The organism is Micromonospora halophytica (assembly GCF_900090245.1).
GTDB lineage: Bacteria > Actinomycetota > Actinomycetes > Mycobacteriales > Micromonosporaceae > Micromonospora > Micromonospora halophytica.
Genome location: NZ_FMDN01000032.1, coordinates 1 through 47,656, shown reverse-complemented (window position 1 = coordinate 47,656; position 47,656 = coordinate 1). Strand labels below are relative to the sequence as shown.

The following is a 47,656-nucleotide window of genomic DNA, read 5'->3' as shown; positions in this document are numbered from 1 at the left end:
CTTACGCAGCAGAGTCGAGTTCATGATCGTGTTCATCAGGAAGCTCCTTCACGGGGGTCGACACACACACGCCGTGGGGGACGACATCGCGTGCGGGCACCTCGACAGGCGCTCAAACAGGGGGAAAGCCGATACCCGGACTCCACACAAACCCTGAGGAGGGGTTCACGGTCACGCAAGCCGGAGGGCTCGCGGCGCCGGGACCATGTGTAACGACCGGCGGGCCACCACCATTCCCGGCCCGGGCACATCCCCAGCCGGGCCTCGGTACCAGGCCTGGCAGCGGGGGCGCGCTGCTGCGGTCGTACAGAGAATGTAACCACCGGCGGCCCGCCACCATTCCGCCACCACGGTGCCGCCGGCCACAGGACCCCGCACACCAACCAGGCATGAACCCGACACCGACAAACCACAACCGCAGCCCACCTGAACCGGACACCCGACCCAGACCGCACACCCCCCACACCAGCTCGCGTGCGGTTGTCATCGCCCAGGCAGCAACAACCACACCCGACACCCGTCCGCCTGACCGAAGGCGGACACCCCCGCCCACGTACCCGAAACCGGCGAAACGGACGCCGCGCGCACGGACGGCGGTCGACATCGACGCGCGGCGGAGTGCGATCTTCTGCCGAGGGCAGATCCGCTGCCGGTGAACACGGGTGTCGCCACGGCCCGGGGCGGGACAGGCTGGGACGCATGAGACTCCTGGTACTCGGCGGTACGGGGTTCGTCGGCGGCGCGGTGGTGGCGGAGGCGGTACGACGGAACTGGTCGGTGACGGTGTTCAACCGCGGGCTGCACGGGGCCGCGCCCGAGGGCGTACACCGGTTACGGGGTGACCGGACGGCGCACGACGGCCTGGCGGCGCTCTCCGGCGGCGCGTGGGACCTGGTGGTCGACACCTGGGACGGCGCGCCGCGCGGCGTGCGGGATGCGGCCCGCGCGCTGGTCGACCGGGTCCGGCACTACGCCTACGTCTCCAGCGGCTCGGTCTACGCTCACCCGTTGCCGTCCGGCGCGGGGGAGGAGGCGCCGGTGGTGGACGCCGCCCCGGACGCCGACGACGGCGACTACCCGCACAACAAGGCGGGTGGGGAACGGGCGGCCGCGCAGGTGTTCGGCGACCGGGCGCTGCTGGTCCGGGCCGGGCTGATCCTCGGCCCGGGGGAGGACATCGGCCGGCTGCCCTGGTGGCTGCACCGCGTCGCCCGGGGCGGGGACGTGCTGGCACCGGGCCCGGCCGACCTGCCGGTGCAGTACGTCGACGTGCGGGACCTCGCGGCGTGGACGCTGGACCGGGCCGTCGCCGGCACCGGCGGGGCGTTCAACGTGATCAGCCGCCCCGGGCACACCACCATGGGTGAGCTGCTGGCCGCCGCCGTCGCGGTGACGGGAACGGACGCCCGGCTGCGCTGGACCGACCCGGAGCCGATCCTCGCCGCCGGGGTGGTGCCCTGGAACGACCTGCCCATCTGGGTGCCGCCGGGGCACGAGTACCGCTGGTTGCAGGAGCGCGGCGTCGACAAGGCGTACGCCGCGGGACTGACCTGCCGCCCGGTGGCGGAGACGGTCGCCGACACCTGGCGCTGGCTTCGCCGGGTGGGGTCGGCGCCGCAGCGGGCCGGCCGACCGGCGCGGGCACCGGTCGGGCTCGATCCCGAGCGGGAGGCGGCGCTGCTCGCCGCCCACCACGCGGCCTGATCCGGGCCGTGGTGCGCCGGTCCCGCGACGGACGGGGGCGCGGAACCGGCGCACCACGGCCTCAGCAGCCCCCACGGCCTCGGTGGCGCCAGCCGCGCGGTACCCCGGTCAGCTCGGCGTGGGCAGCCCCGTGGCCGGCGCGACGGACACCGGCAGATCCAGCACGTCGTCGATGTCGCGTCGGGGGGTGGCCACCCCCGGCTGGCCGTACCCGATCCGCATCACCATCTGCGGGGTGCCGAACCGCCCCAGCGACAACCGCAGGGCCTCCCGGGCGCCCGGCACCTCGATCGGCTGGGAGAGCATGGAGACGCTCAGCCCGGCGTCGGTCGCGGTGAGCAGCACCCGTTGCAGGGCCTGCCCGGCGAGGATCTGGTCGGTGGTGGTGTTGCCGGCCGAGCCGAGCACGGCGACCAGCGGCTCCGGCTCGAAGTCGCGGCCGGGGGCCCGGTTGCGTCCGCCGAAACCGCGCATCGGCAGCAGGTCCTGCGGTTCGCTCTGCGGGCCGCCGGCGGCGGCCGGCACCCCGTCGGGGGAGGGCTCACGGCGGATCCATTCGGCCCGTTCGTGCCGGTAGCCGGGGTCGCGTTCCAGCACGCGGTGGGCGCTGCGGGCGATCTCGGCGAAGGCGTTGACCGCGGTGGTGCCGATCACCAGCTCCAGCCAGCACTGCTCGGCACGGGCCGCCTCGCCGAGCCGCCACCGGGCTTCCGCCGGCACCGGGTCGGGCCAGAACGGCGCGCGGTTGCTGAACCGGCGGGGGATGGCCGCGTACAGGCTTCGCTCGGCCGGGGTCGGGGGCCGCGGTGCGTCGTCGGGCACGAGCCGGGCCATCACGTCCGGTTCCGCCGGGTACGGACGCAGCCGCAACTTGGCCGGCGTGCCGGCCACGGCGAGGGACAGTCGCAGGTTGAACAGCGCCGCCCCACACGCGATCCGCGCGCCCCAGCCGCTCGGGTCGGTGGCGGGCAGCCGTCGCGTCCGGTCGACCGACAGCTCGATCCCGCCGTCGCGGAGCCGCAGCCGCCACGGCTGCGTGTTGTGCAGGGAAGGTGCGCGGACAGCGTCCGCGGCGGCAGCCCGAAGCTGCGCGACGGTGTAGCCGGTGTCCATGGTGATGCTCCTTCCGTGGCGGTGGTGCCGCCCCCCGGTGGTTCCTCTCCACAGTCCGTCACCAGGGGGTACGCCGGGCAGGGCCGGAGGGCCCGACCGGCCGGGCACCCCTTCCCGCCGGGACGCGTCGAGGTAGGGACCTTCGGCCCGTGCATGAAGGACGCCCCGGCGGGTAGAAACGAGGGATGATCCGGGTGTTCCTCCTCGACGACCACGAGGTCGTCCGTCGTGGCCTTGCCGACCTGTTGCAGAGCAGCGGTGACATCGAAGTGGTCGGCGAGTCCGGCTCCGCGCAGGAGGCTGCCCGGCGCATCCCCGCGCTGCGGCCCGACGTGGCGATCCTCGACGCCCGGCTGCCCGACGGCAACGGCATCGACGTCTGCCGGGACGTCCGGGCCGTCGACTCCTCGATCAAGGGGCTGATCCTCACCTCGTACGAGGACGACGAGGCGCTCTTCGCCGCGATCATGGCGGGGGCGGCCGGGTACGTGCTCAAGCAGATCCGCGGCACCGACCTGGTGGACGCGGTGCGCCGGGTGGCCGCCGGCCAGTCGCTGCTCGACCCGGCGATCACCACCCGGGTGCTGGAGCGTATCCGCAGCGGCGTGGAGCAGCCGCGCGAGCTGAAGACGCTCACCGAGCAGGAGCGCCGCATCCTGGAGTACGTGGCCGAAGGGCTCACCAACCGGGAGATCGCCGGCAAGATGTTCCTGGCCGAGAAGACGGTGAAGAACTACGTCTCCAGCGTGCTGGCCAAGCTGGGCCTGGAGCGGCGTACCCAGGCGGCGGTGCTGGCCACCCGGCTGCTCGGCAAGAGTCACTGAGCGCCCGCCACCACTGATCGTCCGACGCGCCGGGGGACACCCCCCGGCGCGTCGCCGTGCTCAGTCGCGCAGCGGCACGCACCAGAACAGCTCGGTGCCGTGCGGCTCGACCGGGCGTACCTCGAACTCGCCGCCGTGCCGCTCGGCGCGCTCGCGCAGGTTGACCAGCCCACCCCGGGCGGCGGCCGGATCGCAGCCCACACCGTCGTCGCTGACCGTCACCGCGACCCGACCGCCCTCCACCCGGACGGCGACGGCGACCCGGCTCGCCTCGGCGTGCCGCACGGCGTTGGAGAGCGCCTCGCGCAGCACGGCCGCCAGGTCGGGGCGGACCGACTCGGGCACCGCGCTGTCGATCGGCCCGTCCAGGTCCAGCGTGGGGCGGAAGCCCAGCGACTCGGCGGCCACGTCGACCGCCTCCCGGATCTCGGTGCGCAGCGCCGCGCTCATCGGGGTACGCAGCTCGAAGATGGTGCGGCGGATGTCCCGGATGGTGGCGTCGAGGTCGTCGACGGCCGCGTTGATCCGCTTGGCGATCTCGGGGCGGACGTTCATCGGCGCGGCGCTCTGCAGTTGCAGCCCGGTGGCGAAGAGCCGCTGGATGACCACGTCGTGCAGGTCCCGGGCGATCCGCTCGCGGTCCTCCAGGACGACCAGCAGCTCCCGTTCCTCCTGGCCCCGGGCCCGCTCCATGGCCAGCGCCGCCTGGCCGGCGAAGCTGCCCAGCAGTTTCACGTCGTCGTCGGACGCCCGGGTGGCGTCCGGACGGTGGGCGATCACCAGCACACCGTGCAGGGTGTCCGCCGCGGCGAGCGGGGACACCACGGCCGGCCCGGCCACCACCGGTGTCGGCCACGGGGCGGACTGCACCAGGTTCTCCACCAGCTCGTGACGGCGTTCGGTGACCGAGCCGGCGAAGGTGGTCTCGGCGGCCGGCAGCACCGCGCCGACCAACGCCCGGGCGGCACCGTCGGCGTCGTCGACCACCTCGACGGTGAACTGGCCGGCGTCCTCGTCGTAGAGCAGCACCAGGGCCAGCTCCGCCTCGGCGACCTCCCGCGCCCGACGGGCCACCAGGGTCAGCGCGTCGGTGCGGCGGACCTCGCCCAGCAGCACCGAGGTGATCTCGGCGGTGGCGGCGAGCCAGCGCTCCCGCCGGTGGGCCAGGGCGTACAGGCGGGCGTTCTCGATGGCCACGCCGGCCGCGGCGGCGAGCGCGACGACGATCTCCTCGTCGTCCTCGGTGAACTCGGGGGCACCCTGCTTCTCGGCGAGGTAGAGGTTGCCGAAGACCTGGTCGCGGATGCGGACCGGGACACCGAGGAAGCTGTGCATCGGCGGGTGGTTCGGCGGGAAACCGTACGACTTCGGATGCTGGGTGATGTCCGGCATGCGGACCGGGCGCGGGTCGTCGATGAGCAGGCCGAGCACGCCCCGCCCGTGCGGCAGGTCGCCGATCTTCGCGTGCAGCTCCGGGTCGATGCCGTGGATGATGAAGTCGTGCAGCATGCGGTCCGGCCCGATCACGCCGAGCGCGCCGTACCTGGCGCCGACCAGATCGCAGGCCGACTGCACGATCCGTTGCAGGGTGCTGCGCAGGTCGAGGTCCGACCCGATGCCCACCACCGCGTCGAGCAGGGCGCGCAGCCGCTCCCGGCTGGTCACCACCTCGCCGACCCGGTCCAGCATCTCCTGGAGCAGTTCGTCGAGGCGGACCCGCGACAGCGGGCTCAGGCCCAGCGACGGGGAGGTGTGCTCGTTGCGAGGATTCGGTGCGGCCACCGGGCGATGTTACCGCCCGGTGACCGACCAACACGACATCGTCAGGACCGCTGCTCGCGCACCGCTGTGGTATCCACCACCTGCTCGACCGGCAGCCGCGGCGTGTGCGGCGGCCCCGCGTGCGCCGGATCGGCGATCCCCAGCCGCAGCACGATGTACGGGTGGCCCATCCCGCTGAGCAGCTGACGCAACGTCTGCCGGGTGCCCGCCACCTCCACCACGCCCGACAGCGGCACCACGGAGACGCCGAGCCGGGTGGCGGTCAGCCAGAGCCCGGAGAGCGCCTCGCCGGCGCGCAGCCAGCTGTCCGGCTCGTCCTCGTCGCCGTAGAGCAGCGCGTACACGGCGGCCTTGTCGTGGCCGGGGCCCACCGGCAGGGTGCCGGTGCGACCGAAGTCACGGCCGGGCACGGTGGTCTGCGCCTGCTGCTCGGGCAGCACCTCCGCCGGCAGGCCGGTGCCGGTGCCGGCCCGGTTGGTCCAATAGAGCAGTTCCTCGCGCAGCTGCGGGTCCTCGGCCTCGACCGCCCCGGCGTGCCCGGCCGCGGCGGCCAGCTCCATCACCTGGCCGGAGTCGAGGATCTGCAGGTTCGCGCCCTCGTCGGCGGCGGCCCGGGCGATCTCACCGAGCGCACTGGTGGAGACCGGTTCGTCGCTGACCGGGCGCCGGTCGGTGTGCCGGACCTGCATGCACTGCACCATGCGCATGGCGTCCGGTTCGGCGCCGGCGTGGGCCAGCCCGGTCAACCGGGCCAGCAGGTCCGGCTGCGCCGGGTCGGGCAGCCGCTCCACCACCGCCGTCCAGCCCTCCGCGGCCAGCGCGAGCCGGGCGTGGTGCAGCGCCGCGCCACAGCTGAGCGCGAGCAGCCGGCCCTCCGGGTCGGTGGCGGTCAGCTGGCGGTCCCGGACCACCCGCAGCTCCAGGGCGTCGGGCAGGACCCGCCACCGCCACGGCTGCGTGTTGTGCACCGACGGGGCGTAGCCGGCGGTCGCGGCGGCCTCCGCGAGCGCGGTGGTCAGCGGGCGGTCCTGTCCCGGCGTCTCGTGGCTCATCGTCACGACCTTTCCGTTTCTCCCCATCGTGCCCCAGCCCGGCAGTGCCGTGGGCGGGGTTGCGGCTGCATCCTGCGTGATGCCCGGATCCGTCGCAGAGTACGCAGCGGGACCGCCGTCGGATGTGTCGGCCCGCCCGTTTCCTCCGGATCGCTCCGTCCCGGCCGGCATCCCTGCGACGATCCCCAGGTGGGGGCCGATTCGCGCGGGTGCGTACCGGAGAAGCCGGTCGCGCGGCGCCGGGTGGACTGGCGTGAGTGGGCGCCGCTGACCCTGCTCACCCTGGCGGTGCTCGCCGGCGCCGCGCTCCGCTTCGCCGGTCTGCGGGGGGCCGCCGACCTGGTCTGGGCCGGGGTGACCCTGGTGGCGCTGCTGCCGGCCGCCTGGGCGGTGCTGCGTCAGCTGGTACGCCGGCAGTTCGGCGTGGACGTGATCGCCGTGCTGGCCCTGGTCGGCGCGCTGCTGGTCCGGGAGTACCTGGCCGGTGCGGTGATCGCCGTCATGGTCGCCACCGGCCGGGCGCTGGAGGAGTACGCCCAGCGGCGGGCGACGCGCGACCTGCGGGCACTGCTGGAACGGGCGCCCCGGCAGGCACGCCGGCGCACCCCCGGCGGGGGCATCGAGGTGGTCCCGCTGGACCGGGTCGCGGTCTCCGACCGGCTGCTGGTCGGCCCCGGCGACGTCACGCCGGTCGACGGCATCCTGGAGGACGCGGCGACCCTCGACGAGTCGGTGGTCACCGGCGAGTCGCAACTCATCCAGCGGTCGGCGGGGGAGCAGGTGGCCAGCGGCGTGGTCAACGCGGGGGCGGCCGTCGGGCTGCGCGCCACCCGCAGCGCCGCGCAGAGCACGTACGCGGGCATCGTCCGGCTGGCCGAGGAGGCGACCGCGCGCAAGGCCCCGATGGTCCGCCTCGCCGACCGGTACGCGGCGGCGTTCGTGCCGTTCACCCTGGTGCTGGCCGGTGCGGCGTGGCTGTGGTCCGGGCAGTTCGTCCGGGCGGTCGCGGTGCTGGTGGTGGCCACCCCCTGCCCGCTGCTGCTGGCCACCCCGATCGCGATCGTCTCCGGGCTGTCCCGGGTGGCCCGGCGCGGGGTGCTGGTCCGTGACGGCGGGTCGCTGGAACTGCTCGGCCGCGCCCGTACCCTGCTGGTGGACAAGACCGGCACGCTCACCGCCGGCCGGCCCCGGGCCGCCGAGACGGTCGTCGCCCCCGGCGGCGATCGGGACGAGGTGCTGCGGCTGGCCGCCTCGGTCGAACAGCTGTCCCCGCACGTGCTGGCCGCCGCGCTGGTCCGCCAGGCCCGGGAGCGGGGCCTGCCGCTGGCCGAGCCGACCGAGGTGACCGAGGAGCCCGGCCGGGGGGTCACCGGGCGGGTGGACGGGCGGCTGGTGAAGGTCGGCCAGCTCGCCGGGGAGCCGCCGCAGTGGGCGATGTCGGCCCGTGAGCGTGCCGAGATCGCCGGCCGGTCCACGGTCTGGGTGAGCGACGAGCGTGGCCCGCTCGGCGCGATCCTGCTGGAGGACCCGGTACGTCCCGACGCCCGTCGCACCGTCCGCCGGCTGCGCGAGGCGGGGCTGACCCGCCTGGTGATGCTCACCGGGGACCGGCCCCGCACGGCCGAGCAGGTGGCCCAGGCGGTCGGGGTGGACGAGGCGTTGGCGCAGTGCTCGCCGGAGGGGAAGGTGGCCCGGGTCCGCCAGGAGTCGGCGCGGGCGGTGACGGTGATGGTGGGCGACGGGGTGAACGACGCCCCGGCGCTCGCCGCGGCGCATGTGGGCGTGGCGATGGGCGCGACCGGGGCGACCGCCTCGGCGGACGTGGCCGACGCGGTGCTCACCGTCGACCGGCTGGACCGGCTCGCCGACGCCGTGGAGATCGCCCGGTACGCCCGCCGCATCGCGGTGCAGAGCGCCACGGTCGGGATGGGGCTGGCGGTGGCGGCGATGCTGGTCGCCGCGGCCGGCCGGTTGCCCCCGGTGGGCGGGGCGTTCCTCCAGGAGGGCATCGACGTGCTGGTGATCCTCAACGCGCTGCGAGCCCTGGGCGGTGGGCTGCGCCGCCGCGACGTCCCGCCGGCCACCCGCGCGCTGCTCGACCGGTACGCCGGCGAGCACACCGGGGTACGCGACGTGCTGGCCGGGCTGCGCGACACCGCCGATCTGGTGGCCACCCGCCCGGACGCCCCGCAGTGCCTGCCGGCGCTGCGCGCGACGCACCGGCGGCTGACCGGCGAGGTGTTGCCGCACGAGTCGGCCGAGGAACGCGAGCTCTACCCGGCCCTGGCCGGGCCGCTGGGCAGCGCCGAGGCAACGTCCACGATGAGCCGGGGGCATCTGGAGATCCGCCGGCTGGTGGACCGGATCGGCGCTCACCTGGCCCAGGCCGGTGCCGGGCCGCTGCGCCGCGACCAGGTGCCGGACCTGCTCGCCGCCCTCTACGGACTGGACGCGGTGCTGCGCCTGCACCTGGCCCAGGAGGAGGAGGACTACTTCACCCTCAGTCCCGCCGCCCCCGGCGAGGGCGACCGCCGCTGAGGGGACCCCGACCCGCCCAGGCGGATCATCTACTCCACGGCGGCCGGCGGCTGACCCATCGGGCGCTTGATCGATACCGTGGCGCCGATGTGGCGGGGTCCCAGCCGCCACGACCCCGCCACATCGGCGCCACGGCGTGGACCATCGGGGCGGATACGGCCGTGCCCGGCCCCGACGACAGCGGGACCGGGCATGGCGGTGACGGTTCAGCGTTCCCGGGCCACCGCGACCGGGCAGTGCGCGTGCTGGATGAGCTGCTGGCTGACCGAGCCGAGCAGCATGCCGCGCAGCCCGCCCCGGCCCCGGCTGCCCACCACCACGAGCTGGGCGTCCCGGCTCGCCTCGACCAGCGTCGCCGCCGGGTTGCCGGGCCGCACGTCGACCTCGACCACCACGTCCGGGAAGGTCTGCCGCCACCGGCTCAGCATCTCCTCGACGGCGGCCCGTTCCTCGTCGGTGGTGGCCCGCTCGTCGTGGTCCGACGGCCGCCACCGCTCACCCGGCGGATCGAAGACCCGGACGACCCGCAGCGGCACCTCCCGCTGCGCGGCGCGTTCCACCGCGAAGCCGAGCGCCGCCTGGGACGACTCGGAGCCGTCGACGCCCACCACCACCGGCCCCGTTGCGTCGGCCTGCCCGTCGCGGACCACCACCACCGGGCAGTGCGCGTGGGCGGTCACCGAGACGGCGGTGGAGCCGGCGAGCAGGCCGCCGAAGCCGCCGTGGCCCCGACTGCCCAGCACCAGCAGCCCCGCGTCGGCGGAACGCTCCTGGAGCAGCAGGGCCGGCGGGCCGTCGAGGACGTCCCCGTGCACGGTCACGTCCGGCCGCTCGGCGGCGGCGTCCGCCGCCGCCTTGCGGACCAGTTCCTCGACCTGCCGGCGGGCGGTCTCGTCGGGCCAGATCCCCGGGGCCACCCCCGGACCGATCCAGCCGGCCACGGTCAGCCACTCGAAGACGTACGTCAGGCGGACCGGTCGGCCGCTGCGCTGCGCCTCGTCCAGCGCCCAGTTCAGCGCCAGGGTGGCGTCGGTCGAACCGTCGTAGCCGACCAGGATCTCGTCTGCGCTCACCGCGCCCACCTCCTCTCGATCGGTCACTGCTCGCCGCGCAGCGCCTGGTCCGTCTCCCGGATCCAGCGCCACTCGGCGACCCGGGGGTCGTCCTCGCCGTACCGGCGGGTGTGGTCGCGGCAGGCCTGCCGGGCGTCGACCATCTCCTGACGCAGGTGGGCGGCGCGCGAGGCGAGCCCGGGAACCCGGTCGATCACGTCGATGACCAGGTGGAACCGGTCCAGGTCGTTGAGCATCACCATGTCGAACGGCGTGGTGGTGGTGCCCTCCTCCTTGTACCCGCGTACGTGCAGGTTGTCGTGGTTGGCCCGGCGGTAGGTGAGCCGGTGGATCAGCCACGGGTAGCCGTGGTACGCGAAGATGATCGGCTTGTCGCGGGTGAAGATGGTGTCGAACTCGTTGTCCGGCAGGCCGTGCGGGTGCTCCGACGGCGGCTGCAGGCGCATCAGGTCGACCACGTTGACCACCCGCACCTTCAGCTCGGGCAGGTGCTGGCGGAGCAGTTCGGCCGCAGCGAGGGTCTCCAGGGTCGGCACGTCGCCGGCGCAGGCGAGCACCACGTCCGGCTCGGCGCCCTCGTCGGTGCTGGCCCAGTCCCAGATGCCCAGGCCGCGCCGGCAGTGCTGGACCGCCTCGTCCATGCTCAGCCAGTTCGGCGCCGGCTGCTTGCCGGCGACCACCACGTTGATGTAGTGCCGGCTGCGCAGGCAGTGGTCCATGGTGGAGAGCAGGGTGTTGGCGTCCGGCGGCAGGTAGACCCGCACCACTTCGGCCTTCTTGTTGACCACGTGGTCGATGAAGCCCGGGTCCTGGTGCGAGAAGCCGTTGTGGTCCTGCCGCCACACGTGGCTGGAGAGCAGGTAGTTCAGCGAGGCGACCGGCTCCCGCCAGGGGATGCCCCGGGTCACCTTCAGCCACTTGGCGTGCTGGTTGACCATCGAGTCGACGATGTGGATGAACGCCTCGTAGCTGGTGAAGATGCCGTGCCGGCCGGTGAGCAGGTAGCCCTCCAGCCAGCCCTCGCAGAGGTGCTCCGAGAGCACCTCCATCACCCGGCCGTCGGCGGAGAGGTGGTCGTCGCCCTCGACGGTGTCGGCCACGAACGCCCGGTCGGTGACCTCGAAGGCGGCGCCGAGCCGGTTGGAGGCGACCTCGTCCGGGCCGAACAGGCGGAACGTCTGCGGGTTGCGGCTGATGACGTCCCGGACCCAGGTGCCGAGCACACCGGTGGCGCCGACCGCCGGCTCGCCCGGCTTCTTGACGTCGACCGCGTAGTCGCGGAAGTCCGGCAGGTCCAGGTCGCGCAGCAGCCGCCCGCCGTTGGCGACCGGGTTGGCGCTCATCCGCCGGTCACCGGTGGGCGGTAGTGCGGCCAGGTCGCCGACCGGCGCGCCGGTGGCGTCGAAGAGTTCCTCCGGCCGGTAGCTGCGCAGCCAGCGCTCCAGCTCGGCCAGGTGCTCCGGGTTCTTCCGAACCTCGGAGATCGGCACCTGGTGGGCCCGGTACGTCCCCTCGACCTGCTTGCCGTCGACCCGCGCGGGGCCGGTCCAGCCCTTCGGCGTACGCAGGATGATCATCGGCCAGCGGGGACGTTCGACGGTGCCGCCGGAGCGGGCCCGGCGCTGGATCTCGGCGATCTCGTCGCAGGCCCGGTCGAGGGTGGCCGCCAGCGTCTGGTGCACCTTCGTCGGGTCGTCGCCCTCGACGATGTAGGGCTGGTGCCCGTAGCCGCGCATCAGGTCGAGCAGGTCCTCGGTGGAGATCCGGTCCAGCACCGTCGGGTTGGCGATCTTGTAGCCGTTGAGGTGCAGGATCGGCAGCACCGCGCCGTCGCGGGCCGGGTTGAGGAAGACGTTGGACAGCCAGCTGCCGGCCAGCGGGCCGGTCTCGGCCTCGCCGTCGCCGATGACGCAGGCGACCAGCAGGTCGGGGTTGTCGAACGCGGCGCCGTACGCGTGGCTGAGCGCGTACCCCAGCTCGCCGCCCTCGTGGATCGAACCCGGCACCTCCGGCGCCACATGGCTCGGGATGCCGCCGGGGAAGGAGAACTGCCGGAACAGCCGCTGCATGCCGGTCTCGTCGCGGCTCACCGAGTGGTACAGCTCGCTGTACGTGCCCTCCAGCCAGGTGTTCGCCACCAGGGCCGGGCCGCCGTGGCCGGGGCCGGTGACGAAGATCGCCGAGAGGTCGCGGTTGACGATGATCCGGTTGAGGTGGGTGTAGAGCAGGTTGAGCCCGGGGCTGGTGCCCCAGTGGCCGAGCAGCCGGGGCTTGACGTGCTCGGGCTTCAGCGGCTCACGCAGCAGCGGGTTGTCCAGCAGGTAGATCTGGCCGACGGTGAGGTAGTTGGCCGCCCGCCAGTAGGCGTCCAGCCGGCGCAGCTCGTCTTCGGTCAGTGGGCCGTGCAGGTCGAGAGCGGTGTCCATGCTGCAATAGCCTCTCGCGGGTCGCGGAATTCTGCACCCGGAAGCCTGATTTCGTCTCCGGGCATCCCCAGCTTTGCCCAGTCGGGCGAAGTGGATCAGGGCCGTTGGTCCCGGTACGCGGGGGCGTCACGTCCCGTCCTGCGCCGCCTCGGTCAATCCACGGACGACGATGACCGGGGACGGCGCATGGTAGAGCAGGGTCTGGCTCACCGCGCCCAGCATCCCGCGCCACGGCTCGTCCCCCCGGGCCCCCACCACGGCGACCTGCGCGGACCGGGACTGTTCCACCAGGACGGTGCCCGGGTCGCCGCGTACGGTGTGGCACTCGGTGGGGAGCGTGGGGTGACCCCGGCCGGCCCGGGCCACCGCCTCGGCGAGCACCTCCTCGCCGACGTCGGGGCGTCCCGGCTCGACCACCCGCACCGCGATCAGCCGGGCCTGTCGCCGGAACGCGCAGTCGAAGGCGAAGCCGAGGGCGGTCAGGGCGCTCTCCGACCCGTCCACCCCGACCAGCACCGGCCCGCTCGGCGGCGGCTCACGTCGGGCCACCAGCACCGGACAGCCGGCCCTGGCGGCGAGCTGGACGGCCGGGGAGTCGGCCGGCACGCAGCCCTCGCAGCCGGCCATGCCGCCGTCGCCGATGGCCACCATGAACGCCGTCTCGGAGCGGCGTACCAGCGTCTCGACCGGGGAGCCCTCGACGATCTCGGCGCTGACCGACACTCCCGGCTCGACCTCGTTGGCGATCTCCGCGGCCCGGGCGATCAGCTCCTCGGCCTGGGCCCGGGGGCCGACTACCGAGGGCGCCTGGAGAGCGGCCTCCCAGTTGAAGGCGTGCAGCAGGGCCAGGTCGCGGCCGTGCGCGGCGGCCTCCCGCGCGGCCAGCCGGACGACCTGCATGCCCTGCGCGGACGGGCCGACGCCGGCCACCACCGGCGTGCCGGCGGATCCGGTCATCCGGCTCACCTCCCGGGCGTCCCGCAGGGCACGGCCACGCCGTCCCCACCGACGCTAGTCCGGCCACCGGGCGGGCGGGCCGGGATCGCCACACCCGACCGCCGGCCCGGCGCGAAGCGGCCTGCCGTCCTGCCGAGGGGTGTGGATGTGCTGGCCGCGAGCGTCACCGAGTGTGATGGGAGGTCGGTGCGCCACCCGGCCAGGGCGGGGTGGTCGGTGAGGCCGAGCTGCCGGGTGCGGGGTGGGTCGACGGTCCTGGTCCGCGAGGTGGCGCGGGCAGCCGCCAGCGGCAGGGGAAGGCGCGGGTACCGGAGGTCAGGAGGCGGGGTGGACGTGCAGGACGGCAGCGGTGGCGTTGTCGTCGCCGCCTTCGGCGAGGGTGGCCGCGAGCAGGGCGCGGACCGCCTGCGCCGGGTCCGGCTCGGTGAGCAGCTCCCGCAGTCGGTGATAGTCGAGCTGGTCACTCACTCCGTCGGTGCAGAGCAGCCAGGTCTCTCCGGGGCGCAGCGGGACCGCCAGCAGGTCCGCCTCGGGCTTGTCCGGGTGGCCGACGTAGCGCAGGAGCTGGTAGCGGGCCCGGGCCGCCTCCGGGGAGTTCGCCGGCCACCAGCCGTGCAGCAACCCCAGCCAGGCCATGGTGTGGTCGACGGTCACCAGCTCCAGGACGCCGTCGCGCAGCCGGTACGCCCGCGAGTCGCCGAGCTGGACGACCCAGCCCTGCTCACCGTCCGGCTCGGCGAGCAGGGCGGTCAGCGTGCAGCCGGTCAGCTCGGCCAGTCCCGCGCCGGCCCGGCGTACCCGGATCTGCGCCTCGGCCACCGCGCCGCGCAGCTCACGCGCCCCGACGGCCGGCCAACCGGCGCGGACCTGTTCGACCAGGGTCGTCGTAGCGGTGGTGCCGGCGGTCCGGCTGCCCTCGCCGTCGCCCATGCCGTCGGCGACCACCACGAGCGGCAGCTCCGGATCGAGGTGCAGCACGTCGAAGTTGGCCCGGTAACGGTTGCCGACCACGGTGCCGCCGGCGAGTTCCAGGCAGAGTCGGCCCATGGTCAGCCGGCGCGTGGCCTCGACGGGCGGAGCGGTGGGGCGGCGACGGAACACCTGCGGACGGTAACACCGGCGGGGCCACGCGCCGGGCGTCCGCCGATCGTGTCGGCGGACGCCCGGCGGCCGTCGGCTCGCTGACCGGGAAGGCATCGGCGGCGGCCGTCGGCTCGCTGACCGGCCAGAGTTGCTGCACACTTGCGCCGTGGATGGTGGAGACGACAAGCGCCCGGTGACCGCTGACGACCGCGCGCCGGGCTCGGCGGTGGTGGTGAATCCCACCAAGGTGACCGATCTCGACGAGTTCCGCCGGACGGTGAACGACGCCCTGTCCGCCGCCGGCTGGCCGGAGCCGGTCTGGTACGAGACCACGGCCGACGACCCGGGGCGGGGGCAGACCGAGGAGGCCGTCCGCAACGGGGCCCAGGTCGTCTTCGCCTGCGGCGGCGACGGCACCGTGATGGCCTGCGTGAGCGGGCTGGTCGGCACCGACGCGGAACTGGCCGTGCTGCCCCAGGGCACCGGCAACCTGCTCGCCGCCAACCTGGGCCTCTCCAACGACCTGGCCGCCGGGCTGGAGGTCGCCGTCGAGCGCGGAATGCGCCGGCTCGACGTCGGCGCGGTCGGTGACCAGTACTTCGCCGTGATGGCCGGCATGGGCTTCGACGCCCAGATGCTCCAGGACACCTCCGAGACCACCAAGGCGCGGATCGGCTGGCCGGCGTACGTCGTCGGGGCCGCCAAGCACCTGCGGGACCGACCGATGCGGGTCACCGTCGCCATCGACGACAAGCCACCGCTGCGCCGCCGCGCCCGTACGGTGCTGATCGCCAACGTCGGCCGGCTCCAGGGCGGGGTACGCCTGCTCACCGACGCCGAGCCGGACGACGGCTGGCTCGACGTGGCCGTGCTCACCCCCCGTACCCTGCGGCACTGGCTCGCGATGGGGTGGGCGCTGGTGCGCCGCCGTGGCAGCGTGCCCCGGATGGAGGTCTTCCGGGCCCGCCGGGTGGAGATCACCAGTAACCGGGCCCAGCCCCGGCAGCTCGACGGCGACCTGATCGAGCCGGGGCGCTCGCTCAGGGCCGAGATCAGGCCCGGATCGCTCTGGCTCTGCGTGCCGCGACCCGAGCGGGCCCCGGACCTCGCGGTGGACGCCGACGCGGCGGCGAAGCGCGGCGAGAAGCTGATCGGAAAAGCGCGCCGTGAGTAGCACCAAACTCGTCCCCGAGACCCGGCTGATGTCGGAGGAGGAACTCTCCGCCGACGACGCCTGGCACACCCTGCGTCGCCACGGCGGCTGGTGCCTGCTGCGCGACGCGTTCATCCGGTTCCGCTACGGCGACGGGTTCAGCCACTCCCGGGCCTTCGCGTTGCAGCTCTGCCTCGCCGTGGTGCCCTTCATGATCGCGCTGACCGGCCTGATCACCGAGCTGGGTGTCGAGGAGGGCGGCCAGGTCGTCGCGGACACCGTGCTGGCCCTCACCCCCGGTCAGAGCGAGGAGGTGGTCCGCGAGCTGCTCGGTGAGGGGGACCGCGTCGAGCGGGCGGGTGAGGTGGCGCTGAGCCTCGGTCTGCTCACCGGACTGGTCGCGCTCACCACCACGATGGCCCAGATCGAACGCGGTGCCAACCGGATCTACGGGGTGGAGCGGGACCGGCCGGCGCTGTGGAAGTACGTCCGGGCCGCGGTCCTCGCCATGGCCGCCGGCCTGCCGGCGCTGGCCGGCTTTCTCATCCTGGTCGGCGGTGGGGCGATGGGCGACTCCGTCGAGCGGCACTACGAGTGGGGCGACCTCGCCGCCGGCGCCTGGGACGTCGTCCGCTGGCCGTTGAGCCTCGGGCTGACCGTGCTCGCCGTGGCGGTGATCTTCCGGCACGCGCCCCGACGCAACCAGCCCGGCCTGTCCTGGCTCTTCTTCGGCGCGGGCATCGCCACCGCCCTGTGGTGGCTGGCCAGCCTGCTGCTCGCCGGGTACGTGAAGTTCGGCGGCGGGTTCGGCCAGACCTACGGCGCGCTGACCGGCATGATGGCCCTGCTGCTCTGGGCGAACCTGACCGGCATGGCGCTCTTCGGCGGCCTCTCCTTCGCGGCCCAGCTGGAGGCGATGCGGATCGGGGTGCGGGAGCCGGCCCAACCCGACCTCTGGGAGCCGGAGGCCGAGCGGGAGGGGCTCCACGACACCGGTGACATGACGTCGCTCTGACCCGGCGCGCGGCACCCGGCGTGTACGCGCAACGCCGATCGGGTACAGCGCCTCGCCAGGAGCGGAGGGAGGCTGCCGTGAGCGCGGTCAAAGAGGTGTTGCGACGACCCCTCGGTCATTTCACCGAGCGGACGCTCGCCGGTCTGGCGCTGGTGCTCGGCACCGGAGTCGGCTTCGGTCTGCTGCTCGTGCTGGTCCGGGTCCGGTGGACCCCGCTCTACGACGTCGACCACGGTGTCGCCGCCTGGCTCAACGACCTGATCGCCCCGCACGGGCCGCTGGTCACCGTGCTCAACGCCCTCACCGACCTGGGCGGCCGGGCGGTGATCATCTGGTTGGTCTCGGTCGCCGTGATCGGCCTGCTGATCCGCCGGCAGGGCCGCCTCGCGGTCTTCCTGATCGTCACCGGCCTCGGCGCGCTGATCCTCGACCCGGCGCTCAAGACCCTGGTCGACCGGTTGCGCCCCGAGGTGGAGGTGCCGATCGGCGCGTACGCCGGGAACAGCTTCCCCAGCGGGCACGCCCTCGGTTCCTTCGTCGCGTACGGTGCGCTGCTGCTGGTCTTCCTGCCGGCGATGTCCCGCCGTTGGCGCAAGCCGGCGATCGCCCTGGTCGGCACGCTCGTGTTCCTGATCGGGCTGACCCGCATCGCGCTGGGCGTGCACTTCGTCTCCGACGTGCTCGGGGCCTGGCTGCTGGGCGCGGCCTGGCTCGGCGTCACCGGGTACGCCTTCCGGTTGTGGCGGGTGGAGCGCGGCCGGCGGGTCCCGTCGCTGACCGAAGGGCTGGAGCCGGAGGCCGCGCACGAGGTGGCGCCCGCCCCCGACGAGGCGCACCTGCTGCCGCATCCCCGGGCCGCCGTCTTCGAGCTGCTGGTCGGCTGGGTGCTGGTGCTCGGCGTGCTGTACGGCTTCGGCATGTTCGTCAGCTACCACGCCGGCGGCACCTTCTTCGCCACCCTCGACACCGACGTGCCGCGCTGGTTCGCCGAGCACCGCACCCCGGGCCGGGACGACGTCAGCTACTGGTGGAGCAAGGCCGGCGACACCCACGCCATCCTGCTCATCTCGCTGGTCTTCTGCCCGCTGGTGCTCGCGGTGTGGCGGCGCTGGCGTCCGGTGCTCTTCGTGGCGCTGGCCATGTTCGGTGAGCTGAGCCTCTTCCTCGCCTCCGCCGCGGCGGTGGACCGGCCGCGCCCGCCGGTGGGCAACCTCGACGGGCCGATGCCGACCTCGTCGTTCCCGTCCGGGCACATCGCCGCCACGATCTGCGTCTGGCTCGCCGTCACGCTGATCGTCTTCCCGCGTACCGACCGGTGGTGGCGGTGGATCTTCGTGGCACTCGCGGTGATCATGCCGGTCGGGGTGGCGGTCTCCCGGATGTACCGGGGCATGCACCACCCGACCGACTTCATGGGCGCGATCCTGCTCAGCGCGCTCTGGATCGGACTGCTCTACTGGGTGGTCCGACCCAATGAGGACCTGCGCGAGGGCAATCGGCCGGCCATCGAGTCCGAACAGATCGGCGAGCTGGACGACGAGCTGGCCAAGGCCGGCCGGGTGGACTGACGGGTCGACCGTGCTGCGGGTGATGACCTGGAACATCAGGACCGGCGGTCGGGACCGGGGCGGGGCCGACCGGCTGGGCCTGGTGACCGGCGTGGTCGCCGCCGAGCACCCCGACCTGCTGGCGGTGCAGGAGCTGCGGGACTTCGACCGGGATGGGCTGCTCGCCGACGTCGCGGACCGGGTGGGGATGCGTCCCCACCTGGCCCGCTCCTGCTTCGGGCAGCCCGTCGCCGTGCTGGTCCGCCCGTCGCTGCGGGTGCGGTACGCCGGGCGGGTGCGCCGCCCCTTCCACCACGCCGCTGCCCGCGTCGTCGTGGACACCTCGGCCGGACCGCTGACCGTGTTCAGCACCCACCTGAGTCCGTACTCGGGCGGCCGGCGGCGGATGGAGGCCGACTGGTTGGCGGCGGCCGTCCGGCGTACCGGTGGGGAGTTGACGCTGCTCGCCGGTGACCTGAACACCCTCGACCCGGCCGTCGACCACACCGCCCGGCTGGCCGGCCTGTCGGCGCACCACCGCCGCCGGCACCTGCGCCGCGACGGCCGTACCGTGGACACCCGTGCGGTGTCCCGGCTGCGGGCGGCCGGCCTGGTCGACCTCTGGCCGCTGCGTGCCGGCGCCGCCCCCGACGCTGCCGGGCTGACCGTGCCGACCCGGCACGGCGGGGCGGAGTTCTCCGGGATGCGGCTGGACTACCTGCTCGGCACCGCGCGGGTCGCCACCCTCACCCGGCAGGTGCGGGTGGTCCGTGGCGGGGACGCCGACCATGCCTCCGACCACTACCCGGTCGTCGCGGAGCTGGAGCTGGACCCGGCCTGAGCCGGCCACCGGCGTCGACCGTGCTCGCGGCCCCCGGCGTCGTGACGACGTGACCCGTGCCCGGGCCGCCGCGCCGCGGACCGGGCAACCGTTCCCGCCGCCGGGCGGCATCGCTACGGTGACAGGGCCGGCAACGCGGGGAGGCGCCGATGCGGTACCAGGAGTTCGATCCGGCACGACGGTCGTTCCGGGTGGGCTGGTTGCCGGAAGGGCTGAGCCACCGGACGTGGTCGGGTGGGCGGGACGCGCACTGCCTGGTCGCCCTCGCGCCGCTGCGCCGGTCCACCGGTCCGGTGCCGCGCCTGACAGCGGACGAGCCGGTGGCCGGGAGCCGGGTGGTGACCGTACAGCTCGGCCCCACCGCCGAGGAGGCGTCGATCCGCTGGCGGGGCGGCCGGACGGCCCGGGTGCACGGTCTGCCGGCCGTCCTGCGGTCCAGCGTCGACGGTCGGCATACCGCGCTCCGCTGGGAACCCGTCGCCGGGGTCGGGGCGACGGTCATGGCCACCGGGCTGTCCGCCGCCGATGCCGCGCTGCTCCGGGTCGCCGAAGGGCTGGTGTGGACGGACGAACCGCTCCGGGTGCCCGTCCGGCCCGTTCCGCCGCCGCTGGACGCGCCGTTGCACCGCACGCTGGTCGAGCGGCGCGACGGGCGATGGCACCGGGTCCTGTTCGGCCACCGCGTGCCCGGCTCGGCCCTGCCGTACGAGGACCTGACCGTCGGGGTGGTCCGGGACGACGACCCGCAGGGACCGGGCACCACCACGGTCGCCGGCCGTGCGGCCCGGGCGGCGACCGGGCTCGGGGCGTTCCGGGTGGCCGGGGCGGGGCTGGGCGTCGCCGCCGAGGTCGTGGCCGTCACCTTCCGGGGGCTGGCCGCGCTCGGCGGCCCCGACGGGGCGCTGGCTCTCGCCGCCGCCGTCCGGCTGGTCGACGGCCACGAGGACGAGTCCGGCTGGTCGCCCGTACGCAGCGTGCAACCGTTCCCGCCCCGCCGGTATCCGTAAGGCCGGCAACCGGAAGGCGGGGTGGCCGATGCCGGCCGACCGGCTCAGAGCACCAGGTTGAGCAGGACGGTCAGCACCACCGAGGCGAGGATCGAGAAGAGGATCATCAGGAGGCAGCCGAGGCCGCCGCCGGCGGGCCGGATCTCCGTGTTGCCGATGCGCATGGGTTCACCTTGTCAGGGGCGGGGCGAGCAGGGTGCGGATCGCGTCGGCCACCTCACGGGGCGCGGTGGTCGCGACGTTGTGCGCGGCGCCCGGCACGGCCAACGGGCGGGCGTGGGGGACCAGCCGGGCCACCTGGGAGCGCCAGGCCGGTGGTACGACAGGGTCCCGGGAGCCGGTCACCACGAGGGTCGGCGCGGTGACCCGGACCAGGTCCTCCTCGATCGGGTTGTGGACCGAGTGGGCGAGGGTGGCGTACACCCGCCAGGGGCGGGCGTCCCACACGTCGCGCAGCAGGATCGGCGCCTGCAACGGCGCTTCCCGCACGGTGTCGACCAGCCAGCGGCCGAACAGCCCGTGGCGGGTCCGGGCGGCCGGGTCGCTGGTCGGGCCGGCGAGCACCAGGGCACGTACCGCGTCGGGCCGGCGGGCGGCCAGCGCGGCGGCGACCTCCGCGCCGAACGAGTGGCCGACCAGGCAGACCGGCGGCAGCCGGTACGCGGCCAGCCATGCTGCCAGGAACGCGGCGTGCTGCCGGGCGTCGTACGCCCGACCGGGCCGTTCGGTCAGCCCGAAGCCGGGCAGGTCTGGCACGTACACCGGATGGGTGGCCGACAGCGTGACGGCCAGCGGGGTGAGGTAGCGGTGCGAGACGGCCAGCCCGTGCACCAGCACCACCGGGGGAGTGTCGCCGCCCGGGTCGGCCGCCCGGCGGGTGTGCGCGCGCAGCCCGTCGACCAGCCGCCACTCGCTGGTCAGGCCGGCGGCGGGCCGGGGCGCGGCCAGGGCGAGCCGCAGCTCGGGGGCCCCGAAGCGTCCCGGCCCGCTCGGTCGGGCCCCGGACCGCCCCGGCACGGTCGGTCTCACAGCTCGCGCAGTCGGGGCAGCAGTTCCTCCTGCGCCCAGTCCAGGAACATCGGTTGGGTGTCGCCGCCCACCTGCACGATCGCCACATGGGTGAAGCCCGCGTCGACGAACTTCTTGAACGCCTCGACATGGGCGTCCAGGTCCGGGCCGCAGGAGATGCCCTCGGCGACGTCCTCCTCGCGTACGTACCGGGTGGCGGCGGTGAACGCCTCCGGCCCGGGCAGATCGGCGTTGACCTTCCAGCCCATCCCGAACCAGCGGAACTGGTCGTGCACGATCTTGCGGCACTCGGCTTCGTCCGGGCCGTAGCAGATGGCGACCTGGCCGTAGCGGGGCTGACCGACGCCGCCCGCGTCGTCGTAGAGCTGGATGATCCGGGGGTCCGGCTCGGTGGCGACGATGCCGTCGGCGTGCTCGGCGGCGAGCGCGGCCGACGACGGCCCGGAGGCGGCGACGGCCATCGGCACGGGCCGATCGGGCCGGTCCCAGACGTACGCCTCCGGCACGTCGTAGTGGTTGCCGGAGAAGCTGAGTGTCTCGCCGCCCAGCAGTGGCCGGATGATCTGCAACGCCTCCTCGAACATCTCGTGCCGCTGTTGTACGTGCGGCCACGCGCCGACGACGTGCTCGTTGAGGTTCTCCCCGGCGCCCAGGCCGAGGGTGAACCGGCCGTCGGAGAGCGCCCCGACGGTGCTGGCCTTCTGCGCGACGACGGCCGGGTGGTAGCGGCGGATGGGGCAGGTCACGAAGGACATCAGCTCGGCCCGGCTGGTGGCGTGCGCGACCGCGCCGAGCACCGACCAGGCGTACGGGGAGTGGCCCTGCGAATCCAGCCACGGGTAGTAGTGGTCGGAGATGACCAGCTGGTCGAAACCGGCCGCCTCCGCCCGCACCGCGTAGTCGACCAGCTGCTTCGGACCGGCCTGCTCGCACATCAGGGTGTAGCCGACGCTGACCATCCTGGTTTCTCCTTCCGCCCGGCGATCGTCACCGGATACCCCGGCCGGCGGTGGCCAACCCTGCTGTCCGGTTCGCGCGCCCCGCTGCCAACACACCGCTCGCCAGGTGCGGATCCTTGACGGGGACGCAGGCCCGGTCTAGGGTCCCGCTTAACCGGTTCAGGCCGGCGGCGTCACATCCTGTGGTGGGGATGACCGCCCCTGTGGCGGCCCACGGTCGGCGTGGGCCGCCGCAGGTCGACCCGGTGAACAGGTCACGAACTTAACCGGTTGCTTTCCTCGAAACATCGTCCTACGCTGATCCCTGCGCGACCGGGGAGTCGGGCGGCGGCTGCCGGGCTACAGTCGTCCGCCACCGTCACCACCACTCACCCCACCAGGGCACGGGGTCGACACTTCCTGAGGAAAACCATGAGAAAGCGACTCTGGGTCGCCGGCGTTGCCCTGCTCACCGCGCTCGCCGCCGTCTTCGCCTTCGTCCAGCCGGCGCACGCCGCGGCCGGGTTCACCGTCTCCGGCGGCAAGCTCTACGACGCCAACGGGGCCGAGTTCGTCATGCGCGGCGTCAACCACGCGCACACCTGGTACCCGCAGCAGACCAGCTCGTTCGCCGACATCAAGGCGCTCGGCGCGAACACCGTCCGGGTGGTGCTGGCCAGCGGCGACCGCTGGACGAAGAACAGCGCCACCGACGTCAGCAACGTGATCTCCCTGTGCAAGGCCAACCGGCTGATCTGCGTGCTGGAGGTGCACGACACCACCGGCTACGGCGAGCAGAGCGGCGCAATCACCCTGGACCGCGCGGTCGACTACTGGCTCAGCATCGCCGGCGCCCTGCAGGGCCAGGAGAAGTACGTCATCGTCAACATCGGCAACGAGCCGTACGGCAACCAGGGTTACGGCACCTGGGCCACCGACACCGCCAACGCGATCAAGCGGCTGCGCGCCAACGGCATCACCCACACGATCATGGTGGACGCGCCCAACTGGGGCCAGGACTGGTCCTTCACCATGCGCGACAACGCCGCCTCGGTGTTCAACGCCGACCCGCAGAAGAACACCGTCTTCTCGATCCACATGTACGGCGTCTTCGACACCGCCGCCGAGGTCAGCGACTACCTGGGCCGGTTCCGCAGCGCCGGGCTGCCCATCGTGGTCGGCGAGTTCGGCCACGACCACTCCGACGGCAACCCCGACGAGGACGCCATCCTGTCGTACAGCCAGGCCAACGGGATCGGCTACCTGGGCTGGTCCTGGAGCGGCAACGGCGGTGGCGTCGAGTACCTGGACATGGCCGTCAACTTCGACCCGGACAACCTGAGCAGCTGGGGTCAGCGGATCTTCAACGGTCCGAACGGGATCAAGCAGACCGCCAGGGAGGCGTCGGTCTACGGCGGCACCACGCCGACCAGCCCCGCGCCCAGCTCCCCGGCCCCGAGCTCACCCGCGCCCAGCTCCCCGGCGCCCACCACGCCGCCGCCCAGCGGTGGCTGCACGGCCATCTACACCATCGTCAACTCGTGGCAGGGCGGCTTCCAGGGTGAGGTCAAGGTGACCGCCGGCAGCTCCGCCATCAACGGCTGGACGGCGAAGTGGACCTTCGCCGACGGCCAGTCGGTCAGCCAGTCCTGGAACGCCACGCTGAGCAGCAGCGGGTCGACCTGGACCGCCCACAACGTCGACTACAACGGCCGGCTCGGCGCCGGTGCCAGCACCAGCTTCGGCTTCATCGGCAGCTGGAACGGCACCAACTCCGTCCCTGCGGTGACCTGCGCCGCGAGCTGAGCACCCCACCGGTGGCCGGGTCCGCGCGGACCCGGCCACCACCCTTTCCGGTACGTCGAGGAGGGTCGGCAGAGCGCCTCCGACGTGTCGTACGCCCTCAGTCGACCGCGACGACCTCCAGCAGCAGCGCCTGCTCCGGGTGCAAGGCCGGCAGTTGAAGCCCCACCGACCCGAGCGCCGCCCCGCCGAGCGTCACGCCGGCCGGCAGCCAGCCCGGCTCGGTCATCTGCAACACGGCCGGCTCCGGCACGCCCTCGGGCAGGCGCACGGCGTAGCGGCGGGACGGGTCGAGCCCGGGCAGCCGGACCGCCCCGGGGACCTGCGCGGCGGAGGTGGCCAGTCGGGACACGGCGTACACCGCGCGGGAGCGGTCGTGGGCGACGACGCCGTGCGCCTGCACGGCCGGGTCCGGGTGGTCGACCCGGACCACCCGGCCGGTGTGCAGCAGCGGTCGGAGCCGCTTGTGCAGCGCCACCCAGGCGGTGAGCTCGGCCCGTTCGGCGGCGCTGACCGACCCGATGTCCCACTCGATGCCGTGGTGGCCGAAGAGCGCGGTGACCGCGCGGAAGCCCAGGTCGTGCACCCGGTGGGTGGTGTGCGAGCGCTCCGGCCCGATGTGCGTGCCGACCAGTTCCGGCGGGAGCAGCAGCCCGGTCCAGCGCTGGATCGACAGCCGCTCCAGGGCGTCGTTGCAGTCGCTGGCCCAGATCCGGTCGGTGCGGCGCAGGATCTCCAGGTCGACCCGGGCCCCGCCGGAGGAGCAGCTCTCGATCTCCAGGTGCGGGTGCCGGCGGCGCAGCTCGTCCAGCAGCCGGTACGCGGCGACGGTCTGCGCGTGCACCCCGGGCCGGCCGGCGTGCCCCGCCTCGGTGAGGTCCCGGTTGTGGTCCCACTTCAGGTACGCGATCCCGGGGTGCCCGGCCAGCAGCGCGTCGAGCCGGTCGAGCAGGTGCGCGTACGCCTGCGGGTGGGCCAGGTCGAGCACCTGCTGGTGCCGCCACTCGGGCGGTAGCCGCCCGGGGGCCTGGAGCACCCAGTCGGGGTGGGCGCGGAACAGGTCCGAGTCGGGGTTGACCATCTCCGGTTCGACCCAGAGCCCGAACTGCATCCCGTGCCCGCGCACGTGGTCGATCAGCGGTTGCAGCCCGTCCGGCCAGACCTCGTCGTCGACGTGCCAGTCGCCGAGCCCGGCCCGGTCGTGCCGCCGGCCGCGGAACCAGCCGTCGTCGAGCACGAACCGTTCCACGCCCACCTCGGCGGCCCGGTCGGCCAGGGCCGCCAGCCGGTCCAGGTCATGGTCGAAGTAGACCGCCTCCCAGACGTTGAGGGTGACCGGCCGGGGTGTGCGGGGGTGCTCGGGGCGGGCCCGCAGGTGGGTGTGGAGCACGTCGCTGAGCCCGTCCAGCCCGGCGGTCGAGTGCACCGCGTAGAGCAGGGGAGTGGCGTACTCCTCGCCGGGGGCGAGCACGATCTCGCCGGGGGTGAGCAGCTCACCGCCGCCCAGGGTGGACTCCCCGGTCGGGCGGCGTTCGGCGACGGTCAGGTGGTCGCCGCTCCACGCGGTGTGCACCGCCCACAGCTCGCCGTGCCCGAAGCCGAAACCGGCGGTGCCCGCCACCAGCAGCAGCGTCGCGTCGTGCCCGGTCCGCCCGTGCCGGCCCTCGCGGACCCAGGCGCCCATCGGCCACGGGTGTCGCTGCGGGGCGCGTTCCCGGCACCAGCGGCCGGTCAGGTCGAGCAGTTCGGTGGCGACGGCCGGCACCGGCAGCACCGGCGTCAGCTCGCGCAGCTCGTAGGGGTGTTCGCCGTCGTTGCGCAGCCGGTGCCGCAGGGTCAGCAGGCCCGCCGGGTCCAGCGTGATCTCGACGGTCAGGGCCAGACCGGCGGCCGGGTCCGCCGCCCGTACCGTCACCCGCGCCGCGCCGGGCCCGCCCCGGGCACCGTCCCCTCGGGATACGACCACCGCGTCACCGCCCGGGGCGGTGCGGCCCGGCTCCGGGGCGGCTGTTCCACCGTCGCCCCGGGCGGCGGTCCCGCCCGACGGCGCGAGCGGTCGGTGCGCCGGGACGTCGTCGTCCACGTCGATCCCGTCGAGGCGGAAGGCGGTGGACCAGTCCTGCCCGTCGCGGTGGCCGGCGAGCCCGGGCCGGCCGCTCCAGCCGGCGCTCGCCTCGGGCAGCAGCGACAGCACGGTCGGCGCGTCGAAGCTGCTCGGCACCACCGGCGCGACGGTCGCCGCGACCAGGGCGGGCAGGTCGTCGGCGGGCAGCGGCCCCAGGTCGGCACCCCAGTGCACGACCCGGGGCAGGCCCTCGCCGCGCGCGTCGAGCACCAGGCTGGTCCGCGCGCGGCGCAGGTGGACGATCGTCATCCCTTGGACGCTCCCAGGGTCAGACCCCGGACGAACTGCTTCTGCAACAGGAAGAAGATCACCAGGGTGGGGATCGCGACCAGCACCGAACCGGCCGAGACGAGGTTGTTGTCGGTGAAGAACTCGCCGCGCAGGTTGTTCAGCGAGCTGGTCACCGGGAACTTGTCGCCGGTGCGCATCAGCACGGTGGCCCAGAAGAACTCGTTGTAGATCCAGGTCACCTCCAGGGTGGCCAGCGCCGCCAGGGCCGGCCGGCACAGCGGCATGGTGACCTGCCAGTACTGCCGCCAGATGCTCGCCCCGTCGACCATCGCCGCCTCGTACAGGTCGCGGGGGAGCGCCTTCATGTAGTTGCTCAGCACGAAGACGCAGAAGCCGCACTGGAAGGCCACGTTGACCAGGATCAGTCCCCAGTAGCTGTCGTAGAGCAACTCCGAGTCGCTCATGAACGCCGGCAGCGGCACCTCGGTGAAGATCCGGAACAGCGGGATGAGCAGCGCCTGCTGGGGCAGCAGGTTCGCCGCGGTGAAGAGGCCGAGCAGGATGATGTTGAGTTTCCAGCTGAACCGGGCGATCACGAACGCCACGCAGGAGGCGAGGAAGAGCGTGAGCAGCACCGCCGGGACGGTGATGTACACCGAGTTGAGGAAGTGCTGGCCGAACTCCGCGGTCCGCCAGGCGGTCACGTAGTTGTCGAACGTCCAGCCGCCGAAGGAGACGTACCCGTTGGCGGCGGTGTAGTCGTACGACCGCAGCGAGGTGAGCACCGCCCAGACGATCGGGAAGAGCCAGCCGAGCGCCATCGCGCCCAGGAACAGGTGCAGTACCACCCGGGCGGGCCGCAGCGGCGCGCGGCGGGGGGTCGGTGCGCCGGCCGCCGGCTCGCGGGTCAACGTCGCGGCGCTCATCGCCGGTCCTCCCTCATGACGACGGCCAGGTAGACGGTGATGAAGACCAGCGAGATGATCAACATGATGGTCGCCAGCGCCGAGCCGAAGCCGATCCGGCTGGCCTCGCCGACCACGTTCGAGGTGACCAGGGCGGAGATCAGCTCCAGTCCGTTGCGCCCCTTGTTGATGACCCAGACCAGGTCGAACGCCCGGAGCGACTCGATCACCGTCACCACCAGCACGATGATGTTGATGGGCCGCATCACCGGGAAGACCACCCGGAAGAACGTGCTGGCCTCCGAGGCGCCGTCGACCGATGCGGCCTCCCGCAGCGACGGGTCGACGCCCTTCAGCCCGGCCAGGTAGAGCAGCATGATGTAGCCGACGTGCCGCCAGCCGGCGGCGAAGAGCACCGCCCAGATGTTGACGTCCGGGTCGCCGTACCAGTCGGTCTGTGTGCCCAGGACGGCGTTGAGCAGGCCCTGGTCGCGGGAGTAGATCAGCTGCCAGACGAAACCGATCAGCGCCAGCGAGAGCACCACCGGCAGGTAGAGCGCGGTCTGGTAGAAGCGGCTGCCGCGGATCTCCTTGTCGAGCAGGACGGCCAGGAACATGCCGATCGGGGTGGCGACCACGAAGAGCGCCGCCAGCCACAGCAGGTTGTTCTGGATCGCCGGCACGAACGGCGGGTAGATGTTGACCACGTCGGAGTAGTTGCGGCCGCCCACCCACTCGATCTCGCTCAGCGGGCCGATGCCGTCCCAACTGGTGCCGGAGAGCGCCACGGTGGCCAGTGCCGGCAGCCAGACCAGGCCGACCACCAGCAGCAGTGGTACGAGCACCATCAGCGTGATCACCACGCGGTCGGTGCGGGACAGGAGCCGTAGCCGGCGGCCGCGACCACCACCCGTGGAGGTGGCGGTCGCGGCCGGCGACGGCACGGCGCGATCCGCTTGGATCAGGGGCAGGTCGGACACGGCGGTCCTCCCCCTCTCGCCGTCAGCTGGTGAAGATGCTCTTCTTCTGGTTCTCGATGCTGTTGACCAGCCCGTCGACGTCGTTCGGGTTCTTGATGAACTGCTGGAGCGCCGGGATGATCACGGTGGAGGCGAAGTCCGGGCGGGTGTCCCGGTCCAGGAACTGGGCGATCTCGGTGGCCGAGCCGACCAGTTCGGCGGCCTTCTTCTGCAGCGCGGTGTAGCCGCTGGTGTCGGCCTGGCTGTTGGCGACCAGGGTGGCCGGATCGATCTTCACGCCGATCTCCGCGGCCTCCTTCGACCCGACGAACTCCAGCAGCTTCTTGGCGTTCGCCTCGGACTTCGGCTTGCGGGCCATCATGTAGCCGTCGATCGGCGCGTCCAGGGCCTTCGCCCCGATCGACGGGTCGATCTCCGGGAAGGTGAAGAAGTCCAGGTCGTCCTGCTCGTCGTTGCTGAACTGCTGGGCGACGAAGAGGCCGAGCAGGTACATGCCGGACTTCTTCTGCTGCAGCGACTGCGCGGCCTCCTGCCAGGTCCGGCCCAGGCTGTCGGGCTGGTGCAGCGGCAGCAGCCCCCGCCAGGTGTCGAAGACCTTCTTCACCTTGTCGGAGGTCCAGGACTCCTTGCCGGCCATCAGGTCGACGTGGAACTGGTAGCCGTTGACCCGCAGGTTGAGGATGTCGAAGGTGCCCATCGCCGGCCAGCCGTCCTTGTCGGCGAAGGCGATCGGGCTGAGGCCGTCCTTCTTCATCTGCGCGCCGAGGGCGTTGAACTGATCCAGTGTGGTCGGCACCTCGTAGCCGTACTGCTTCCACACCGACTTGCGGTAGAAGACCGCCCACGGGTAGTAGGAGGACGGCACGAAGTACTGCTTGCCGTCGTCACCCGTGGATGCCTTCTTGAAAGCGTCCGAGAGACCGGACAGCTTGCCCCACACGTCGCTGACGTCGCCCGCGAGGCCCTTGGCGGCGAAGAACCGCATCCGGTAGCCGGCGAACCACATGAACACGTCGTCCGGCTTGCCCTGCAGGTAGTTGTTGATGTTCTCCTGGTACGTGTTGTGGTCGACCGTGTTGATCTTCGCCTCGATGCCGGACGAGGACTTGAACCCGTCCATGATCTTGGCGATGACGTTCTTCGGCGTCGGGTCGGACTGGTTGGAGCCGAGCGAGACGGTCTTCGAGTCCGAGCTGCCCGACTCGGAGTCGGAGCCGCAGCCGGCCAGCAGGCCGGTGCCGAGCAGCGCGCCCGCGCCGGCCGTGCCGGCGAGCAGGCGACGGCGCCCGATGCCGGCGACGGACGGCGGAACGAGTCGGGCCAGGTACTCGGCCTCGGTGCGGGGACGGGACATGGTGCCTCCTGCGGATGAAGAGGTGCTGCGCCCAAGGGTCGTCAGAAGTGGCGGGGGCCGGTGTCCGCGAATGCCAACATGGATCTCACCGCGATCCAACATTGGCAAACACAAAGTGCCGGTGGCGGTTGAAGCTACCCCTCCGCGCGGCGCTGTCAAGAGGGCAGGTCGGGATCGATACCGCAGTGTTTCCAACGCGGTCCCCGGCGGTAAACGTTGGAAACGTCGGCGATGTTGGAAAGTGTTGACTTGGCGGGCCGGGAGGGGCACGCTCTGCTCTCATGCGACAGCAGGGCACCTGGCAGGGCGACGGCATCTTCTACGGCGCGGACTACAACCCCGAGCAGTGGCCCGAGGAGGTCTGGGCCGAGGACGTGGCGCTGATGCGCCGGGCCGGCGTGGACCTGGTCTCGGTCGGGATCTTCTCCTGGGCGCTGCTCGAACCGGCCCCCGACCGGTACGAATTCGGCTGGCTGGACCGCGCCCTCGACGTCCTGCACGCCGGCGGCGTCAACGTCGACCTGGCCACCGCCACCGCCAGCCCGCCGCCATGGCTGGCCCACCGGCACCCCGAGACGCTGCCCCGCACCGCCGACGGCACGGTCCTCTGGCCCGGCGGCCGGCAGGCGTACTGCCCCAGCTCACCGGTCTTCCGCGAGCGCTCGCTCGCCCTGGTCGAGGCGGTCGCCAACCGGTACGCCGGGCACCCCGCCGTGGTGATGTGGCACGTCTCCAACGAACTGGGCTGCCACAACGTGCACTGCTACTGCGACGTCAGCGCCCAGGCGTTCCGGGGCTGGCTGCGCGCACGCTACGGCGGCCTGGACCGGCTCAACGACGCCTGGGGCACCACCTTCTGGAGCCAGCGGTACCACGACTGGGACGAGATCAACCCGCCACGCACCGCGCCGACCTTCGCCAACCCGACCCAGCAGCTGGACTTCCTGCGCTTCTCCTCCGACGAGCAGCGCGCCCAGCTGCGCGCCGAGCGCGAGGTGCTCAAGCGGTTGGTCCGCCAGCCGGTCACCACGAACTTCATGATCGGCACCGGGATCAAGTACCTGGACTACCACTCCTGGGCCTCCGACGTGGACGTGGTCTCCAACGACCACTACCTCACCGCCGCCGACCCGCAGTCGCACCTCGGGCTGGCGCTGGCCGCCGACCACACCCGAGGTGTGGCCGGCGGCGATCCGTGGCTGCTCATGGAGCACTCCACCAGCGCGGTGAACTGGCAGCCGCGTAACGTCGCCAAGACCCCCGGCCAGCTGCGCCGCAACAGCCTCGCCCACGTCGCGCGCGGCGCCGACGGGGTGCTCTTCTTCCAGTGGCGGGCCTCCCGGGCGGGGGCGGAGAAGTTCCACTCCGCGCTGGTGCCGCACGCCGGCCCGGACACCAAGGTCTTCCGCGAGGTCTGCCGGCTCGGCGCCGACCTGAAGGCCCTCGCCGAGGTGCGGGGCAGCCGGGTCGAGGCCGAAGTGGCGATCCTGTTCGACTTCCAGGCGTGGTGGGGCGTCGAGCTGGACTCGCACCCCAGCGTCGACGTCACCTACGCCGACCGCCTCGAGGCGCTGTACCGCTCGCTGTGGCGGGCCGGCGTCACCACCGACGTCGTGCACCCGTCGACCGACCTCAGCGGCTACAAGCTGGTCCTGGCGCCCACGCTCTACCTGGTCCGCGACGCCGACGCCGAGGCGCTGCACCGGTACGTCGAGGCCGGCGGCACCGTGCTGGTGACGTACTTCAGCGGGATCGTCGACGAGCACGACCACGTCCGGCTGGGCGGCTACCCGGGCGTGTTCCGCGAGCTGCTGGGCATCCGTACCGAGGAGTTCTTCCCGCTGCGCCACGGCGAGGCGGTACGCCTCGACGACGGCGCCACCGCCGACGTCTGGACCGAGTGGCTGCACCCGGAGGGCGCCGAGGTGCTCGCCTCGTACTCCGACGGGCCGCTGCCCGGTGTGCCGGCCCTGACCCGGCACCGGGTCGGCGCCGGCGCGGCCTGGTACCTCGGCACCCGGCTGGACGAGGCGGCGACCGACGGCCTGGTGGCCCGGCTGCTCGCCGAGTCCGGGGCGCGCCCCCCGGTGGTCGGGGCGCCCTCCGGGGTGGAGGTGGTCCGCCGCCGTGCCGCGGACCGCTCCTGGCTGTTCGTGGTCAACCACACCGACGCGGAGGTCCGCCTCGACGTCACCGGCGCCGAGCTGCTCACCGGCACGATCTGCGCCGGCGGGCTGCGGGTGCCGGCCGGTGAGGTGGCCGTGGTCCGCGAGGGGCAGACCGGCGTGGGAGCGATCCCGGCGGCTGAACCGCGCCCGTCCACGGTGGCCTGAGCTGCGTACTGTTTCCCCGTCCGCCCGGTTAGGAGGTTCGATGCTCGCCCAGCAACGGCAGAGCGCCATCCTGGAGCTGATCCGGCAGCGTGGCGGCGTGCGCGTCAGCCACCTGGTCAGCCGCTTCGGGGTCTCCGACATGACGATCCGGCGGGACCTGGAGGTGCTGGCCGAGCGAGGGCTGGTCGACAAGGTGCACGGCGGCGCCACCCTCGCCGGCCCCGGCTCCGCCGAGGAGCCCGGCTTCGCGGCCAAGTCGATCCGTCAGCAGGCGGAGAAACGGGCCATCGTGGAACGTGCCGCCGGCCTGGTCGAGCCCGGGATGGCGGTCGCCCTCTCCGCCGGTACGACCACCGCCGCCCTGGCCACCCGGCTCGCCGAGGTCCGGGGGTTGACCGTGGTGACCAACTCGATCCCGGTCGCCGACGCGCTCTACCAGAACCCCCGCGCCGATCAGACGGTCGTGCTGACCGGCGGCATCCGCACCCCGTCGGACGCGTTGACCGGGCCGGTGGCCGAGGCGGCGATCGGCACGCTCAACGTCGACCTGCTCTTCCTCGGCGTGCACGGCATGAGCCCGCGCACCGGCTTCACCACCCCCAACCTGCTGGAGGCGGCGGTCAACCGGCGGCTGATCAGCGCCGCCCGCCGCCTGGTCGTGCTCGCCGACCACACCAAGTGGGAGACCATCGGCATCGCCACCATCGCCCCGCTGGACGCCGCGGACGTGCTCGTCACCGACGGCAGGCTGCCGCCGGAGGGGCGCCGCCAGATCGGTGAGCAGGTCGGCGAGCTGATCGTCGTCGACGTCGAGTGAGCTGGCCCCGTCGTGCCTCCCAGGCAGTTCCCAGCAGGTCCGGCTAGGGTTCCCGGGGAAACCGTGCGTGCTCCACGGTGGAGCACGCCCACCGTGAAGCGGGAGTTCCGATGGTCTTCAAGAAGATGCTGAGCGCGTTCGGCGTGGGTGGGCCCAGCGTCGACACGGTCCTGGCCAACCCGAACACCCGGCCCGGCCTGATCCTGGACGGCCAGGTCAACCTGGTCGGTGGGGACGCGGCGTCGAACATCGAGCAGATCACCGTGGCCCTGGTGACCCGGGTCGAGATCGAGGGCGGCGACACCGAGTACGCCGGCATCATGGAGTTCCAGCGGATGGCGGTCAGCGGCCCGCTCCAGCTCGCGCCGAAGCAGCAGGTGTCGATCCCGTTCCAGCTGCCGGTGCCGTGGGAGACCCCGATCACGGACGTCTACGGCCAGCGCCTGCACGGCATGACGATGGGTCTGCGTACCGAGCTGGCCATCGCCCGGGCGGTCGACAAGAGCGACCTCGACCAGGTCAACGTCCACCCGCTGCCGGTGCACGAGCGGATCCTGGAGGCCTTCCAGCGCCTCGGCTTCCGGTTCAAGGTCGCCGACCTGGAGCGCGGCCACATCCGGGGCACCCAGCAGACGCTGCCGTTCTACCAGGAGATCGAGTTCTTCGCCGCGCCGCAGTACGCGCAGACCATCACCGAGGTGGAGCTGACCTTCGTGACCACCCCGCACGGTGTCGAGGTGGTCCTGGAGTGCGACAAGCGCGGCGGCTTCCTCAGCGCCGGGCATGACGTCTTCGGTCGCTACCAGGTCTCGCACGCCGACGCCGACCGGCTCGACTGGACGGCTGTCGTCGACGGCTGGCTGCGGGAGACCACCTCCCGCTACGGCAGCCTGCGCGCCTCCGGCTTCGGCGTCCCGCACGGCCACGGCCACGGTCACCGTGGGCCCGGCATGGGCGGCGTGGTCGCCGGAGCGGCGCTCGGTGTGGTCGGCGGCATGATCGCCGGTGAGATGATCGAGGACGCCATCGAGGGTGACTTCGCCGAGGACTGGGGCGGCGACTTCGAGTGAGGACGACGGTGGCCCCCGGGACGGATCCCGGGGGCCACCGTGCTGGTGTTGATCTCGTCGGTCAGTGTCGGGCCTTGCGCTCCTCGCTGCTGCGGAAGTTGCTGCCGGCCTTGGCCAGACCCCGGCTGCCCAGGTAGCCGATGGTCAGCAGCGTGATGAAGAACCAGGCCTGCGGGGCGCGGAAGATGTCCACCCCGACCGAGTTCTTGCCGACCAGGTACGACGCGGCCAGCATACCGATCACCGACGCGATGTAGACCCAGAACTCGGTCGTCGCGAACGACGGCTTCGTCTCCGTGCCCGGGGCCTGCATCGCCTGCTCCCGGTGCCCGTCCTGGTACATCATCGGCATCGGACGGGTCGGCGCCTCGTTCATGGCGGCGCGGTTGGGCATGTCCTGCATCGGCCGGTTGGTGGCCCTGGTGGATGCAGCCTGCGTGCTCATCTGGTCCTCCTCAGGATTTGATGAGTACCTGCACTCCCTCGCCCCGCTACCGCGTATCGGCCACGGCACGGTTCGCGTTCTGTGGCGGGGGCACCCTGGGTCTACCCGAGGGGCCCCGAGAGGTAACACCCCCGGCTGCCCGGATAGTTGGCGGATCCCCGGGCCCGGGCACCGCCGGCGCGACGTGCCCCGCCCGGGGTACGCCCGCCCACCCGTCCCGGGGCCGCCGGTTTGGCCCGCCGGCCGTCGGGCACGCAGGCAGATCCGCGATATCTCTGCGAGGTGATGGACGTGCGTGACGACGACAGGATGCGGGAGTCCGCCCGCCGGGCCGAGGAGCGGCTCACCACCGGTGTGTACGGCGAGGGCGCCCTGGACGAGGTGACGACGCCGCAGACGGACGTGAACCGGGTGCTCCAGGACGAGGACCCGGACGACCCGGCCCACGTCCCGGTCGACCCGCAGGTGCTGCGCGACGGCGGCCCCACCCGTGGTCAGGGCGCGGTCACCACCACCGGCGGCACCGCCGGCCCGGCCAGCGTGCGCCGGCTGGCCCGGCAGCCGGAGCGGCATCCGGGCGTGGTGGCCCCGACCACCACCGGCGACGCCACCACGGGTGGCATGAGCACCCCGGCCGGCGGCTCCACCAGCGACGCCTCCGCCACCGGCGCCCAGGTCGGCAACGTCACCGACGACTGACCACCCCCACCCTCCCGCCCCGGGACGGCGTCCCGCCGGACGCCGCCCCGCCCGCGCGCCTCCGGTTCGTCCCGCTCCCGTCCCGCTTGTCGACCATGAAGTTGTTGTCGCGACACGCCGATGTGGACGACAACAACCTCATGATCAACGGGCCGAGGGTCAGGGGGTGGGGCGGAGGATGCCGAGGCGTTGGGTGGCGCGGGTAAGGGCGACGTAGAGGTCGCTGCGGCCGCGCGGGGACTCTGCGACGATCCGGTCGGGGTCGACCACCAGCACACTGTCGAACTCCAGGCCCTTGGCCTGGTCGACGGTGAGCACCACCACCCGGCTCTCCAGCTCCGGTTGCTCGCCGACGGCCGCCTCGGGCAGCGCGGCCACCACGGCGGCGGCCAGCTCGTCGGCCCGCCCCTGCGGCACGATGACGCCGAGGCGGCCGTCGGCCAGCCCGGCGGCCTCGCGCGCGGTCGCCGCGACCAGCTCGTCGGCGAGCGATCCGTCCTCGACCGCGCGGTCCCACGGCGGTACGCCGCTGGAGCGTACCGAGCGGGGCGGGCGCAGCGCCGGGTCGATCTCGGCGAGTACGTCGGCGGCGACCGCCATGATCTCGGCGGGGGTGCGGTAGCTGACGGTCAGCTCCTCCAGCCGCCAGCGCTGCGCCACGTACGGCTCCAGCGCGTCGGCCCAGGAGGGCGTGCCGGCGAGCGCGCCGGTCTGCGCCACGTCGCCGACGATGGTCATCGACCGACTCGGGCAGCGGCGCATCAGCAACCGCCAGGCCATCGGCGACAGCTCCTGCGCCTCGTCGACGATGACGTGCCCGAACGCCCAGCCCCGGTCGGCGGCGGCCCGCTGTGCGGTGGTCAGCCGGTCGGCCTCCTCCTGCCGCTCCAGCAGCCGGTCGGCGTCGAGCAGGTCGGTGACGCCGAGGATCTCGCCGCCGTCTGCCTCGTCCTCGACGTCGATCGAGCGGGAACCCCGCCAGATCTCCAGCACGCCCTCGGCGTACTCGCGTTGGAAGGCGCGGATCCGCTCGCGGCGCGCGGCGGCGGCCCGCTCGTCCTCGCCGAGCAGTTCGGCGGCCTCGTCCAGCAGCGGCACGTCGGCCGGGGTCCAGCCGCCACCGGGCTCCCGGTGCAGCAGCGTCCGCTCGGCGTCGGTGAGCATCGGTGCCGCGACGGCGATCCGGTCGGCCGAGGCGTACAGGTCGGCGAGCAGGCGCTGCGGGGTGAGCACCGGCCACAGTTCGTCCAGCGCGGCGCGCACCCCGGGCTCGTTCCGCAGCTCCCGGCGGATCTCGGCGCGGTCGGCCTCGGAGAGCAGGTTCTCCCCGCCCAGCGGGTCCGCACCGATCTGCTCGGCGACCTGGTCGGCGAGGGCGTGCACGATCTCGACGTCGAAGAGCGCGCGGGCCAGGTTGTGCGGGCGGCCGGTGCGCCGTACCCGTTCCCGGGCCTCGCGGACGGTCTCCGGGGCCAGCAGCAGCGTCTCCCGTTCGACCTCGATCTCCAGCGGCTCGTCCGGCGCCCACTGCCGGTCGCGGACGGCGGCGGCGAGCACCTCGGTCATCACCGTGCGGCCCTTGAGCGCCGCGGTGCGCGCCGGTTCCGTGCGCCGTGCGCTCACCCCGGGGAAGAGGTCGCCCGGGGTACGCAGCAGCACGCCGGTCTCGGCCAGCGTGGGCAGCACCTGGGAGATGTAGCGCAGGAAGGTGGCGTTCGGGCCGACCAGCAGCACGCCCCGGGTGGAGAGCTCCCGCCGGTGGGTGTAGAGCAGGTACGCCGCCCGGTGCAGCGCCACCGCGGTCTTGCCGGTGCCCGGGCCACCCTGCACCACCAGCACGCCCGGCAGGTCGGCCCGGATGATCCGGTCCTGCTCGACCTGGATGGTTTCCACGATGTCGCGCATCCGCCCGGTACGTCCGGCGTTTAGCGCGGCGAGCAGCGACGCCTCGCCGGTCAGCTCCTCGTGGGCGGTGGGGGAGGCGGTGGCGATGTCCAGCACCTCGTCGTTGAGCCCGGTCACCTTGCGCTGCCGGGTACGCAGGTGCCGCCGACGCCGCACCCCCTGCGGGTTGGCGGCGGTGGCGAGGTAGAACGGCCGCGCGGCGGGGGCGCGCCAGTCCATCAGCAGCGGGTCGAAGTCGCCGCCGGTGTCGAAGATGCCGATCCGGCCGATGTAGCGCCGGGCGCCGTCGGCACCGTCGAGCCGGCCGAAGCAGAGGCCGTTCTCCACGGCGGAGAACTGCTCGACCTGCTCGGCGTACATCCGCACGGAGCTGTCCCGCTGGGACCGGGCCTGCAACGTGCCGCCGGTGGTGCACAACTGCTCGGTGAGCCGCTGGGCGGCCTGCTCGCGCATGCCGTCGAGCTGGCCGTAGAGCATCGAGACGTACTCCTGCTCGCGGCCGATCTCGTCGTCGTCCCGCTGCTGCCTGGCGGACCTGTCGGAGTGCGTTGACAAGCCGTCTCCTCGTCAATTAGAATAACTTCAGGAATGGCATTCGGTGCCATTCCTTTTTTGTGTCTGAACTGAGAAAGATACCGCGCGGCGAGTCGTCCCACCAAGCGTGCCGGGCCCTCCGCGCGGCCACGTCACACCGGTGGCGGGCGGGGGATCAGCGGCGCTTCGTGCAGACCTCGCGGGAGCGGCCCACGCTGTCGGTGGACCACACCACCGCGACCGTGAAGCAGTAGTCGTTGGTGCGGTCCAGGCCGTACACGACGAAGCTCTCCGTCCCGGCGGGCAGTTCCTGGAAGGCGCGGGGCTGCTGACCGGCCCGGCCGCCGGAGACCACGACGGGGCCCTCCGCGCCGGCCGGGTACCGCCAGGACAGGGCGATGTCGCCGCGCCGGTCGTCCAGGGTCACCCGGTCCGGGGGCGTGCCGGGCGCGGTGAGGGCCCCGGTGCTCGGCGGGGCCGTGCCGGGCCCGGTCGACGCGACACCGGGCGGCCCGGTGGGCGGGGCGGCCGGGGGATCGCCGCCGTCGACCCCGGACACCCCGGCGACGACCGCGACGGTGCCGAGCAGCACCACGGCCACCCCGGCCACCACGGCGGGCACTGCCAGGTTGCGGTGCGGGGGCGGCGCGACGTGTCGGGGGACCACGACCGGCAGCAGCCGGGACGGATCGGGGTGCTGCCCGACCCGGTGCACCCCGTCGGCCTCCTCCGGGTATCCGCCGGCCACGGACGCGGGAGCCGGGTCGTACGCCGGATCCGGCGTGGGTTGCGGCGGCCACCGGTCGGCGTCCGGGTCGTAGGGGTACGCGGCGTCGACGTCCTCGGTGGGCAGGCGTTGACCGGGGACCGTGGGCGGGTACGTCTGGTCGCCCGCGGCGGGCCCGACCGGCCAGGCCGGCGGCTCGGGCGGCCCCTCGTCCGGCGGGGCGGTACGCGCCGCGGGCACCACCGGCACCTCCCGCTCCGGTGGCGGCTCGTCGTCGCAGACGTGGTCCGGGTCGGCGGCCGAGCGGGCCAGCGTGGCGACCTGCCGGGCCAGCGGGTCCTCGGCGTCCAGGTGCTGGTGGGCCAGCTCGCGGGCGAGCGCGAGATTGTCCTGCGCCTCGGTGAACCGGCCGCAGTCGCGCTGCATCGCCCCGAGCCGGGCGAGCATCTTGATGCCGCTGGGATGCCCGTCCCCGTAGACCTCCCGGTGCAACTCCCAGGCGTCCTGGAGGCGCTCCCGGGCCTGCGCGCACTGACCCCGGGCGTACTCGACGGTGGCCAGGTCGGCGTGCGCGGCGAGCACCCGCAGCGACTCGGGACCGTCGCGGGCGGTCAGTTCCAGGATCACCTCGGAGTAGAGCCGGGCGGCGCGGGCGTCGCTGCCGACCCGGTGCAGCACGGCCGCCAGGGTGGCCGCGGCGGAGACCGTCCGCTCGTCGGAGCGCCCGTGCAGCCGGGCGGCCGCGGCGTACGCGAAGGCCGCCCAGCCTCGCGCGGAGTGCGGCTCGCCGAGCGCCACCAGCACCCGGGCCTGCAGGCCGGCGGCGTCGGCCAGCTCGGGCGAGGCGTGGTCGGGGCGCGGGTCGGCGTCGGTCAGCGCGTCGGCGAGCAGCCGCTGGGCGCCGGCCAGGTCACCGGCGGACACCAGCTGGTGCGCCTGGAAGGTCAGTTCACCGAAGCCGGAGGACACGCCCCATCGTGCTGGTCCGGCGACGGAATGTACAAGACCCGGAAGTGATCTGATCCGTCGTCAACGCGTCAGGTGCGCGACCAGGGTCTCGCTGATCCGGCGCAGCTGGTCGACCTGGGCGGGGCTGAGCGCGTCGAAGAGGTGGCGGCGGACGCCCTCGACGTGGCCGGGCGCGGCGGCGGCGAGCGTGGCGAACCCGGAGTCGGTGAGCACGGCGATCTGGCCGCGCCGGTCGGTGGGGCACTCCTCGCGCCGGATCCAGCCGGCGGCCTCCAGCCGGGCGGCGGCGTGCGAGAGCCGGCTGCGTGACGAGCCGGTGCTCTCGGCCAGCTCGCTCATCCGCAGCCGTCGCTGCGGAGCCTCGGAGAGCCGGACCAGGATCTCGTAGTAGGCGTGCGGCATCCCGGCGTCGTGCTGCAGCTCGCGGTCGAGGGTCTCCGTCAGCGCGCGTGAGGCGGTCAGGAAGGCTCGCCAGGTCTGCTGCTCGTCGTGGTCCAGCCACCGGGTCATGACGGCTATCATAGCGTCACTAGTTGAAGGCTCAACCAAGCCGCGCTACCGTGGCTCCCATGGGAATCCACCGCCTCAACCACGCCGTCCTCTACGTCGGCGACCTGGAGCGCAGCGTCGCCTTCTACCGTGACGTGCTGGGCTTCCGCCCGGTCGCGATGACCCCGGACGGGTTCGCCGGCGCCGCCTTCCTCCAGGCACCCGACTCCACCAACGACCACGACCTCGGCCTCTTCGAGATCGGCGCCGCCGCCGGCCGGTCCCAGGCCGGCCGCGCCACCGTCGGCCTCTACCACCTCGCCTGGGAGCTGGACACCCTCGACGAACTGGCCCGCACCGCCGAGCGGCTGGCCGCCGCGGGCGCCCTGGTCGGCACCTCCGACCACGGCACCACCAAGAGCCTCTACGGCCAGGACCCCGACGGGCTGGAGTTCGAGATCGTCTGGATCGTCCCGGCCGACCTGCTCGACGACGCCGCGCTGGCCGCCCGCAAGCGCATCGGCCGGCTCGACATCGACCGAGAGCGGCAGCGCTACGGCGGCCAGACCCGCGGCGGGGTGGGGATCTCCGTCCCGGCCTGATCGCCCGTACGGTAGAACGGCAGGATGTCCACCGACGCCGTCCTGCGTGAACTGCTCGTCCGGCAGCTCGACCACTGGCTGCCCGGGGCGATGCACCGCTCCCGACGCGCCACCCTCGCCCTCGCGTACGCCGGCGACCCCGGCACCGCCGAAGCGGCGCTGCGGGTGGTGGCCGAGTTCGCCGACCGGTTCCGGGGCCGGCGGCTGACCGTCCTGGTGCTGGCCGGCGGCGGACCCGACCTGCCCGCCCGGCTGGGCGCGGTCGAAGCCACCCTGCCGGCCGACGTGGCCGTGCACGTGGTGCCCGGCGACCCCTCCCGGCTGCCGGTCGCTCTCAAGGCGGCCGGCGCGGCCGGCGCGCCGCTGCTGGCCCTCGTCGACGGCGCCGCCCCCGAGCCGGCGCTGCGCGCCGTCGCGGCCGGTGGTCGCCCGGCCGAGCTGCTGCTCACCGCCGGGGCGTCCGGCACCCTCCGGCCGGCGCTGGCGGCCGCCGGATTCCCGCTGGTCAGCGAGGTCGAACTGGTCCCCGCCGACGGCTCGGCGGCCCGGATGGTCGCCTTCGGCACCGGGCTGGACAAGAACATGGAGGCGTTCAAGGACACGCTCTGGGCCGTCGACGAGTTCGCCGGGGTGCGCTACCGCGATCCCGCCGACCCGGCCGGCGGGCTGCTCGACATCGCCCTGCACCCCGACCCGGCGCCGCTGCGCCGTGAACTGCTGGCCGAGCTGGCCCGCTCCGGCCCCCGTACGGTCACCGAGCTGCGCCGGCACACCGTCACCGCGACCGCCTACCGGGCCACCGACACGGTCGGCGCGTTGACCGGCCTGCTGCACTCCGGAGCGGTCACCCGCGACCCGGCCGAGGGTCGCCTCGGCGGCGACGTGGTGATCAGCGCCGGGGCCGGCCGGCCAACCGCCTGACCACGTCCGGCTCGACCGGCACGGGGAAGTAGGCGAGCGGAAGGCCGAGCGGGGCGCCGGTGGACCACCGGCGCCCCGCTCGGCCCCGGGACGTCACGCCCGGGACTTGTCCTGCTTCCAGGAGAGCGGCCCCGGCAGGTCGACGCGGTGCGCCTTGGCACGGGAGTTCCAGGACCAGCGACCGATCTTGACGCTCCACGACGAGAAGCCGTTCTCGGTGAAGTTCAGGATGATCGGCCCGTACTTCTTGCGCTTGCGGAACATCAGACCCATGGTGGGGCTCCCTTCGCCTTCCCTGTCTTTCCCCGCCGTCTCGACCTCGAACGTGCCCGGATCGCCGAAATCCGAAACCCGCTCCCGATCCGCCCTGGACGGCGCCGAGGTCCCCGGTGGGCGGAACGTGCCGCGCCGGGCGAACGTGCAGGCAGCCGCGTCGACGCCGAGCCGGCCTGCGGCGCGGTGAGCCCGTGGACTCAGGTGGTGACGGCGACCCGGTCGACGGCGAGCACCCGGGTGACGCTGCCGTCGTCCTCGGTGACGTCGCGCTCGTGGACGAAGCCGAGCTTGGCCAGCAGCGCCAGCGAGGCGTGGTTCTCGGCCGCCACGGTGGCGTACACCCGGGGCAGGTCGAGGGTGTCGAAGCCGTACCGGACCAGGGCGCGGGCCAGTTCGGTGCCGAGGCCGCCGCCCCAGGCCGGCCTCGTCAGGGCGTAGATGATCTCGTGGCCGTCCACCTGGTCGGTCCGCTTGATCTCGGCGTGCCCGACGTACCGGCCGTCGCGGCGTACCGCCCAGACGTCGAAGAGGTCGTTCGCGTACACCGTGCTGAACACCCGCCCGAACAGGGCTGCGGCCTCGGCCGGGGTGAGCGGCCCGTCGCCCATGAACCGGCCCACCTCGGGGTCGGTGAGCAGCGTGACGGCGTCCTCGGCGTCGTCCGGGCGGTAGGGCTCCAGCAGCAACCGGTCGGTGTGCAGGACGGGGGTGGGCATCAGCGCGGCTCCCAGGCGTCGGGCGGAGCCGTCAACCTACGGACGTGCGCCGGGAGGCGGCCCTCTATCTCCGCGAGGCCGAACTCGTCGGGGACCTGCCGCCCCGACCACCCGAATTCGCGGCGGACTCCGCGCCGCGCCCTCGTACCGGACCCGCCCGGCCCGGTGGTCGCCGCGCGCGGACATCGGCCCCCGGGCATCATGCCCGCCCGATGCCGGTGGTCGGCTCGGCGGGCGGGCGGGGCCGGACGATCCGGGGCGGCGGCTCGGCGCGGGCCGCCCGGAAGGCCCCCGGGCTGACCCCGACCTCCCGGGTGAAGAAGCGGCCGAAGTTGGTCGGCTCGGGGAAGCCGAGCCGACGACCGATCCGGGCCACCGGCTCGTCGGTGGCGGCGAGCAGCCGGCTGGCCTGGAGCGCGACCCGCTCGTCGACGACCTGCTTGGCGCTGCGCCCGGTCACCGCCAGGCAGGCCCGGGTGAGGGTACGCACCGAGCAGCCGAGCCGGGCCGCGTAGTCCTCCACCCGGCGGGTGTGCTGATATCCGCGTTCGATCTCGCGGCAGAGCCGGCGGAAGGTGGCCACCTCCGCACGGTGCGCGCCGTCCGCCTCCGGCCCCGCCTTCGCCGGCAGCAGGCCCAGGCGCAGCAGCAGCACGGCGAGCTGGTGGCGCAGCAGCGGGCGGGCGGCCGGGTCGCCCCGGTGCCGGCGGACGTCGACCATCAGCTGGGTCACCTCGTTGATGACCGCGTCCTCGTCCTCGCCGGCGAGCTGGTGGTGGGTGGGGACGGCGTCGGCGTCGACGTCCAGGCCGTGCAGCGCCTCGCCGTGCCAGCGCACCACCGTCGCGTCGAGGCCGGGGGAGCAGCGCAGCACCTGGCCGGGGCGGGCCCGCAGCAGCGTGCCGGGACGGCAGGGCAGGGCGCGGAAGTCCAGCTCGGCGGTGCCGTGGCCGCCGGTGACCAGGATGAGCAGGTCGGCGTCGAGCAGGACCGGGCGGCGCCAGCCGGGCTCGGGCGCAAGGTCGCCGAGGTCGAGCAGGCCGACCTCGGACAGGTCGGGACAGGTTGCCGGGGAGAGCTGACCGGAAGGGACCATCAGCTCGACCGTAGCCCGAGCCGGCCGCGGTCGCATCCCGGCGACGGGACTGCTGTCGCGTACGCGGGGTTGTCCGGGCACCGGGGCCGGGCTACGTTACCGAGCGGTAGGTCCACCGACGCGTGATGGGACGGGCATGACGGAACTGTTCTCGGTCGCCGGCAAGACGGTCCTGGTCACCGGAGGCTCGCGCGGGATCGGGCTGATGATCGCCCGAGGTTTCGTGCAGGCCGGCGCCCGCGTGATCATCTCGTCCCGCAAGGCCGACGTCTGCGAGACGGTGGCCAGGGAACTCTCCGCCGAGGGGCGCTGCGAGGCCATCCCGGCCGACCTCGGCCACGACGAGGGCGCCGAGGGGCTCGCCGCCGCCGTCAGGGAGCGCACCGACCGGCTCGACGTGCTGGTCAACAACGCCGGCGCCACCTGGGGTGCGCCGCTGGAGTCGTACCCGGAGGCCGCATTCGACAAGCTCTGGGCGGTCAACGTCAAGGCCGTCTTCCGGCTCACCACCGCGCTGCTGCCGGCGCTGCGCGCCGCCGCCGCCGGCGCCGACGACCCCGCCCGCGTGATCAACATCGGCTCGATCGACGGCCTCCGCGTGCCGTTCATGGAGGTGTACGCGTACTCGGCCACCAAGGCGGCCGTGCACATGCTGACCCGCAGCCTCGCCCACCAGCTCGCCGGGGAGCACATCACGGTCAACGCCATCGCGCCCGGGCCGTTCGAGAGCAAGATGATGGCCTTCGCCCTGGACGACCCGCAGTCGCGCGCGGCGATCGAGCAGCAGGTGCCGCTGAGGCGGATCGGCCGGCCCGAAGACATGGCCGGGACCGCCATCTACCTGTCGTCCCGGGCCGGGGCGTACCTCACCGGCGCGGTGATCCCGGTCGACGGCGGCATCACCACGCACGGCTGAGCGTGGCCGTCCCGGGTCGGGCGGTGGTCGTACCCGGGAGGAGGCGAGCCGGAGCCGCGCGGACTCGGCAGATCCGCGCGGCTCCGATCGGGTGGTTCAGCGACCGGCGAGCAGCCGGTTCACCGCGGTGTCGACGTCCAGGTGCTCGGCCTCGCGGCCGCGCGGGACGACGACGTACGTCCGCCGCAGGAAGCGCACCAGGACGCTGCGCGGCACCTCGAACAGGGCGTTTCCGTCGGGCGACGACAGCGCCAGCGCGACGAAGTCGCCGCGCGGTGTGGCCCACGGCCAGACCCGGACGTCACCGATCCCGGCCGGCTCGTCGAGGCCGGTGACCAACAGCTCTCGGGCGAAGGACCAGCTCACGGCCTCGCCACCGGCGGATTCGGCGTGGAACAGGACATGGACCGCGTACGGGTCAGCAGGGTCGTAGCGCAGGCTGGCACGCACCGGCAATGCGGTGGCGTCAGGCGCGACGAGCCTTAGCGACGTCTCGACCTCTACGGTCGTCGGTCGGATGACACTCATGGACGTTCTCCCCCCGGCACCGCTGCGGAACGCGCGTGTCCCGCTTTTCCCATACTCAGGTGCTACCTCTGGCTACGCTCCGCCATACGCTGACTTCACCCAGTGGTGGGAAGGGGGTCGGAAACGCCTCCAGAATGTGAAAATTCTTGTAGGATTTCCGGCTCTGCCCAGTGCGGGAGCCCGCCCGAAGTCGGGTGGTTCAGTCGTCGACTTACTCCGGTAACGTCCAGTGGTCTGCGCAAGTGACGGGCCGGGGCGACACTGAGGGGTGAAATGGTCACGAACCGATCCTCAATGGATGTGCGCACCGCGACCGGCTCACCAGAAGTAGGGGTCCGAGCAGCCGAAAGGCGGGGAGACGCGGTGCCGATGGATCAGCCCGACCGGGACGGACGGACGGTCGCCGACGGCCGCTCCGGCCGCCGTCCCGCCTCTTCGCGCCCCGGTCGCCCTGCCGCGACGGGTGGCGCCGGCACCGCCGTGGCCGACCGACCGCGTTCCGGTTGGCGGCAGCGAATCCGCACCACCCTCGACCTGATCCGCGCCAACCCCACCGGCCGGGTCACCCTCAAGATCTTCGTCGCCGTCGCCGGGGCGCTGGTGGTGACCGTAGGCATCGCCCTCATCCCGCTGCCCGGCCCGGGCTGGCTGATCGTGATCGCCGGCCTCGCCATCTGGGCCGTCGAGTTCCACTGGGCGCGACGGCTGCTCGGCTTCACCCGGCGGCACGTGCACAACTGGACGCGATGGGTGACGTCACGATCGCTTCCGGTGCGCTTCGTGCTCGGATCGGTCGGCCTGGTCTTCGTGGCGACCGTGGTGTGGCTGTCGCTCAAGTACAGCCTCGGGATCGACCTGGTGGCGCGGCTGCTGCACTACCTCGCGACGAACTGACCTCGCCTTGACCACTCGTCCGGGACGCGCGGGACCCCGGGTTTTTGGTCCGGTCCCTCGATCAGGTAGAGTCAACGGCGCTGAGGGCGATTAGCTCAGCGGGAGAGCGCTTCGTTCACACCGAAGAGGTCACTGGTTCGATCCCAGTATCGCCCACCGTAGATGTATGCAGGTCAGAAGCCCGTCACCGGAACCAGCGGTAACGGGCTTCTGCCGTGTGACCCCTTAAATTGGGAGCAGATTGGGAGCAGGACGTTCGGCCCGGGTGGCCGATTAGGTAGGCGCGTGCAGGAACGGTGGTACCTGGTGGCGCGCCGACACCTAACGGGTCGTATGCCCCTGCTATCACAGAGCCCCGGGCGTGGCCCGGGGCCCGATCTCGATCGCGCCTAGGATTCGGACACGATGGGGTGCTGCCGCGCGCCGAGGATGTGGCGCGGCATGTGGAGCGAGAGAGTTGAGCGTAGAACCTGAGTTTGGTCACCGGCTTGCGGGGCGATGGGGTGTAGGGCGCTGACCTGGGGTGTTGGGTGTTGGTGGGTTGTTTCTGAGGCACTAATTGGTGTCTTACGCTCGGGTTCGTGGCGTGGATTCGGCGGGTGCGGACGGCCTCGGGCGCGACGGCGGTGCAGATCGCCGAGTCCGTCGGTGGGCGGCGGCGGATCATTGCTCATGTGGGCTCGGCGCATACCGAGGCCGAGTTGGGGTTGCTGATCGCGCGGGCCCGCGAGCTTCTTGCCGATCCTGGGCAGGGTGAGCTTGAGCTGGGTGTCGAGCCGGTCGCGCCGAAGGCGGCCTTGGTCGGCCCGGTCGGTGACGCGGCGTTGTTCCAGGTCGAGAATTCATCGGTGCGTGGGCCGGCGGTGGTCGCCGCGCCGCGGGTGGTGTCGACGGCGTCGCGGGTGCTCTACGACGTGCTGGCCGCAGTGTTCACCACTTTGGGATTCGACGCGGTGGGCGACAAGGTCTTTCGGGATCTGGTGATCGCGCGGATCGTGGAACCGACCTCGATCCGCGACACCGGTCGGGTGCTGATCGACCTGGGCCGTAAGCCGTCCAGCGAGAAGACGATGCGCCGCACCCTGATCCGCGCACACGAGGGCGGCTACCGCGATCAGATCGCACGACTGTGCTTCGCCCACGCCACGGGCAGCGGCGATGTCAGCCTCTGCCTGTACGACGTGACCACGTTGTACTTCGAGGCCGACAAGGAAGACGACCTGCGCAAGGTCGGATACTCCAAGGAACGACGTGTGGACCCGCAGATCGTCGTCGGGCTGCTGGTCGACCGATACGGGTTCCCGTTGGAGATCGGCTGCTTCGAGGGCAACAAGGCCGAGACGTTGACGTTGCTGCCGGTCATCCGCCAGTTCCAGGCCCGCCACCACATCGCGGGCATGGTCATCGTCGCCGACGCCGGCATGCTGTCGGCGACCAACCTGCGCGAACTCGACGAGGCCGGCCTCGGCTTCATCGTCGGTTCACGCACCACCAAGGCGCCGATCGACCTGGAGTCCCACTACCGCTGGCACGGGGACTACTTCACCGACGGACAGATCATCGACACGATCACCCCCCGCACCGGCGCCAACCGGGACAACGACCCCGCCCTCAAAGCCGAGCCGGTGTGGAACCCAGGAACACACCCGTCGGCGTGGCGGGCGGTGTGGTCCTACTCGGCCACCCGCGCCGTCCGGGACAACAAGACCCTCAACGCCCAAGAGGCAAAAGCACGGGCCGTCATCGCCGGGGAGAAGACGACCAGGACCCCGAGATTCGTCACCATCAACGGCACCGCCCGCACCCTCGACGAAGCGTCGCTGGCCAGGGCACGCAAACTCGTCGGACTCAAGGGCTACGTCACCAACATCACCCACAACGTGATGAGCCCTGCCGAGGTGATCTCCAACTACCACGACCTGTGGCACGTCGAGCAGTCCTTCCGCATGTCCAAGACCGACCTCGCCGCCCGACCCATGTTCCACCACACGAAAGACGCCATCGAGGCACACCTGACCATCGTGTTCACCGCCCTGGCCGTGACCCGCGAAGTGCAGACCCGCACCGGACTCGCGATCCGCAACGTCCTGCGTCAGCTACGCCCGCTACGCTCCGCCACCCTCGCGATCAACAACGCCACGCAGACGTTCCCACCCCAGATCGACCCCGAACGACAAGCCATCATCGACGCACTCACCATGGGCGGACCTCGGGCACTAACGAAATGACCGAACTCAGG

At 73.0% G+C, this 47,656-nt stretch carries 39 protein-coding genes and 1 tRNA gene; 19 read left to right on the top strand and 21 right to left on the bottom strand.

The genetic code is table 11. The features are described 5' to 3' along the window. Positions 1-699 precede the first annotated feature (699 nt). Entirely contained in the window at positions 700-1,704 is a 1,005-nt protein-coding gene (locus GA0070560_RS26445) for an NAD-dependent epimerase/dehydratase family protein (RefSeq protein ID WP_091302612.1), read from the top strand. Positions 1,705-1,812: 108 nt separating this feature from the next. Here the strand turns inward: GA0070560_RS26445 and GA0070560_RS26440 are convergent, their stop codons facing one another. Continuing rightward, positions 1,813-2,817: an Acg family FMN-binding oxidoreductase gene (locus GA0070560_RS26440; RefSeq protein ID WP_091302610.1), complete on the bottom strand. Its 1,005-nt coding sequence runs from the start codon at positions 2,815-2,817 to the stop codon at positions 1,813-1,815. A gap of 185 nt (positions 2,818-3,002) precedes the next feature. Here GA0070560_RS26440 and GA0070560_RS26435 point away from each other — a divergent pair, with 185 nt between their 5' ends. Next, positions 3,003-3,641 (top strand): response regulator, encoded by a 639-nt coding sequence (locus tag GA0070560_RS26435; RefSeq protein WP_091302608.1) that lies wholly within the window; start codon positions 3,003-3,005, stop codon positions 3,639-3,641. Positions 3,642-3,701: 60 nt separating this feature from the next. Here GA0070560_RS26435 and GA0070560_RS26430 read toward each other — a convergent pair whose 3' ends face one another. Both GA0070560_RS26430 and GA0070560_RS26425 read right to left on the bottom strand, forming a co-directional pair. Beyond that, positions 3,702-5,375, bottom strand: a complete 1,674-nt coding sequence (locus GA0070560_RS26430) for a GAF domain-containing sensor histidine kinase (RefSeq protein ID WP_091302629.1) — start codon at positions 5,373-5,375, stop codon at positions 3,702-3,704. Positions 5,376-5,464: 89 nt separating this feature from the next. Continuing rightward, positions 5,465-6,475 carry an Acg family FMN-binding oxidoreductase gene (locus GA0070560_RS26425; protein WP_091302606.1) on the bottom strand — a complete coding sequence of 337 codons (1,011 nt, stop codon included), beginning with the start codon at positions 6,473-6,475 and terminating at the stop codon, positions 5,465-5,467. Between the two features lie 189 nt (positions 6,476-6,664). On the opposite strand from GA0070560_RS26425, the gene GA0070560_RS26420 reads away from it, so the two are divergent. Further along, positions 6,665-9,013, top strand: a complete 2,349-nt coding sequence (locus GA0070560_RS26420) for a heavy metal translocating P-type ATPase (RefSeq protein ID WP_091302604.1) — start codon at positions 6,665-6,667, stop codon at positions 9,011-9,013. 206 nt (positions 9,014-9,219) lie between these two features. On the opposite strand, the gene GA0070560_RS26415 is transcribed toward GA0070560_RS26420, so the two are convergent. From GA0070560_RS26415 to GA0070560_RS26400, 4 genes are all read right to left on the bottom strand, one after another. Further along, a complete protein-coding gene (locus tag GA0070560_RS26415) occupies positions 9,220-10,086 on the bottom strand; it encodes a universal stress protein (protein WP_091302627.1) in 867 nt (288 codons plus the stop codon). A 23-nt stretch (positions 10,087-10,109) separates the two neighbouring features. Further along, positions 10,110-12,512, bottom strand: a complete 2,403-nt coding sequence (locus GA0070560_RS26410; protein ID WP_091302602.1) for a phosphoketolase family protein — start codon at positions 12,510-12,512, stop codon at positions 10,110-10,112. A 126-nt stretch (positions 12,513-12,638) separates the two neighbouring features. Next, complete coding sequence (locus GA0070560_RS26405) at positions 12,639-13,469, bottom strand: universal stress protein (RefSeq protein ID WP_091302600.1); 831 nt, start codon at positions 13,467-13,469, stop codon at positions 12,639-12,641. Positions 13,470-13,784: 315 nt separating this feature from the next. After that, positions 13,785-14,570, bottom strand: a complete 786-nt coding sequence (locus tag GA0070560_RS26400) for a PP2C family protein-serine/threonine phosphatase (RefSeq protein WP_091302597.1) — start codon at positions 14,568-14,570, stop codon at positions 13,785-13,787. 148 nt (positions 14,571-14,718) lie between these two features. Here GA0070560_RS26400 and GA0070560_RS26395 point away from each other — a divergent pair, with 148 nt between their 5' ends. The 5 genes from GA0070560_RS26395 (at position 14,719) to GA0070560_RS26375 (ending at position 20,115) form a co-directional block, all read left to right on the top strand. Continuing rightward, positions 14,719-15,726: a diacylglycerol/lipid kinase family protein gene (locus GA0070560_RS26395; protein WP_091302595.1), complete on the top strand. Its 1,008-nt coding sequence runs from the start codon at positions 14,719-14,721 to the stop codon at positions 15,724-15,726. Beyond that, the gene (locus GA0070560_RS26390; protein WP_091302593.1) at positions 15,719-16,720 is read left to right on the top strand and encodes a YihY/virulence factor BrkB family protein; all 1,002 of its coding nucleotides are present in this window, start codon (positions 15,719-15,721) and stop codon (positions 16,718-16,720) included. Before GA0070560_RS26395 ends, GA0070560_RS26390 begins: the two co-directional genes overlap by 8 nt. Before the next feature lie 77 nt (positions 16,721-16,797). Continuing rightward, positions 16,798-18,288, top strand: a complete 1,491-nt coding sequence (locus tag GA0070560_RS26385; RefSeq protein ID WP_091302591.1) for a phosphatase PAP2 family protein — start codon at positions 16,798-16,800, stop codon at positions 18,286-18,288. Positions 18,289-18,298: 10 nt separating this feature from the next. Then, positions 18,299-19,108, top strand: coding sequence for an endonuclease/exonuclease/phosphatase family protein (locus tag GA0070560_RS26380; protein WP_091302589.1), 810 nt, complete (start codon positions 18,299-18,301; stop codon positions 19,106-19,108). A gap of 149 nt (positions 19,109-19,257) precedes the next feature. After that, entirely contained in the window at positions 19,258-20,115 is an 858-nt protein-coding gene (locus tag GA0070560_RS26375) for a hypothetical protein (RefSeq protein ID WP_091302587.1), read from the top strand. Positions 20,116-20,283: 168 nt separating this feature from the next. Here GA0070560_RS26375 and GA0070560_RS26370 read toward each other — a convergent pair whose 3' ends face one another. Continuing rightward, the gene (locus GA0070560_RS26370; protein ID WP_091302622.1) at positions 20,284-21,132 is read right to left on the bottom strand and encodes an alpha/beta fold hydrolase; all 849 of its coding nucleotides are present in this window, start codon (positions 21,130-21,132) and stop codon (positions 20,284-20,286) included. Between the two features lie 8 nt (positions 21,133-21,140). Then, positions 21,141-22,103: a TIGR03557 family F420-dependent LLM class oxidoreductase gene (locus GA0070560_RS26365; protein ID WP_091302586.1), complete on the bottom strand. Its 963-nt coding sequence runs from the start codon at positions 22,101-22,103 to the stop codon at positions 21,141-21,143. 411 nt (positions 22,104-22,514) lie between these two features. Here GA0070560_RS26365 and GA0070560_RS26360 point away from each other — a divergent pair, with 411 nt between their 5' ends. Next, the gene (locus GA0070560_RS26360) at positions 22,515-23,888 is read left to right on the top strand and encodes a cellulase family glycosylhydrolase (RefSeq protein ID WP_091302584.1); all 1,374 of its coding nucleotides are present in this window, start codon (positions 22,515-22,517) and stop codon (positions 23,886-23,888) included. A gap of 97 nt (positions 23,889-23,985) precedes the next feature. Here the strand turns inward: GA0070560_RS26360 and GA0070560_RS26355 are convergent, their stop codons facing one another. Genes GA0070560_RS26355 through GA0070560_RS26340 form a run of 4 tightly spaced genes read right to left on the bottom strand, consistent with a single transcriptional unit; the run spans position 23,986 to position 29,480 of the window. After that, a complete protein-coding gene (locus GA0070560_RS26355; RefSeq protein WP_091302581.1) occupies positions 23,986-26,259 on the bottom strand; it encodes an alpha-galactosidase in 2,274 nt (757 codons plus the stop codon). After that, entirely contained in the window at positions 26,256-27,167 is a 912-nt protein-coding gene (locus tag GA0070560_RS26350) for a carbohydrate ABC transporter permease (RefSeq protein WP_091302579.1), read from the bottom strand. The genes GA0070560_RS26355 and GA0070560_RS26350 overlap by 4 nt, the downstream gene beginning before the upstream one ends. After that, positions 27,164-28,126 carry a carbohydrate ABC transporter permease gene (locus GA0070560_RS26345; protein ID WP_091302577.1) on the bottom strand — a complete coding sequence of 321 codons (963 nt, stop codon included), beginning with the start codon at positions 28,124-28,126 and terminating at the stop codon, positions 27,164-27,166. Before GA0070560_RS26345 ends, GA0070560_RS26350 begins: the two co-directional genes overlap by 4 nt. A 22-nt stretch (positions 28,127-28,148) precedes the next feature. Continuing rightward, the gene (locus tag GA0070560_RS26340; RefSeq protein WP_091302575.1) at positions 28,149-29,480 is read right to left on the bottom strand and encodes an ABC transporter substrate-binding protein; all 1,332 of its coding nucleotides are present in this window, start codon (positions 29,478-29,480) and stop codon (positions 28,149-28,151) included. Positions 29,481-29,761: 281 nt separating this feature from the next. Between GA0070560_RS26340 and GA0070560_RS26335 the strand changes: the two genes are divergently transcribed. The 3 genes from GA0070560_RS26335 (at position 29,762) to GA0070560_RS26325 (ending at position 33,700) form a co-directional block, all read left to right on the top strand. Beyond that, positions 29,762-31,813 (top strand): beta-galactosidase, encoded by a 2,052-nt coding sequence (locus GA0070560_RS26335; RefSeq protein WP_091302573.1) that lies wholly within the window; start codon positions 29,762-29,764, stop codon positions 31,811-31,813. Positions 31,814-31,853: 40 nt separating this feature from the next. After that, entirely contained in the window at positions 31,854-32,630 is a 777-nt protein-coding gene (locus GA0070560_RS26330; RefSeq protein ID WP_091302571.1) for a DeoR/GlpR family DNA-binding transcription regulator, read from the top strand. Positions 32,631-32,740: 110 nt separating this feature from the next. Next, on the top strand, positions 32,741-33,700 hold the full coding sequence (locus GA0070560_RS26325; RefSeq protein WP_091302570.1) for a sporulation protein: 960 nt from the start codon (positions 32,741-32,743) through the stop codon (positions 33,698-33,700). 61 nt (positions 33,701-33,761) lie between these two features. Here the strand turns inward: GA0070560_RS26325 and GA0070560_RS26320 are convergent, their stop codons facing one another. After that, complete coding sequence (locus GA0070560_RS26320; RefSeq protein ID WP_091302568.1) at positions 33,762-34,145, bottom strand: hypothetical protein; 384 nt, start codon at positions 34,143-34,145, stop codon at positions 33,762-33,764. A 291-nt stretch (positions 34,146-34,436) separates the two neighbouring features. Here GA0070560_RS26320 and GA0070560_RS26315 point away from each other — a divergent pair, with 291 nt between their 5' ends. Further along, positions 34,437-34,844, top strand: a complete 408-nt coding sequence (locus GA0070560_RS26315) for a hypothetical protein (protein ID WP_091302620.1) — start codon at positions 34,437-34,439, stop codon at positions 34,842-34,844. Between the two features lie 159 nt (positions 34,845-35,003). Here the strand turns inward: GA0070560_RS26315 and GA0070560_RS26310 are convergent, their stop codons facing one another. From GA0070560_RS26310 to GA0070560_RS26300, 3 genes are all read right to left on the bottom strand, one after another. Then, positions 35,004-37,226 (bottom strand): HelD family protein, encoded by a 2,223-nt coding sequence (locus GA0070560_RS26310; RefSeq protein ID WP_170839597.1) that lies wholly within the window; start codon positions 37,224-37,226, stop codon positions 35,004-35,006. A 232-nt stretch (positions 37,227-37,458) separates the two neighbouring features. Next, positions 37,459-38,979 carry a tetratricopeptide repeat protein gene (locus tag GA0070560_RS26305; RefSeq protein WP_091302564.1) on the bottom strand — a complete coding sequence of 507 codons (1,521 nt, stop codon included), beginning with the start codon at positions 38,977-38,979 and terminating at the stop codon, positions 37,459-37,461. Positions 38,980-39,039: 60 nt separating this feature from the next. Beyond that, positions 39,040-39,498: a MarR family winged helix-turn-helix transcriptional regulator gene (locus GA0070560_RS26300; RefSeq protein ID WP_091302618.1), complete on the bottom strand. Its 459-nt coding sequence runs from the start codon at positions 39,496-39,498 to the stop codon at positions 39,040-39,042. A 50-nt stretch (positions 39,499-39,548) separates the two neighbouring features. On the opposite strand from GA0070560_RS26300, the gene GA0070560_RS26295 reads away from it, so the two are divergent. Both GA0070560_RS26295 and GA0070560_RS26290 read left to right on the top strand, forming a co-directional pair. After that, a complete protein-coding gene (locus GA0070560_RS26295) occupies positions 39,549-40,070 on the top strand; it encodes a VOC family protein (RefSeq protein ID WP_091302562.1) in 522 nt (173 codons plus the stop codon). 24 nt (positions 40,071-40,094) lie between these two features. Continuing rightward, positions 40,095-40,991, top strand: coding sequence for a hypothetical protein (locus GA0070560_RS26290; protein WP_091302561.1), 897 nt, complete (start codon positions 40,095-40,097; stop codon positions 40,989-40,991). A gap of 93 nt (positions 40,992-41,084) precedes the next feature. Here GA0070560_RS26290 and GA0070560_RS26285 read toward each other — a convergent pair whose 3' ends face one another. From GA0070560_RS26285 to GA0070560_RS26275, 3 genes are all read right to left on the bottom strand, one after another. After that, on the bottom strand, positions 41,085-41,264 hold the full coding sequence (locus GA0070560_RS26285; RefSeq protein ID WP_091302559.1) for a DUF4236 domain-containing protein: 180 nt from the start codon (positions 41,262-41,264) through the stop codon (positions 41,085-41,087). Between the two features lie 200 nt (positions 41,265-41,464). Continuing rightward, positions 41,465-41,983 (bottom strand): GNAT family N-acetyltransferase, encoded by a 519-nt coding sequence (locus tag GA0070560_RS26280; RefSeq protein WP_091302557.1) that lies wholly within the window; start codon positions 41,981-41,983, stop codon positions 41,465-41,467. A gap of 199 nt (positions 41,984-42,182) precedes the next feature. Further along, the gene (locus GA0070560_RS26275; protein ID WP_091302555.1) at positions 42,183-43,079 is read right to left on the bottom strand and encodes a helix-turn-helix transcriptional regulator; all 897 of its coding nucleotides are present in this window, start codon (positions 43,077-43,079) and stop codon (positions 42,183-42,185) included. 136 nt (positions 43,080-43,215) lie between these two features. Between GA0070560_RS26275 and GA0070560_RS26270 the strand changes: the two genes are divergently transcribed. Beyond that, complete coding sequence (locus tag GA0070560_RS26270) at positions 43,216-43,995, top strand: glucose 1-dehydrogenase (RefSeq protein ID WP_091302554.1); 780 nt, start codon at positions 43,216-43,218, stop codon at positions 43,993-43,995. 96 nt (positions 43,996-44,091) lie between these two features. Here GA0070560_RS26270 and GA0070560_RS26265 read toward each other — a convergent pair whose 3' ends face one another. Next, positions 44,092-44,523 (bottom strand): SsgA family sporulation/cell division regulator, encoded by a 432-nt coding sequence (locus GA0070560_RS26265; RefSeq protein WP_007457244.1) that lies wholly within the window; start codon positions 44,521-44,523, stop codon positions 44,092-44,094. Between the two features lie 294 nt (positions 44,524-44,817). Between GA0070560_RS26265 and GA0070560_RS26260 the strand changes: the two genes are divergently transcribed. From GA0070560_RS26260 to GA0070560_RS26250, 3 genes are all read left to right on the top strand, one after another. Then, positions 44,818-45,417, top strand: a complete 600-nt coding sequence (locus GA0070560_RS26260) for a TIGR02611 family protein (protein WP_170839594.1) — start codon at positions 44,818-44,820, stop codon at positions 45,415-45,417. An 84-nt stretch (positions 45,418-45,501) separates the two neighbouring features. Beyond that, positions 45,502-45,573, top strand: a tRNA-Val gene (locus tag GA0070560_RS26255). Positions 45,574-45,998: 425 nt separating this feature from the next. Beyond that, positions 45,999-47,645, top strand: a complete 1,647-nt coding sequence (locus tag GA0070560_RS26250; RefSeq protein ID WP_091297056.1) for an IS1634 family transposase — start codon at positions 45,999-46,001, stop codon at positions 47,643-47,645. Positions 47,646-47,656: the final 11 nt, after the last annotated feature.

Bases quoted from the DNA above. Each gene is read 5' to 3' on its own strand.
- GA0070560_RS26360 (WP_091302584.1), top strand. From the start codon at position 22,515: ATGAGAAAGCGACTCTGGGTCGCCGGCGTTGCCCTGCTCACCGCGCTC.
- GA0070560_RS26340 (WP_091302575.1), bottom strand. From the start codon at position 29,480: ATGTCCCGTCCCCGCACCGAGGCCGAGTACCTGGCCCGACTCGTTCCG.
- GA0070560_RS26350 (WP_091302579.1), bottom strand. From the start codon at position 27,167: ATGAGCGCCGCGACGTTGACCCGCGAGCCGGCGGCCGGCGCACCGACC.
- GA0070560_RS26330 (WP_091302571.1), top strand. From the start codon at position 31,854: ATGCTCGCCCAGCAACGGCAGAGCGCCATCCTGGAGCTGATCCGGCAG.
- GA0070560_RS26285 (WP_091302559.1), bottom strand. From the start codon at position 41,264: ATGGGTCTGATGTTCCGCAAGCGCAAGAAGTACGGGCCGATCATCCTG.
- GA0070560_RS26290 (WP_091302561.1), top strand. From the start codon at position 40,095: ATGTCCACCGACGCCGTCCTGCGTGAACTGCTCGTCCGGCAGCTCGAC.
- GA0070560_RS26335 (WP_091302573.1), top strand. From the start codon at position 29,762: ATGCGACAGCAGGGCACCTGGCAGGGCGACGGCATCTTCTACGGCGCG.
- GA0070560_RS26295 (WP_091302562.1), top strand. From the start codon at position 39,549: ATGGGAATCCACCGCCTCAACCACGCCGTCCTCTACGTCGGCGACCTG.
- GA0070560_RS26435 (WP_091302608.1), top strand. From the start codon at position 3,003: ATGATCCGGGTGTTCCTCCTCGACGACCACGAGGTCGTCCGTCGTGGC.
- GA0070560_RS26440 (WP_091302610.1), bottom strand. From the start codon at position 2,817: ATGGACACCGGCTACACCGTCGCGCAGCTTCGGGCTGCCGCCGCGGAC.
- GA0070560_RS26275 (WP_091302555.1), bottom strand. From the start codon at position 43,079: ATGGTCCCTTCCGGTCAGCTCTCCCCGGCAACCTGTCCCGACCTGTCC.
- GA0070560_RS26365 (WP_091302586.1), bottom strand. From the start codon at position 22,103: ATGGTCAGCGTCGGCTACACCCTGATGTGCGAGCAGGCCGGTCCGAAG.
- GA0070560_RS26310 (WP_170839597.1), bottom strand. From the start codon at position 37,226: ATGCTCTACGGCCAGCTCGACGGCATGCGCGAGCAGGCCGCCCAGCGG.
- GA0070560_RS26445 (WP_091302612.1), top strand. From the start codon at position 700: ATGAGACTCCTGGTACTCGGCGGTACGGGGTTCGTCGGCGGCGCGGTG.
- GA0070560_RS26270 (WP_091302554.1), top strand. From the start codon at position 43,216: ATGACGGAACTGTTCTCGGTCGCCGGCAAGACGGTCCTGGTCACCGGA.
- GA0070560_RS26425 (WP_091302606.1), bottom strand. From the start codon at position 6,475: ATGAGCCACGAGACGCCGGGACAGGACCGCCCGCTGACCACCGCGCTC.
- GA0070560_RS26405 (WP_091302600.1), bottom strand. From the start codon at position 13,469: ATGACCGGATCCGCCGGCACGCCGGTGGTGGCCGGCGTCGGCCCGTCC.
- GA0070560_RS26320 (WP_091302568.1), bottom strand. From the start codon at position 34,145: ATGAGCACGCAGGCTGCATCCACCAGGGCCACCAACCGGCCGATGCAG.
- GA0070560_RS26280 (WP_091302557.1), bottom strand. From the start codon at position 41,983: ATGCCCACCCCCGTCCTGCACACCGACCGGTTGCTGCTGGAGCCCTAC.
- GA0070560_RS26325 (WP_091302570.1), top strand. From the start codon at position 32,741: ATGGTCTTCAAGAAGATGCTGAGCGCGTTCGGCGTGGGTGGGCCCAGC.
- GA0070560_RS26265 (WP_007457244.1), bottom strand. From the start codon at position 44,523: ATGAGTGTCATCCGACCGACGACCGTAGAGGTCGAGACGTCGCTAAGG.
- GA0070560_RS26375 (WP_091302587.1), top strand. From the start codon at position 19,258: ATGCGGTACCAGGAGTTCGATCCGGCACGACGGTCGTTCCGGGTGGGC.
- GA0070560_RS26355 (WP_091302581.1), bottom strand. From the start codon at position 26,259: ATGACGATCGTCCACCTGCGCCGCGCGCGGACCAGCCTGGTGCTCGAC.
- GA0070560_RS26410 (WP_091302602.1), bottom strand. From the start codon at position 12,512: ATGGACACCGCTCTCGACCTGCACGGCCCACTGACCGAAGACGAGCTG.
- GA0070560_RS26260 (WP_170839594.1), top strand. From the start codon at position 44,818: ATGGATGTGCGCACCGCGACCGGCTCACCAGAAGTAGGGGTCCGAGCA.